This is a genomic window from Bacillus sp. AR13-1 (assembly GCF_008042285.1).
GTDB classification, from domain to species: Bacteria; Bacillota; Bacilli; order Bacillales; family Bacillaceae_G; genus Bacillus_A; species Bacillus_A mycoides.
The window spans coordinates 1-57671 of the sequence record NZ_QNUA01000035.1 but is presented as its reverse complement, the minus strand read 5'-3'; the positions used below and the strand labels follow the sequence as shown (position 1 = coordinate 57671).

Annotated in this window: 61 protein-coding genes, 1 pseudogene and 2 other annotated features (1 of these 64 running past the window's edge); of the genes and pseudogenes, 51 read left to right on the top strand and 11 right to left on the bottom strand. The window is 36.3% G+C overall.

The window, feature by feature from the left end; translation table 11 throughout:
• Nucleotides 1–202: the 5' portion of an aromatic amino acid hydroxylase gene (locus tag DN408_RS22630; protein WP_078177917.1), read on the bottom strand. Its footprint begins 1553 nt before the window's first position; the window shows 202 of its 1755 coding nt (coding positions 1–202); it begins with the start codon at nucleotides 200–202; its stop codon lies off the left edge, out of view.
• Between the two features lie 162 nt (nucleotides 203–364).
• Nucleotides 365–592: a binding site (T-box leader), on the bottom strand.
• A gap of 51 nt (nucleotides 593–643) precedes the next feature.
• Nucleotides 644–872 (bottom strand) — a binding site (T-box leader).
• Between the two features lie 70 nt (nucleotides 873–942).
• Nucleotides 943–3690 carry a S8 family peptidase gene (locus DN408_RS22625; RefSeq protein ID WP_078177916.1) on the bottom strand — a complete coding sequence of 916 codons (2748 nt, stop codon included), beginning with the start codon at nucleotides 3688–3690 and terminating at the stop codon, nucleotides 943–945.
• Between the two features lie 228 nt (nucleotides 3691–3918).
• Between DN408_RS22625 and DN408_RS22620 the strand changes: the two genes are divergently transcribed.
• Complete coding sequence (locus DN408_RS22620) at nucleotides 3919–5157, top strand: TolB family protein (RefSeq protein ID WP_050000296.1); 1239 nt, start codon at nucleotides 3919–3921, stop codon at nucleotides 5155–5157.
• Nucleotides 5158–5200: 43 nt separating this feature from the next.
• Here the strand turns inward: DN408_RS22620 and DN408_RS22615 are convergent, their stop codons facing one another.
• Both DN408_RS22615 and DN408_RS22610 read right to left on the bottom strand, forming a co-directional pair.
• Nucleotides 5201–5323 carry a DUF4023 domain-containing protein gene (locus tag DN408_RS22615; protein ID WP_000071861.1) on the bottom strand — a complete coding sequence of 41 codons (123 nt, stop codon included), beginning with the start codon at nucleotides 5321–5323 and terminating at the stop codon, nucleotides 5201–5203.
• Between the two features lie 72 nt (nucleotides 5324–5395).
• Nucleotides 5396–5734 carry a hypothetical protein gene (locus DN408_RS22610; RefSeq protein WP_002167648.1) on the bottom strand — a complete coding sequence of 113 codons (339 nt, stop codon included), beginning with the start codon at nucleotides 5732–5734 and terminating at the stop codon, nucleotides 5396–5398.
• Nucleotides 5735–5903: 169 nt separating this feature from the next.
• On the opposite strand from DN408_RS22610, the gene DN408_RS22605 reads away from it, so the two are divergent.
• The 3 genes and pseudogenes from DN408_RS22605 to DN408_RS22595 all read left to right on the top strand — a co-directional run bounded on the left by DN408_RS22605 (nucleotide 5904) and on the right by DN408_RS22595 (nucleotide 7589).
• Nucleotides 5904–6479, top strand: a complete 576-nt coding sequence (locus tag DN408_RS22605; RefSeq protein ID WP_002129176.1) for a histidine phosphatase family protein — start codon at nucleotides 5904–5906, stop codon at nucleotides 6477–6479.
• Nucleotides 6480–6764 (top strand): annotated as a pseudogene (locus DN408_RS32200) (delta-aminolevulinic acid dehydratase); the annotation flags it as partial.
• Nucleotides 6765–7088: 324 nt separating this feature from the next.
• Nucleotides 7089–7589, top strand: coding sequence for a DoxX family protein (locus DN408_RS22595; protein WP_002015237.1), 501 nt, complete (start codon nucleotides 7089–7091; stop codon nucleotides 7587–7589).
• 36 nt (nucleotides 7590–7625) lie between these two features.
• Here DN408_RS22595 and DN408_RS22590 read toward each other — a convergent pair whose 3' ends face one another.
• A complete protein-coding gene (locus DN408_RS22590) occupies nucleotides 7626–8510 on the bottom strand; it encodes an alpha/beta fold hydrolase (RefSeq protein WP_050000297.1) in 885 nt (294 codons plus the stop codon).
• Between the two features lie 15 nt (nucleotides 8511–8525).
• Entirely contained in the window at nucleotides 8526–9365 is an 840-nt protein-coding gene (locus DN408_RS22585; RefSeq protein WP_002129172.1) for a GNAT family N-acetyltransferase, read from the bottom strand.
• A gap of 269 nt (nucleotides 9366–9634) precedes the next feature.
• Here DN408_RS22585 and DN408_RS22580 point away from each other — a divergent pair, with 269 nt between their 5' ends.
• Both DN408_RS22580 and DN408_RS22575 read left to right on the top strand, forming a co-directional pair.
• A complete protein-coding gene (locus tag DN408_RS22580) occupies nucleotides 9635–11020 on the top strand; it encodes an alkaline phosphatase (protein WP_002129171.1) in 1386 nt (461 codons plus the stop codon).
• A 54-nt stretch (nucleotides 11021–11074) separates the two neighbouring features.
• Nucleotides 11075–11539 carry a hypothetical protein gene (locus DN408_RS22575; RefSeq protein ID WP_002129170.1) on the top strand — a complete coding sequence of 155 codons (465 nt, stop codon included), beginning with the start codon at nucleotides 11075–11077 and terminating at the stop codon, nucleotides 11537–11539.
• A gap of 75 nt (nucleotides 11540–11614) precedes the next feature.
• Here DN408_RS22575 and DN408_RS22570 read toward each other — a convergent pair whose 3' ends face one another.
• Entirely contained in the window at nucleotides 11615–12265 is a 651-nt protein-coding gene (locus DN408_RS22570) for a GTP pyrophosphokinase (protein ID WP_002015229.1), read from the bottom strand.
• Between the two features lie 304 nt (nucleotides 12266–12569).
• Here DN408_RS22570 and DN408_RS22565 point away from each other — a divergent pair, with 304 nt between their 5' ends.
• The 3 genes from DN408_RS22565 (at nucleotide 12570) to DN408_RS22555 (ending at nucleotide 16043) form a co-directional block, all read left to right on the top strand.
• Nucleotides 12570–14066: a YcdB/YcdC domain-containing protein gene (locus tag DN408_RS22565; protein ID WP_078177915.1), complete on the top strand. Its 1497-nt coding sequence runs from the start codon at nucleotides 12570–12572 to the stop codon at nucleotides 14064–14066.
• A 183-nt stretch (nucleotides 14067–14249) separates the two neighbouring features.
• A complete protein-coding gene (gene sigK / locus DN408_RS22560) occupies nucleotides 14250–14963 on the top strand; it encodes an RNA polymerase sporulation sigma factor SigK (RefSeq protein WP_000051382.1) in 714 nt (237 codons plus the stop codon).
• A 291-nt stretch (nucleotides 14964–15254) separates the two neighbouring features.
• A complete protein-coding gene (locus DN408_RS22555; RefSeq protein WP_002129166.1) occupies nucleotides 15255–16043 on the top strand; it encodes a phosphatidylserine decarboxylase in 789 nt (262 codons plus the stop codon).
• Nucleotides 16044–16195: 152 nt separating this feature from the next.
• On the opposite strand, the gene sda is transcribed toward DN408_RS22555, so the two are convergent.
• Nucleotides 16196–16351 (bottom strand): sporulation histidine kinase inhibitor Sda, encoded by a 156-nt coding sequence (gene sda / locus DN408_RS22550; protein ID WP_002015226.1) that lies wholly within the window; start codon nucleotides 16349–16351, stop codon nucleotides 16196–16198.
• Nucleotides 16352–16597: 246 nt separating this feature from the next.
• Here sda and DN408_RS22545 point away from each other — a divergent pair, with 246 nt between their 5' ends.
• From DN408_RS22545 to DN408_RS22510, 8 genes are all read left to right on the top strand, one after another.
• Nucleotides 16598–17110: a YqeG family HAD IIIA-type phosphatase gene (locus DN408_RS22545; RefSeq protein WP_002015225.1), complete on the top strand. Its 513-nt coding sequence runs from the start codon at nucleotides 16598–16600 to the stop codon at nucleotides 17108–17110.
• Between the two features lie 3 nt (nucleotides 17111–17113).
• Complete coding sequence (gene yqeH / locus DN408_RS22540) at nucleotides 17114–18220, top strand: ribosome biogenesis GTPase YqeH (protein ID WP_002167651.1); 1107 nt, start codon at nucleotides 17114–17116, stop codon at nucleotides 18218–18220.
• Nucleotides 18221–18235: 15 nt separating this feature from the next.
• Nucleotides 18236–19069, top strand: a complete 834-nt coding sequence (aroE, locus tag DN408_RS22535) for a shikimate dehydrogenase (protein WP_002015222.1) — start codon at nucleotides 18236–18238, stop codon at nucleotides 19067–19069.
• Nucleotides 19070–19073: 4 nt separating this feature from the next.
• Nucleotides 19074–19367, top strand: a complete 294-nt coding sequence (gene yhbY / locus DN408_RS22530; protein ID WP_002015220.1) for a ribosome assembly RNA-binding protein YhbY — start codon at nucleotides 19074–19076, stop codon at nucleotides 19365–19367.
• Nucleotides 19368–19502: 135 nt separating this feature from the next.
• Nucleotides 19503–20072, top strand: coding sequence for a nicotinate-nucleotide adenylyltransferase (locus DN408_RS22525; protein WP_002015218.1), 570 nt, complete (start codon nucleotides 19503–19505; stop codon nucleotides 20070–20072).
• Nucleotides 20062–20631, top strand: a complete 570-nt coding sequence (gene yqeK / locus DN408_RS22520; RefSeq protein ID WP_002129163.1) for a bis(5'-nucleosyl)-tetraphosphatase (symmetrical) YqeK — start codon at nucleotides 20062–20064, stop codon at nucleotides 20629–20631. The genes DN408_RS22525 and yqeK overlap by 11 nt, the downstream gene beginning before the upstream one ends.
• Nucleotides 20628–20984 (top strand): ribosome silencing factor, encoded by a 357-nt coding sequence (gene rsfS, locus DN408_RS22515; RefSeq protein ID WP_000653209.1) that lies wholly within the window; start codon nucleotides 20628–20630, stop codon nucleotides 20982–20984. The genes yqeK and rsfS overlap by 4 nt, the downstream gene beginning before the upstream one ends.
• On the top strand, nucleotides 20981–21730 hold the full coding sequence (locus tag DN408_RS22510) for a class I SAM-dependent DNA methyltransferase (protein WP_002088700.1): 750 nt from the start codon (nucleotides 20981–20983) through the stop codon (nucleotides 21728–21730). The genes rsfS and DN408_RS22510 overlap by 4 nt, the downstream gene beginning before the upstream one ends.
• A 172-nt stretch (nucleotides 21731–21902) precedes the next feature.
• Here the strand turns inward: DN408_RS22510 and comER are convergent, their stop codons facing one another.
• Entirely contained in the window at nucleotides 21903–22730 is an 828-nt protein-coding gene (gene comER, locus DN408_RS22505) for a late competence protein ComER (protein ID WP_078177914.1), read from the bottom strand.
• Nucleotides 22731–22807: 77 nt separating this feature from the next.
• On the opposite strand from comER, the gene DN408_RS22500 reads away from it, so the two are divergent.
• From DN408_RS22500 to DN408_RS22490, 3 genes are all read left to right on the top strand, one after another.
• Nucleotides 22808–23407, top strand: coding sequence for a helix-hairpin-helix domain-containing protein (locus DN408_RS22500; RefSeq protein ID WP_002015211.1), 600 nt, complete (start codon nucleotides 22808–22810; stop codon nucleotides 23405–23407).
• Between the two features lie 63 nt (nucleotides 23408–23470).
• Nucleotides 23471–24028: a ComE operon protein 2 gene (locus tag DN408_RS22495; RefSeq protein WP_002088698.1), complete on the top strand. Its 558-nt coding sequence runs from the start codon at nucleotides 23471–23473 to the stop codon at nucleotides 24026–24028.
• A gap of 14 nt (nucleotides 24029–24042) precedes the next feature.
• On the top strand, nucleotides 24043–26364 hold the full coding sequence (locus DN408_RS22490; protein ID WP_063226531.1) for a DNA internalization-related competence protein ComEC/Rec2: 2322 nt from the start codon (nucleotides 24043–24045) through the stop codon (nucleotides 26362–26364).
• A 31-nt stretch (nucleotides 26365–26395) separates the two neighbouring features.
• Here DN408_RS22490 and DN408_RS22485 read toward each other — a convergent pair whose 3' ends face one another.
• Nucleotides 26396–26530, bottom strand: a complete 135-nt coding sequence (locus tag DN408_RS22485; protein ID WP_000997609.1) for a YqzM family protein — start codon at nucleotides 26528–26530, stop codon at nucleotides 26396–26398.
• Between the two features lie 348 nt (nucleotides 26531–26878).
• On the opposite strand from DN408_RS22485, the gene holA reads away from it, so the two are divergent.
• Nucleotides 26879–27889 (top strand): DNA polymerase III subunit delta, encoded by a 1011-nt coding sequence (gene holA, locus DN408_RS22480; protein WP_002034073.1) that lies wholly within the window; start codon nucleotides 26879–26881, stop codon nucleotides 27887–27889.
• Between the two features lie 84 nt (nucleotides 27890–27973).
• On the opposite strand, the gene rpsT is transcribed toward holA, so the two are convergent.
• A complete protein-coding gene (gene rpsT / locus DN408_RS22475; RefSeq protein WP_002088694.1) occupies nucleotides 27974–28231 on the bottom strand; it encodes a 30S ribosomal protein S20 in 258 nt (85 codons plus the stop codon).
• 180 nt (nucleotides 28232–28411) lie between these two features.
• Between rpsT and gpr the strand changes: the two genes are divergently transcribed.
• From gpr to cccA, 30 genes are all read left to right on the top strand, one after another.
• Nucleotides 28412–29515 (top strand): GPR endopeptidase, encoded by a 1104-nt coding sequence (gene gpr / locus DN408_RS22470; protein ID WP_002088693.1) that lies wholly within the window; start codon nucleotides 28412–28414, stop codon nucleotides 29513–29515.
• Nucleotides 29515–29877: a DUF3679 domain-containing protein gene (locus DN408_RS22465; RefSeq protein ID WP_063607626.1), complete on the top strand. Its 363-nt coding sequence runs from the start codon at nucleotides 29515–29517 to the stop codon at nucleotides 29875–29877. Before gpr ends, DN408_RS22465 begins: the two co-directional genes overlap by 1 nt.
• A gap of 208 nt (nucleotides 29878–30085) precedes the next feature.
• Complete coding sequence (gene lepA / locus DN408_RS22460) at nucleotides 30086–31909, top strand: elongation factor 4 (protein WP_002015204.1); 1824 nt, start codon at nucleotides 30086–30088, stop codon at nucleotides 31907–31909.
• 189 nt (nucleotides 31910–32098) lie between these two features.
• Nucleotides 32099–32473 (top strand): winged helix-turn-helix transcriptional regulator, encoded by a 375-nt coding sequence (locus tag DN408_RS22455; protein ID WP_002015203.1) that lies wholly within the window; start codon nucleotides 32099–32101, stop codon nucleotides 32471–32473.
• Nucleotides 32474–32524: 51 nt separating this feature from the next.
• On the top strand, nucleotides 32525–33664 hold the full coding sequence (gene hemW, locus DN408_RS22450) for a radical SAM family heme chaperone HemW (protein WP_002015202.1): 1140 nt from the start codon (nucleotides 32525–32527) through the stop codon (nucleotides 33662–33664).
• A 133-nt stretch (nucleotides 33665–33797) separates the two neighbouring features.
• Nucleotides 33798–34814 (top strand): heat-inducible transcriptional repressor HrcA, encoded by a 1017-nt coding sequence (gene hrcA / locus DN408_RS22445; RefSeq protein ID WP_002015201.1) that lies wholly within the window; start codon nucleotides 33798–33800, stop codon nucleotides 34812–34814.
• 114 nt (nucleotides 34815–34928) lie between these two features.
• The gene (gene grpE / locus DN408_RS22440) at nucleotides 34929–35495 is read left to right on the top strand and encodes a nucleotide exchange factor GrpE (RefSeq protein ID WP_000392715.1); all 567 of its coding nucleotides are present in this window, start codon (nucleotides 34929–34931) and stop codon (nucleotides 35493–35495) included.
• A 26-nt stretch (nucleotides 35496–35521) separates the two neighbouring features.
• On the top strand, nucleotides 35522–37357 hold the full coding sequence (gene dnaK / locus DN408_RS22435; protein WP_002015198.1) for a chaperone protein DnaK: 1836 nt from the start codon (nucleotides 35522–35524) through the stop codon (nucleotides 37355–37357).
• 202 nt (nucleotides 37358–37559) lie between these two features.
• Nucleotides 37560–38663, top strand: coding sequence for a chaperone protein DnaJ (gene dnaJ, locus DN408_RS22430; protein ID WP_002129144.1), 1104 nt, complete (start codon nucleotides 37560–37562; stop codon nucleotides 38661–38663).
• 28 nt (nucleotides 38664–38691) lie between these two features.
• Nucleotides 38692–39630 (top strand): 50S ribosomal protein L11 methyltransferase, encoded by a 939-nt coding sequence (gene prmA, locus DN408_RS22425; protein WP_002129142.1) that lies wholly within the window; start codon nucleotides 38692–38694, stop codon nucleotides 39628–39630.
• Nucleotides 39631–39775: 145 nt separating this feature from the next.
• A complete protein-coding gene (locus DN408_RS22420) occupies nucleotides 39776–40525 on the top strand; it encodes a 16S rRNA (uracil(1498)-N(3))-methyltransferase (RefSeq protein WP_002015195.1) in 750 nt (249 codons plus the stop codon).
• 6 nt (nucleotides 40526–40531) lie between these two features.
• Nucleotides 40532–41884: a tRNA (N(6)-L-threonylcarbamoyladenosine(37)-C(2))-methylthiotransferase MtaB gene (mtaB, locus tag DN408_RS22415; RefSeq protein ID WP_078177912.1), complete on the top strand. Its 1353-nt coding sequence runs from the start codon at nucleotides 40532–40534 to the stop codon at nucleotides 41882–41884.
• A 465-nt stretch (nucleotides 41885–42349) separates the two neighbouring features.
• Complete coding sequence (gene rpsU / locus DN408_RS22410) at nucleotides 42350–42523, top strand: 30S ribosomal protein S21 (protein ID WP_000048061.1); 174 nt, start codon at nucleotides 42350–42352, stop codon at nucleotides 42521–42523.
• A gap of 15 nt (nucleotides 42524–42538) precedes the next feature.
• On the top strand, nucleotides 42539–42982 hold the full coding sequence (locus tag DN408_RS22405) for a GatB/YqeY domain-containing protein (RefSeq protein ID WP_000054578.1): 444 nt from the start codon (nucleotides 42539–42541) through the stop codon (nucleotides 42980–42982).
• A gap of 107 nt (nucleotides 42983–43089) precedes the next feature.
• Entirely contained in the window at nucleotides 43090–43383 is a 294-nt protein-coding gene (gene yqfC / locus DN408_RS22400) for a sporulation protein YqfC (protein ID WP_002067170.1), read from the top strand.
• A 249-nt stretch (nucleotides 43384–43632) separates the two neighbouring features.
• Complete coding sequence (gene yqfD, locus DN408_RS22395; RefSeq protein ID WP_002184946.1) at nucleotides 43633–44832, top strand: sporulation protein YqfD; 1200 nt, start codon at nucleotides 43633–43635, stop codon at nucleotides 44830–44832.
• Nucleotides 44833–44835: 3 nt separating this feature from the next.
• Nucleotides 44836–45795 carry a PhoH family protein gene (locus tag DN408_RS22390; protein ID WP_002015189.1) on the top strand — a complete coding sequence of 320 codons (960 nt, stop codon included), beginning with the start codon at nucleotides 44836–44838 and terminating at the stop codon, nucleotides 45793–45795.
• A 196-nt stretch (nucleotides 45796–45991) separates the two neighbouring features.
• Nucleotides 45992–48136: an HD family phosphohydrolase gene (locus DN408_RS22385; protein WP_002015188.1), complete on the top strand. Its 2145-nt coding sequence runs from the start codon at nucleotides 45992–45994 to the stop codon at nucleotides 48134–48136.
• Nucleotides 48133–48603 carry an rRNA maturation RNase YbeY gene (gene ybeY / locus DN408_RS22380; RefSeq protein WP_002088675.1) on the top strand — a complete coding sequence of 157 codons (471 nt, stop codon included), beginning with the start codon at nucleotides 48133–48135 and terminating at the stop codon, nucleotides 48601–48603. The genes DN408_RS22385 and ybeY overlap by 4 nt, the downstream gene beginning before the upstream one ends.
• Complete coding sequence (locus tag DN408_RS22375; RefSeq protein ID WP_002129138.1) at nucleotides 48600–48953, top strand: diacylglycerol kinase family protein; 354 nt, start codon at nucleotides 48600–48602, stop codon at nucleotides 48951–48953. The genes ybeY and DN408_RS22375 overlap by 4 nt, the downstream gene beginning before the upstream one ends.
• Nucleotides 48954–49052: 99 nt before the next feature.
• Nucleotides 49053–49451, top strand: coding sequence for a cytidine deaminase (locus DN408_RS22370; RefSeq protein WP_002015184.1), 399 nt, complete (start codon nucleotides 49053–49055; stop codon nucleotides 49449–49451).
• Nucleotides 49444–50349: a GTPase Era gene (era, locus tag DN408_RS22365; RefSeq protein WP_002088672.1), complete on the top strand. Its 906-nt coding sequence runs from the start codon at nucleotides 49444–49446 to the stop codon at nucleotides 50347–50349. The genes DN408_RS22370 and era overlap by 8 nt, the downstream gene beginning before the upstream one ends.
• Before the next feature lie 176 nt (nucleotides 50350–50525).
• Nucleotides 50526–50669 carry a YqzL family protein gene (locus DN408_RS22360; protein ID WP_000883924.1) on the top strand — a complete coding sequence of 48 codons (144 nt, stop codon included), beginning with the start codon at nucleotides 50526–50528 and terminating at the stop codon, nucleotides 50667–50669.
• Between the two features lie 33 nt (nucleotides 50670–50702).
• A complete protein-coding gene (gene recO, locus DN408_RS22355; RefSeq protein ID WP_078177910.1) occupies nucleotides 50703–51449 on the top strand; it encodes a DNA repair protein RecO in 747 nt (248 codons plus the stop codon).
• A 106-nt stretch (nucleotides 51450–51555) separates the two neighbouring features.
• On the top strand, nucleotides 51556–52188 hold the full coding sequence (locus DN408_RS22350; RefSeq protein ID WP_002015181.1) for a transcriptional regulator CcpN: 633 nt from the start codon (nucleotides 51556–51558) through the stop codon (nucleotides 52186–52188).
• Between the two features lie 29 nt (nucleotides 52189–52217).
• Nucleotides 52218–53030, top strand: coding sequence for a pyruvate, water dikinase regulatory protein (locus tag DN408_RS22345; protein ID WP_002184948.1), 813 nt, complete (start codon nucleotides 52218–52220; stop codon nucleotides 53028–53030).
• Nucleotides 53031–53694: 664 nt separating this feature from the next.
• Entirely contained in the window at nucleotides 53695–53838 is a 144-nt protein-coding gene (locus DN408_RS31775) for a hypothetical protein (protein WP_198946082.1), read from the top strand.
• A gap of 81 nt (nucleotides 53839–53919) precedes the next feature.
• Entirely contained in the window at nucleotides 53920–55722 is a 1803-nt protein-coding gene (gene dnaG, locus DN408_RS22335; protein ID WP_002167658.1) for a DNA primase, read from the top strand.
• Between the two features lie 59 nt (nucleotides 55723–55781).
• Complete coding sequence (rpoD, locus tag DN408_RS22330) at nucleotides 55782–56909, top strand: RNA polymerase sigma factor RpoD (protein WP_000764062.1); 1128 nt, start codon at nucleotides 55782–55784, stop codon at nucleotides 56907–56909.
• Nucleotides 56910–57294: 385 nt separating this feature from the next.
• Complete coding sequence (cccA, locus tag DN408_RS22325; protein ID WP_002129130.1) at nucleotides 57295–57651, top strand: cytochrome c550; 357 nt, start codon at nucleotides 57295–57297, stop codon at nucleotides 57649–57651.
• Nucleotides 57652–57671: the final 20 nt, after the last annotated feature.

Sequence of the window (57671 nt, the reverse complement as noted above, 5' to 3'; positions counted from 1 at the left end):
CTACTTTTGGAATTGCATCTATATTAATACCAGATGATTGTAGTCCGTTAACATAGGATGGATGAGCAACATCTTTTAAGAAGCTATGGTTTTGTCTCATAATGTAACGCCAAACAGCGTGATTCACCGGTGTGTATTGATCATAATGCTGTGTGGATACGAATGGTTTTAAATGTGATGGAATTTCTTTTTTCTTTGTCATTTAGACGTCCTCCTTTTTCTCTATAAAAATGAATACCAGTTTTGTATAGCTTGTACCACCTCCTTTCAGAATTGTAAGCGCTTATAAAATTTTATCATAACATTCGAAATTCTTTAACAACTGTTTGCGTGAGAAATAGAAAAATCCCCTATCGGAAAATCCGATAGGGGCGAAAAAATCGCGGTACCACCCTATTTGTAAGTGAAAATATACTTACATCTCAACTAATGATAACGGAAAAATCCCGTCTTTTCCTTCATGCATAAAAGCACTACGAAAAAGAAGCTCCAGAATTGTAATTCGTACTTATATATGTGCTAATTCCCACCGACCATTAGCTCTCTGAAACAGGGATACAAGATACTACTGCGATTCTTTCAACGCGTATATATGAAGTTATTTAAAAGGGAAGGACGCAAAAAAGCCCCTATCGGAAAATCCGATAGGGACGATAAAAATCGCGGTACCACCCTATTTGTAAACAATTAATTGTTTACCACTTACTTTAAGATAACGGAAAGATCCGTCTTTCTCTTCATGCATAAAAAGCATTACGGGAAAGAAGCTCCAGAATTGTAATTCACGCTTGTATATGTACTGATTCGCACCAACCATCAGTTCTCTGAGACAGGGATATAAGTCGCTACTAGTATTCCTTCAAAGCCGATATATAATTCGTTCAACTAAACTATGTTTTGTATTATAAAACTATATTTAAAAGCTTGTCAACAATAATTTTATTATTTCACTTCTAAATCGACGTTTAAATTAGATTTATTTCCAGCTGCATCGGTTGCTACAATATGAATTGTATTCTTTCCTTGTTGTAATTGACTACGATCGAAATAAATTTCATAGTTTTTCTCCCAAGGATTTAGGTATGCACTTTCCCATGCTCCATTTCCGTTAATTTCATACTGTATCGTTACGGGATGTCCTGGAGCAACCCATCCGGATTCTGCCATCCAATCCAAAAGTATATCATCTACTTTACCTCTAATTACGAGGTTTTCTTGATCTACTTCAGACGATAATTTCGGTGCAGTACGATCGACAAACACAGCTCCTGTCTGTTTCGTTTCTCCACCAGAGTTAGAAGCAACAGCTTCGATTTGGTATAAGCCATCAGGTAGAGGAGATCCGTCGGTTTTCGTACCATTCCATTTGAAAGATTTATAACCAGGTGTTTCGTTTTTACCTTGATGTATCATGCCTTGATATGTTACACGGTCTTTCGTAATTAAATTAGCGTGAAATGTTACATCCTCCACTGGTGTAACTAAATAGTAATTGATCAGGTTGTCATCTAGTATTCCATCATTATTTGGACTAAAAGTAGAATTAACGATTTCAAGACCATCAATACGTTTGTATTCTTTCGGATCAATGCTAAACGTAAATGGAATACGCATTTCTTCAGTCTTACCTTGCTCTTTCACATATAGATTTCCCGTATATACACCTTGTGGTAAGGAGCTATCTACATTAATAGTAAAAGGCTTTTCGATGTTACTATTAGGTTTCACACTAATAGAAGAAGAGAAAGAAGTCTGGACTTTTGTTTTTGTATCTAGTAATTCAATGCGAGTTGAAAAGTTTTTCTTTTTGTTAGAAAGATTTTGTAATGTAATATTTTGTGTTAACTTCACTTTGCCGCTATTAGGTTTAATAAGACCGAAACTTACATTGTTAGGTTTCACTAATGCATCTGTTTGGGCTGCTTTTGGAATGTTAATTAAACCAGATCCTTGTGCCATGACAGGATATGTATTTTCATTGACATCCTTTAATGTTTTTGCAGTGTTGGCAAGAGCTGCTTTCAATTGTTCTGTCGTCCAATCAGGATGCATTTGACGCAGCAGGGCAACGGCTCCCGCCACTTGTGGCGCAGCCATACTTGTTCCGTTGTGAGATTCATAGCCACCTCTCGGCACTGTACTAGTAATTTGTACTCCAGGTGCAACAATATCAGGCTTTATTAGCCAACTACCTTGTGATGGTCCTCTTGAACTAAAGTTACCAATAAGTTCTGTTTGCTTTGGTTGTCCAATTTTTATATTTTTCTTTCGTTTTGTAATTAAAGTTTTTAACTCTTCGCCATTTGTATTTGATAGTTGCATAACTGGAAGAGCTACATCTTCACGTACAAAATATTCGGGCATAAGATTAATTTCTTTTTCGTTAGAAATTAGTAGCACGCCAAGAGCGCCAGCTTGTTTCGCTTGTTCTGCTTTTACTAACGTGCTTGAAGTTCCTTGTAAAACAAGGGCGAACTTACCTTTCACATCTTGTTTAGCGTAATCACTTGAATTACCGTAGCCAACATATACAAGCTGAGCATCGTTGCCTACTTGGAAATCTGATTTTGATAACGGTAATCCTTGGTAAGATTTATTGGAACCAGCTACTTGGAATGTTGGAAATGGAATAGAAACAGTAGATGCACCAACAGAGATGACACTACTTGCGTTACCAGGAGCGTCAACAGACCAAGGTTTTGGTCCATCATTTCCATTTGAGACGACTGCAGTAACACCAAGTTTTGCTGCGCGTTCTAACGTCATTGTTACAGGTTGATCAGGTACATTCAAATCTTGACCAAGAGATAGATTTAAAACATCGGCACCATCTTGAATAGCTCGCTCAATACCTTGAATAATATCATCGGTCGTACCGGTACCACCATCATTCATGACACGGTAAGCGAGTATAGAAGCATTCGGAGCAATCCCCTTTATTTTTCCGTTACCCGCAATAATTCCAGCAACATGGGTACCGTGGACATTTCCATCCATCGGATCATTATCTTCATCGACTGTATCATAGCCACCGATATAATTTGCTTGTAAATCAGGATGGGTATAGTCGACACCTGAATCGATAATAGCGACTTTCATCCCTTTCCCATCAAGGGGTATACCAGTTGGATCTTTTAAATTCCAAGCTTCAGGTGCACCAACTGTAGGGCCTCCTACGTTTGGTGTTTCTTGATCTGCTAGGCTTTTTGACGTTTCATGTAATTTATATGTTAAGTTCGGATAAATTGCTTTTACTTCAGGTAAAGAAGCTAGAGCGGCAATTTGATCCCCTGGGATAGAAATAGAAAATCCAGAAAATAACGTACTATACGTTTCTTTTATGGTTGCTTTCGGTGCTTTTTCTTTTATTTTCTTTGTTGTATCCTCTTGTGCTTTTTTTAGTTGTGCATGGTATGATTGCACATTGCTATTTTGTAGGTCCGGAGCATGTTGAATGTTACTTTGTGAAGCGAGTGGAGCATGTTGCAATTCTACAATAACTGAAATTTCTTTTGATGTTTTTGTTTCAACATTTTGCGCGATTTTGTTTTCTCCCCATTGTTCAATATTTGCTTTTAAATGTGGACTAAATTGCTTCTCTTTTTGCAGTGATTCAGCATGGGCGCTTAATGCTCCAAAGCTCGAAAAGACGAGCGCCATACTTAATAGTGTTGATGTAGTTTTCTTCATTGAAACTCCCTCTAATAAAAGTGCTAATTTTCCGAAAATAAATATTGCATTTTTATCGTTAATTATAGGTACGGATGTTGGCTAAACTATCCATTCGAAATAATTCATACCAATCCTCTTTGAATTGAAAATTTCTTGGGAAATTTTTTGGGATTATGTCGAATAGCTAAAATTTGCATATAGTAAGCGGAATATGAGGAATGCTAAAGGGGAAAATGGGGGTGCTACATGAAAAGGTTTATAGTAAGTGGAATCGTGATTTTGTTCCTTTTTTTCTGTTCAAGTTCTATTACTAGCGCAGAAAACAATGGAGTGAAAGTTGCCTTTATTCGTAATCATAATCTATGGATTAAAGTCGGTGAAAAAGAAAAACAAATTACAAAAGGAGAGTACATAACAGGGCCGAAATGGTCACATAATGGAGAATGGCTTGCATATGCAAAAGGAAAGAAGCGAAACCACTTTGAACTGTATCGGCTAAAAGATGGAAAGAAAGTTAGACCATCTCAATCAGAAGCATCGAATTATCAATGGTCACCAACAGAGAATATAATTGCATTTGTATTTGCACGCACATTAAATACATTTGATGCTGAAAAAAAGAAAGCAGATTTTGAAAACGTAGCTAATGGTGTAGGTGACTATGCATGGTATCCTGATGGTAAGAAGTTTCTTGTATCATCAGAAGCGTACTTGCTTCCAACAGGATGGACAGGTGCTCAGTTATATGAAATACAAAAGGATGCAAATATGAATCCTCATAAGATGAAGCATTTATATGCACTACCGAATGAGCATGATGACTTTTTGGCATTAGTTGGAAGTGGATTTAATTGGTCGCCAGATCAAAAATGGATTTCGTTTTTGGCAGTACCAACAGCTTCTTTGTCAGCTGATAGTAATACCCTTTGCTTAATTCGATCAGACGGCAGTCGTTTTGAAACAGTAGATCAAATGTTATTAAACACACAATGGTTCAAATGGGCGCCATCAAAAAATATATTAGCCTATATTGAAGGAAGCGGGAGAGTTGCTTTAGAGAATAAGCATTTAAAAATAAAAGAATTGCCGGCTCTCCAGCAAAATACATTTACTCCAAAAGGCTATGTTGATTGGGATTTCACATGGAAGAACGAGAATGTAATTATCGTTTCAAGGGCAAAGGAAGCAGAGCTATCGGTCCCTCTAGAAAAAAGGCCACTACCATCTTTATATGAAATAAATAGTACAACAGATGAACAACATCAAATTACAAAGCCATCCAATAGCCAAGGCGATTATAACCCTATTTTTAGTAAGAAAAGCAACCAATTAATGTGGCTCCGTTCAAATCGTAAGAAAGCTGATGTATGGCTTGCTCATAACGATGGAAAACATGAAAAGAAATGGATTGAAAATATAGATGTACCAGAGTGGTATTATGAGAAATGGAATTGGGAAGATGTCGTTTCGGTTAAAGACGAGTAAAAAAACCTGCCTGAAATATAATTTCCAGGTAGGTTTTTCAATGTTATTTATGTGTTTTATTTGGTTTTTTTTTCGCAGGGTTTCCGTTCCCTTGGCGCTTTCTATTTTGTTCATCTTTTGCTTGTTTTTCATGTAATGTATCTAAAAAGTCATTTGAGTTACTCATTTTTATATCTCTCCTTTTTTCATTGCGTCCTAGTTACTATAACCATTTAGGAGGATAATCATGAGATAAAAGTTAAGCGCTTAGTTTTCTTCGGTAGTATAAGTAAAATAGTCCATACGTAATGAATAACATAAGTAAAACTTGTAACTCTACATTTTCTTTTAAAATAGTTGCGACAGAAGATGGTAAGTAAGGTGATGTATCGCTCGTTCCTAAACCTAACCATTTGTTTAAGAGGTTAATGATACAAAATATGAAAACACCGGACCAGCTTGCGATAATTGCTTTTTGTTTAATTTTTGTTTCACGCTCATCATCTGTAATCCAAGGATTAGCAGTTTTATCACTATTAAAAAAGCCATTTATGTATCCCCATATGATCATTCCCATAAAGACGATAATCCATTTCATATTTGTAATCCTCCTCTTCTTGTAAAAAATATTTTACATATATAATTGTAATATTTTCCAAATGTTGATGTCAAACACTTTTTACATTCTACTTTTTAAAATAGCAGGAGTAAAGAAAAAAATAGGGAAGAAATATGTGAGAACATTTTCTAGTGAGAGGAAGAGGAGAATGAAACTTATTTTTGTTCGGCATGGTGAAGGTGAACATACGAAAGATTTACCATTAAGTTTACAAGCAGTGAATCCGCCATTGACGGGCGTGGGAAAGAAGCAGGCTGAATTGCTTCAGTGCGATGTACCATTACAAGAAAAGGATATATTAATCGCTAGTCCTACACTTCGAACTTTACAAACTGCGACAATATGGAGTGCGGAAGTTGCTTGTCAAAAAATTGTTCACCCATATATATCCCCGCGAATTTTTCCTTATCGGGAATCCGCCAAAACATTACCGTGCGATCAATTGTTAGATCGAAAGATAATACAAAACTTATTTCCACATTTTTCATTAGAAGAAAGTAGAAATGAATTGTTATGGAATGAGGGAGTCAATATCATCTTGGAGATGGAATTTCAGCAAATAGTAGATGAATTTCTGCACTGGTGCTATCAGTTAAAAGCAGAAAAAATTTGTATCGTTGCACACGATGGAACAATTACAGCGTATAGGCAATATTTACAGAAAGTCGCTTTAACTAGAGCTGATTTTTTGAAAGAAACGGGTATATATGAAATGGACTTATAGGAGAGGAAATTTGTAATGGAAGAGTTAGGAGAAGATGTGTACGACTTAAATGAGCCGAGAGTATACTTTAGCGTAGCGGAAATTAAGTGATATGCAAAATTGCATATTACACATATTGTAAATGATTGGTATAAGTTTTGGGGGGTGAAACTAGTAGAATCCTTTTTATATAGTGGTGTAAAATCATATGTTGGATTGATAGATTATGTAGATGGAAATGTAGCACTTATGTTTACAATACGCCTATTTTACGGGTTTATTAACCATGACAAAACGTTAGAATAAGTTGTTCGAGAAGCGAGATTAACCGATGAGGAGACATGTACATTTGGAGTATATAAACAATATGAAACGGATTTATTCTATATTCGAATGAATGCGTTTCACATTTAACTCACAGTTTTTTTACATTTTCTTCAATGAAAATGATTATCACATGTGGTATGATATGTTCAAGTTTTTACAGGTAATAAAAGTTACTATATAAACGTTAGTATGTAATGTTTTTTATGTATGTCACAAATTATTCACGATTAACGTTTTAAAAGTAAGTAACTAATGTTATTATATTATCTGTAACTGAATTAATTACAACTTTAGGAGGAAGATATGATTATTCAATTTTTAAGAGAAAACAAAGCAGTTTCTTTTGTATTAGCGATAATTCGAGTGTATCTTGGTTACACATGGGTAATGGCTGGAATCGGTAAACTACAAGGGAAAGGCTTCGATGCAACTGGTTATTTACAAGGTGCAATTGAAAAATCTAAAGGAGCACAACCAGCTGTTCAATCTTGGTGGGCATCATTTTTACAAGATTTTGCGATTCCAAACGTTGATTTATTTAATACACTTGTGACGTGGGGAGAAATTTTAGTCGGAATTGGTTTAATTGTAGGCTGTTTAACAAAAACAGCGGTCTTTTTCGGTCTTGTAATGAACTTTTCCTATATGTTTAGTGGGTCAATTGGTGTGAACCCTGAAATGGTTATTTTATCCATGTTCGTTCTTGTTTCTGGTATGAATGCTGGAAAACTTGGAATTGATGGCTTAGTTATTCCAAAAGTACTAGGATCAAAAATTCAAAAACGCCAAAAGCAAGCTGCTTAATATATGAAAACGGGTATCTCAAAAGGAGATACCCGTTTATTTTTCAGCACTTATAGGATTTTTCTCGAAGAAATCTTTTACATACCCTACAAACTCTTGTGGCTCTTGACGAAATGGAGCATGATAACCTTTTTCAATAATATGGAAAGTGCTATTTTTTAAGAATTGATGATAAGTTTCTCCTTCTTTCCAAGAAACGCTACTATCATTTCTTCCCCATATAATTAAAGTTGGTTGCTTGATTTCAGTTGCATTGATTTGAAGACGCCTAGGCCATAATTTCATTTTATTATAATGCTCTTCATCATTACGCTTGAATTTAACTTTGCTCTCATCATAATCTGCAATAGAAGAAACGGCACTTAAATCAGTCGACAACTTTGGTTTTGGTGAACCTTGTTTATTAACGAACGTATGAGGGCCGCCTGTAGCATCAGTTAAAATAAGGTGGGTAACCGCTTCGGGGTATAAATATGTTAAATTAAGAGAAATTTCTCCGCCCATAGAATGTCCCAGTATTGCGAATGAGTTATACCCTAATTTTTTCATTAACTTATAATACAAATTTGCATGAGTTGGGAAAGAATAATAAAAATCCATCGGTTTAGAGGAACGTCCGAATCCTAAAGCATCAACAGAAATAATCGTATGATCTTTTGCTAAATCTGAGTAAACCTTTTGAAAACCATTGGATGATCCTCCAAATCCATGGATCATAAGTAAAGGTGGTTTTTCATCACCAATCTTTTTAAAGTAAATCGTTTGACCATCTATCTCTACCATTTTTTCCTCGGTAGCTAGTTTCGCTGTAATTGTATTTTTAACTTGTTTTACTTGTTCTACTGGCTTTTCTGCTGCACTACATCCTACTAATAGTGTAAGAGTAAGACAACCTACCATAAAATAGCTAAATCGCTTCAATTAGGTGTCCCCTTTCTAACATAACGCTGCATCTATCATAGCAAATAGTATATTACGATTTCCAGGAAGTTGATTACCATTCTTTATCATAAGAGGTGAAAGGAGCGTTTCCTGGAAATTTTCTGTTTGAAGAAATTGACGGAAAATGAATTGTGAGTGCGGAACATCAATGCGTATTGTCCCATTCCACGAGTTGCAAATTATTTCTAATAACTGAATAGCGTCTTTTTCTTTTTTTGAAATAAGTGGAGTGATACATAGTACATCTCCTTTTTGTATGCATAAAGCAAAAGCATCTATTTGATTATCCCGCTCTATTTTAAAGGAGTAAGTTGCTCTCGATAGTAGTGATAAATAAAGCTTAGAACGATCTGCACCAGTCGCAGTTTGATCAAGAAAAATGAGAGATTGAAGATCGGCTTGCTGAATTTGTTTTATGGGAAAAGAATTTGTACTTATATGAGCCGCTTGTTTTTCGAAACGATGAATTGTTGTTATTGATTGAAATCCATAAGATACATATAAGGATTCACCAGCTTTTGTTGCAATGAGTGTAATAGGGAGCGATGGATAAGTTACTTTTAAGCTATTGTTTAACAAAATACGGCCAATTCCTTTTCTTTGAAAATCAGGATGCACGATTAACATACCGATAGAAGAAAATCCAGGGGCAAACGAAAAGACCCCGCCCGCTGCAATAAGTTTATTCTCATGTACATAGCCAAAAATTGTGCCAATGGAAAGGTACATATGGAATTGCTCTTTCATAAAACTCGCATGCTGTAACCACCCAACTGATTCGCAAAGAGAGAGTAAGGCTGGAATGGAAGATTCGTCTAGTTTTACTGTTTTCATAAAGTTCACCATATTTCTATTTAAATTAGAAAAAATAAGAATAATATTAAGAAATGTAAAATAATAGGTTCGTATTAAAAGAAATCCAACATGTTTATATTTATCTTTGTAAAGGGGAGTATGCTTGATATGAAAAGACAAACTTATACAAATTATAACTTAAATTTACATAAGTTAACAAAAAATTTACATATAACTCATTTTCTCTTAACAGTCTTCTATTAAATTTGATAGTGGGAAATGAATAACCTAATTAGGGGGACAAGACAGTGAAAAAGTTTGTAAAAAAAGCATGGCCATTTGCAGTTGTGGCGTCGTTAGCAGTTACTTCGGTAGCAACATGGAATTTTACGCGTTCTAGTGAGGTTAATGCAGATGAGAACGGAAACAATGCAAAAATTAAAAATGTCATTGTATTAATTGGGGACGGTATGGGGCCTTCATATATGACAGCTCATCGTTATATGAAAGATAATCCAAAAACATTTGAGATGGAATCTACAGAATTTGATAAGCATCTTGTAGGAACACAAAAAACATATCCAGAAGATGAACATGAAAATATTACAGACTCTGCATCGGCAGCTACTGCGATGTCAGCAGGTATAAAAACATATAACGCAGCTATTGCAGTAGATAATGATAAAGCTGAAGTGAAAACAGTATTGGAGCAAGCGAAAGAAAAAGGGAAGTCAACGGGACTCGTTGCAACTTCTGAAATTACGCATGCAACACCAGCTGCATTCGGTGCACATGATATTAGTCGTAAAAATATGGACGCAATTGCAAATGATTACTTTGATGAAAAAATTAAAGGTAAGCATAAAATAGATGTTATGCTTGGCGGGGGCGTAAAGAACTTTGTTAGAAAAGACCGCAATCTTACAGAAGAATTTAAGAAGTCTGGTTATAGTTATGTAACAGATCGTAATCAATTATTAAATGATAAAAGCGATCAAGTTCTTGGCTTATTTGCACCAGGTGGTTTAGACAAAATGATTGACCGTACTGACAAAACACCTTCATTAGAAGAGATGACAAATGCAGCGATTGAGCGCTTGAACAAAAATAAAGACGGTTTCTTCTTAATGGTCGAAGGTAGTCAAATTGATTGGGCTGGACATGATAATGATATTGTCGGTGCAATGAGTGAAATGGAAGACTTCGAAAAAGCGTTTAAAGCAGCAATTGAGTTTGCGAAAAAAGATAAGAACACATTAGTTGTTGCAACTGCAGACCATGCTACTGGCGGATTATCTTTAGGTGCGAATGGTGAGTATAACTTTAAAGTAGATCCGATTAAAGCTGCGAAACGTACGCCAGACTTTATGGCAAATGAGATTGTAAAAGGTGCAAATGTAGAAGAAACATTGAAAAAGTATATTGATCTACAATTAACACCAGAAGAAATTAAAGCTGTAAATGATATAGCTCCATCAAAAGATGTAACAAAGATTGATAATGCAATTGAAGATATCTTCAATAAGCGTTCGGTTACAGGTTGGACAACGGGTGGACATACAGGTGAAGATGTGAACGTATATGCATTCGGACCAGGTAAATACTTATTCTCTGGCGTTCAAGAGAATACAAATATAGCTAAACGTGTCTTTGACATCGTTGGCGGCGGCGATCCGAATAAAGGAAGACGCTAATTATAAATGAAAGTGAGGCGAAATGCCTCACTTTTCTTTTTAGGAGATGGAAAGATGAGCGTTTTTTTAGGGAAATTAAGATTCCTTCTAGTATTCGTATTATTGCTAGTTGGATGTCAATCTCAAGAGAATAATATAGAACAAAAATCTGCTGGGAAAACTGAGGAAAAGGTACATATAACGAAAGAAGAAGAGAAATCCATTCAAGATGTTATTGAGGCATTTGTACGGACAACGAATGAAAAAAATCTTGCTGAACATATGGAGTTATTTTCAAAGAAGATGCCTAGTGCTGAAGACTTAAAAACACAAAAGGAAGCGGCATTTCAAAAGGGAAATAAGAAAATAGAGTTAGAACATATGAATATGAAAGCTCTTAAAGGTGGGCTTGTTATTGTTGAAACGGAGGAAAAAGAAGTAGATGGAGGGGTTACTCTTCAGAAGAAAATGCAGTACGCACTTGGAAAAGAAGAAGAAGGGTGGAAGATTGAAGAGGTTCGTACGATAGAGAAGAAATAAAGTGAAACTTTAATCAGTGGGAGTCTTACTGCCCGCAAATAGCGGGATAAAAAGGTTCTCATAGGAGAGAACCTTTTAAAGTGGTAATAAAATTTGATTTGAACATGCTTCAATGTCATCAATATCTTGACGGATTGTTGCCATCTTATTATCGAGGTCTTCAGCTTTCATAGCAGCGTCATGTAGTTCATCTTTCAAATAGTCAGGTATATTTCCTTCATATTTGTAGTAAAGCTTATGTTCTAAACTTGCCCAAAAGTCCATGGCAAGTGTACGTAATTGAATTTCTGCAAAGACATCTTTCGTACCAGAATTTAGTGACAATGGATATTTAATAATCATATGCAAACTTTTATAGCCATTTCCTTTTGGATTAGCAATATAATCTTTTACTTCTACAATTTCCATATCTCCACGATTTTCAATAACTTCTTTTAAATGATAAATATCTTCTACAAAGCAACATGTAATACGGATGCCAATAATATCTTGTAATTGTGTTTGAGCATTTTCAACTGTTGGTGATAAGTTTTTACGCTCAAGCTTCCTAATGATACTTTCGGGTTGTTTAAGTCTTGTTTTTATATGTTCAAACGGGTTGTAGTCTTCTAAAAATTGAGCTTCCCGGTTCATAATTTCAAATTTAGTTTTTAACTCTTCTAAAGCGAATGTATAAGGTAATACAAAAGCTTTCCAGTAGTTAACTGTTGATTGGTTATATTCCATTTATATACACACCTTTTCTTATTTACAAGTGAAGTTGTTATTATACTAAACACCAAATCATGTAGGCGCAAGCAGCAAATGATGAGATCATAAAGCGATATTTAGTTTTCATCTTTTCAACCCCTTTCAAATGAAATTATATATGAATAAACGTCATTGTTAGTAATTTCACTATGTACAATTCCTATAGTAATAGATTCATGTGAAATTCGTATGAACTAATTGTTTCAGCTTTTTGTCTTTTTGCTAATGGTTTTTGGTTTTGTTTGTTATAATTACCTTAAATTGTAATGAAGGAGAGGGTATGATGAATCCAAAAGATAAAGAAAGAAAAGAGAAAGTGGCTCATATTATTGAAATTCCAGATGAATATAGGCTTGTTGTAGATGATCAAGAAGGAGTGGATGATCCTCATCATTTATTATGGTGGGGGCATAAAGAGGATGAGGAGAAACAGATACAAATTTCATTAAATAGGCATACTGGTAATTTATTTGAATTCAGGATAGATGATGAAAATTATTTTTCGAGTGATAAAGAAGCGATAGAGGAGAATAAGGCAAGAGAGATTGCAAATGTATTTATAAAAAAACATGTGGAAGAAGGATTAGAATTTTATACATATGTGTCAGTTAAGGATGACTGGCGTGGTTGGAAAGAAATAAATTATATGCAGGAAGTGAATGGATATCCATTGCCGAATACAGGATGTGTTGTGCGAATTCATCCTTCAGGTAATGTTGTGCATTTTCATTACAATGGACAAAAAGCTATAGAGAAAAAACCGTTATGGCCAATTGAAATTGTTGAGGAGAACGTCGTTTTAGAAACTTTGAGAGCTAGACAAGATATGAGACTTGTATTTGTGGATTTAACACATTCTTCATGTAAATATGAAAATGGTGAGGAAGTAAAAGGCTATCATCTTGTATATGAACCAGAACCTAGTCATGCGTTTATTGATGCAAGTACAGGTAAAGATTTGTTTGACCCAGATCATTATAAATTGCCTCCAACTGTAGCTGTTGAAAAACCGAAAAAAGGTAGTCAACAAGATGATATATTCGATTTATTTGACTGGGATAAAGAAAGTTTTACAAAAGTGGCTGAGACAGAAAATGAAGATGGAATAAGGATGAAATTTGTTTCGAAAGAGGAATTACAAAAACAGAAAGAAGAAAAGAATCCATATTTAATGAATGAATTCTTTAAAAAGCATTTACCGATGTTAAAATATAATAATTTAGTTGGCATTACGATTGATAAATCAACCAATGAATTAATTGGTTTTATAAAACTGGCAGACGATAAAGAAGTAAAACAAATACTGTCTAGAGAGGAATGTTTACAAAAAGCACTTCAATTTTTAGAACATGTTATTCCAGATGTTACACAATATCTTCGCCTTTGGGATGAACGTGACGAAGATGAAGGGATTGAAAGATTTGTCTTTTCAGTATATGTGAATGAAATTCCGGTAGAGTATAGGGAATTCATGGTCAACATTAATACAGAAAATGGTGCTGTGATGCACTACTCGGGAAAACCTAGCAATATAATAGAAGAGTTACTTGCACATGAAACAGCACCAAAAGTAACAAAAGAAAAAGCGTTAGAAATATATAAAGAGGTCATTCGAGTAAAATTAGAATGGTGTATAGATCATGATGCAGAGGAAATGATCTATAAACTGCTGTATAAACAAACGAGGAGTGAAAATCATAAAGAATCCGTCGATTGTAGTCGGAAAATTCGTTACATAGATGCGCAGACTGGAGAGAAAATTTGGAGTGAATATTAGTAAAAGCCAATCGATACATTTCGATTGGCTTTTACTATGTTTATAGAAAAATTTAATGATTAGCGTTGAGTGATTTAAGAATGCCATTAAGTTAAGAGTTCCATATTTACATCGTACAGACACAAACAACCTCATGCCCACATACACATAGTAAAGACCACTATTTTGGCGGAGGTGAAAGGTTTGAGTCTATTCGCCGCAATTGGATATATGGTTCGAGAAGTGTTTGTATTTGTTTCTTATGTGAAGAACAATGCGTTCCCGCAGCCGTTATCATCAGATGATGAGAGAAAGTACTTAGAGTTAATGGAGCAAGGTGATGCTCAAGCGAGAAATCTTTTAATTGAACATAATTTACGGCTTGTAGCTCATATTGTTAAGAAATTCGAAAACACTGGTGAAGATGCAGAAGATTTAATTTCAATTGGTACCATTGGGCTTATTAAAGCGATTGAAAGCTATTCAGCAGGGAAAGGAACTAAGCTTGCAACATATGCAGCACGCTGTATCGAAAATGAAATTTTGATGCATTTACGTGTGCTAAAGAAAACGAAAAAAGACGTTTCACTTCATGATCCGATTGGGCAAGATAAAGAGGGTAATGAAATATCACTTATTGATATATTAAAATCAGAATCTGAAGATGTAATTGATATGATTCAGCTTAGTATGGAGTTAGAAAAAATTAAAGAGTATATCGATATTTTGGACGAACGAGAGAAAGAAGTAATTGTGAAGCGTTTTGGACTTGGGCTTGATAAAGAGAAAACACAGAGGGAGATTGCGAAGGCACTCGGTATTTCAAGAAGCTACGTATCGCGAATTGAAAAGCGTGCTTTAATGAAAATGTTCCATGAATTTGTGCGGGCTGAGAAAGAGAAAAAAGCAAAAGAATAATGTGTATTGTAAGCAGCTACACTTTAAAAGTGGCTGCTTTTCTTTCGGGAAAACGGAAAGAAAACGAGCTGTTCTAAGAAGAAATACATGTTCACTGTTGAAAATGGCGGGTTCTATCTGTAATATTAGAAGGTGCTAAACAATTTAAGAATAAAAATTATACTTAGTTTTTCTTCGTGTATAACGAGACGGCTCCATTCTATATGTGGGAATAAGAACCAATTTTACATATGATATAGAGAGAAAAGAAGGGGAAACTAAAGTTATAGGCTGATTAGGAGGTTTCGTAATTTGCGACGGACATTATATCGACTTATGATCGAACTTACAAATGGTCGTTTTACTTCTTATATATTACGTAAATTTGCACAATCTCGTTTGAGCTCTATCATTATTCCATCGTATGTGAAAGTTTTTCAAATTAATCAAGATGAGATGGAAAAGGGTTTGAAGGAATATGGAACATTGCATGATTTATTTACACGTAGGCTAAAAGAAGGAAAGCGTAGTATTGATACTGATGCATCGAGTATCGTTAGTCCTGTTGATGGTGTTTTTGCTGATCAAGGTCCTATTGAGGATACAAAAACATTCGATATAAAAGGAAAGCGTTATTCAATTGTGGATATGCTAGGTAATGAAGAGCGTGCAAAGCGATATGCAGGCGGTACATATATGGTGATTTATTTGAGTCCAAGTCATTATCATCGCATTCATAGCCCGCTTTCTGGCTCTGTGACTGAAAGATTTGTACTCGGTAGAAAATCATATCCGGTAAATGCAGCGGGTATGGAGTATGGGAAAGAACCATTGTCAAAAAATTATCGCTCTGTTACAGAAGTAAATAGTGACGGCGAACATATGGCACTTGTAAAAGTAGGTGCTATGTTTGTTAATAGTATCGAGCTCCTTCATGAAAGAAGTACTGTTCAAAAAGGTGAAGAGATGGCATACTTTACATTTGGCTCAACAGTTGTTTTATTATTTGAAAAAGATATGATTAAAGCAGTGCAGGAATTGACAAGTGGGCAAGAGCTGCGTCTTGGTGAAAAAATTGCAACCCGAGTATCTCATAAGTAAAGAAAAGGTTTTATAATATACTTATGAAGCTCTAATTAAGAAATGTGGACAAAGATGCTTAATGAAGAAATCCCCTAGATGGGAGTACTTGTTTATTCGAGAGCCATCGCAGGATGGCTCTTTTTACAGGTCAATCAGCAATCTATATGTACTCAAGAAGATTTGACGAGCTTGTCCTCTAACGAGCGTCTAATAATTTCTTGTTTTATAAGTAAAATGAAGTCGGGATTTAATTTTAGTTCTTTTGCTTTATAATAAGACTCAGTGAGTAAATCAGTAGATAACTGTTCCATATGTTTTGTTTTCAAGGTGAGTCACCTCCTAATAATATAAGGATTGATTCGTTGTTGCATTTAATGTACCAAAAAAATATGACAGTCACAAACAAGAGGTTATCCACATAACTCAGTGGATAAAATGTGGATAGATTGTTAGTAAATTCCAAATCGACTGAAAAATTAACGTGGAAAGTGTGTACAAGTTTATCCACAGGTTATCTATCGAAAAATGTTGTCGAAAAATTTTATGAAAAATCCTCAAAGAGGTGAAAGAAATTGAAGTTATTTTTACCAAATGAATATGTGAAAAATATATATCATATTCAACCAGAAGATTTGAAAAAACGTGGAATTAAAGGAGTTATTACGGATTTAGATAACACTTTAATTGAATGGGATCGTCCAAACGCAACGCCACAGCTTGAAGAGTGGTTTTTGAAAATGAAAGAAAATGATATTCAAGTAACGGTCGTTTCAAATAACAACGAGCAACGCGTTAAAGACTTCGCTGACCCATTAGGTATTCCGTTTATTCATAGTGCGCGCAAACCGTTTGTTCGCGCATTTAAGCGTGCGATACATGAGATGCACCTGCAGCCAGATGAAGTTGTAGTAATTGGAGATCAGTTACTAACGGATGTGCTCGGCGGAAATCGTGTGGGACTTCATACAATTTTAGTTGTACCGGTAGCGCAAACGGACGGATTGGTGACACGATTTAATCGGAAAATTGAACGAAGAATTATGAGAAACATGAAGAAAAAAGGCTTAATTAACTGGGAGGAATAAAGTTTGACTGAAACAATTAAATGTATTGGTTGCGGTGTAGAAATTCAAACAGAAAATAAAAATGAAGTAGGATACGCTCCTGTATCATCTTTAGAAAAAGAACAAGTAATTTGCCAACGTTGTTTTCGTTTGAAACATTATAACGAAATTCAAGATGTATCTTTAACAGATGATGATTTCCTTCGTATTTTGAACGGAATTGGACAATCAGACGCACTAGTGGTTAAAATCGTAGATATTTTCGATTTCAATGGTAGCTGGTTACCGGGCTTACATCGTTTTGTAGGGAACAATAAAGTATTACTTGTAGGGAATAAGGCTGACTTAATTCCAAAGTCAGTTAAGCATGATAAAGTAAAACATTGGATGCGCTATAGTGCAAAGCAACTTGGTTTAAAACCAGAAGATGTCTTTTTAATTAGTGCAGCTAAAGGACAAGGAATCGCTGAACTTGCTGATGCAATTGAGCATTACCGCGAGGGTAAAGATGTTTATGTTGTTGGATGTACGAATGTTGGTAAATCAACATTTATTAATCGTATGATTAAAGAGTTTAGTGATGAGACTGAGAATGTAATTACAACATCACATTTCCCAGGAACAACGCTTGATTTAATTGATATCCCATTAGACGAAACGTCATCTTTATACGATACACCAGGTATTATTAATCATCATCAAATGGCGCATTATGTTGGGAAACAAAGCTTAAAGCTTATTACACCGACTACAGAAGTTAAGCCAATGGTATTCCAATTAAATGAAGAACAAACATTATTCTTTGGTGGATTAGCACGATTTGATTATGTAAGTGGGGGCCGTCGTGCATTCACTTGTCATTTCTCAAACCGTTTAACAATCCATCGTACAAAGCTTGAAAAGGCTGATGAATTGCACGAAAAACACGCTGGAGAATTATTGAATCCACCGACACCAGAAGAATTAGAAAATATGCCTAAGTTTGTGAAATATGAATTTAATATTCGTGAGCCGAAAACGGATGTTGTATTCTCTGGATTGGGCTGGGTTACTGTAAATGAATCAGGAGCGAAAATTGTTGCTCATGTACCAAAAGGAGTAAGTGTTTCATTACGTAAATCTTTAATTTAATATGGAGAGGGATTTATGAAACAATTATATGGTGTAATCGGAAATCCAATTGGACATTCATTATCACCCGTTATGCATAACGATGCATTTGAACACTTGAATATGGATGCCCATTACCATGCGTTTCTTGTAGAAGAAGAAGCGCTAGGGGAAGCAGTAAAAGGTTTGAAAGCATTAGGTATTTCAGGATTTAATGTAACGACTCCGCACAAAGTTGCAATTATGGAGTACTTGGATGAGATTGCCCCGTTAGCAAGGCAAATCGGTGCGGTAAATACAGTAGTTCATCGAGATGGAAAATTGATTGGGTATAATACAGATGGAATTGGTTTTGTTCGTGCCCTGCAGTCAATTAGTGAAGATCCACTTCAAGAGAAACGTATTTTATTAATCGGTGCAGGTGGTGCTAGCCGAGCTATTTACTTCTCGCTTGCCGATGTAGGTGTGAAAGAAATTGATATTGCTAATCGTACGAGAGATAAGGCGAAAAACCTTATCTCTGGGTGCATGGCAAATGTTAATTCGCATGCTCTATCGTTAGAATGTGCAGCAGAAAATCAAGGGGAATATGATATTATCATCCAAACAACAACGATAGGTATGCATCCACATGTTGAGTATACGCCGCTGGAAATTCGTTCATTGAAACAAGGAACGATTGTTTCTGATATTATTTATAATCCATTTGAGACGAAAATTTTAGGCGATGCGAAAGAACAAGGTGCAATAATTCAAAATGGAATCGATATGTTCGTTTATCAAGGTGCGCTTGCGTTTGAAATGTGGACAGGGTGTGTGCCGAATATTGATAGAATGAAACAATTAGTAATGAGAGAGCTTGGAGGCTAATTATATGTTAACAGGAAAACAAAAAAGATTTTTACGTGCAAAGGCACATCATTTAACACCGATTTTTCAAGTTGGAAAAGGTGGCGTGAATGAAAATATGGTGAAACAAATTGGAGAAGCATTAGAAGTTCGTGAACTATTTAAAGTGAGCGTATTACAAAACTGTGAATTTGATCGTAGTGAAGTTGCAGAAGAGCTTGCACAAGGTGCACGAGCTGAAATCGTTCAAGTAATCGGGAGCACAATTGTTTTATACAAAGAATCAAGAGAAAATAAGCAGATTAAGCTTCCTCGATAAAAGATATACGTGAGTTATTTCGTAATGGACGCTTGATATGTAGAAAGCGAAACCAATTGAACTTTTATTAACAGTGGGCTCTCTTCGAATTTGTATGGGGAGAGTTGCTGTATGTAAAAGGAAGGAGCGTTTCTTTTGAGAAAAATTGGCATTATTGGTGGCACGTTTGATCCACCTCATAATGGGCATTTGTTAATTGCAAATGAAGTGTATCATGCTTTAGGGTTGGAAGAGGTATGGTTTTTGCCGAATCAAGTTCCACCGCACAAGCAAGGACGTAACATTACGAGTGTGAAAAGTCGATTAAATATGCTGCAAATAGCGATTGAGGAAGAAGCATACTTTTCAATTTGTTTAGAAGAGCTAGACAGAGAAGGCCCATCTTATACGTACGATACTATGGTACAATTAACGGAGAAGTATCCGGATGTGCAGTTTCACTTTATTATTGGCGGAGACATGGTTGAGTATTTGCCGAAGTGGTATAACATTGAAAAGTTACTTAAGCTTGTGACTTTCGTTGGAGTTGCAAGACCAGGTTATACATTACATACGCCTTATGATATCGTAAAAGTGGAAATTCCGGAGTTTGCAGTTTCTTCTTCTCTGTTACGTGAGAGATATATGACGAAGAAAACGTGCAAATATTTACTCCCCGAAAAAGTACAGGTATATATCGAGAGGAATGGGTTGTATGAATCGTGAGGAAGCACTTAGTATTGTCAAACAACAAATGCATGAAAAACGTTATATACACACGGTTGGTGTAATGGAAACAGCGATTGAACTTGCCCGATTATATGGTGTAGATGAGAAAAAGGCAGAGACGGCTGCTATATTTCACGATTATGCAAAATGTAGAGCGATTCCAGAAATGGAAGAGATTATTAAGGGAGAAGCTTTGCCAAAGGATCTACTGCACTATAACAAAGAGTTATGGCATGCACCTGTTGGGGCATACTTAGTAGAAAAAGAAGTAGGCATTACTGATCCTGAAATTCTACAAGCTATTACATATCATACAAGTGGTCATGAAAAAATGACAATGTTAGATAAAGTTATTTATGTAGCAGATTACATTGAACCAGGACGTAAGTTTCCTGGTGTGGAAGAAGCGAGGAAACTCGCATATAAAGATATAAATCAAGCTTTACTGTTTGCTTTAAAGCGAACAATTCAATTTTTAATGGAAAAAGATCAAACGATTTATCCATTAACATTCCAAACATACAATGAAGTTATCAAGGAGGAAATTAATAAATGAAAGATAAAGAGTTATTAGTATTAGCGGCAAAAGCAGCTGATGATAAGAGAGCAGAAGATATGGTTGTACTAAATATGCAAGGTATTTCACCGATTGCAGACTATTTTATTATTTGTCACGGAAATTCAGACAAGCAAGTACAAGCAATTGCACGTGAAATTAAAGCGAAGGCACATGAGTTCGAAATTAACGTACAACGTATGGAAGGCTTTGATGAAGCGCGTTGGGTTTTAGTAGACCTTGGTGATGTGGTTGCTCATGTATTCCATAAAGATGAGCGTAATCACTATAATTTAGAGCGTCTATGGGGCGATGTGCCGCGTGAAGATATTGCAGATGAGCTAGATCAATGAAATACGAACAATTTGCTTTGCTGTATGACGAACTGATGAATGATGTCCCTTATGATAAATGGGTGGAATTCACAGAGGAAAGTTTACAACAGGCATCTATGAAAGAGGCAAGAATCCTTGACGTAGCATGTGGAACTGGTAACGTAACACTTCCGCTTGTGCGAAAAGGTTATGACTTAATTGGTGTAGATCTTTCGGAAGAAATGTTAACTGTCGCGCAGCAAAAATTGGGGGGAGAAGGCTATTTTATTCCTTTTTACCAACAAGACATGAGAGAACTCGATGTTCCTGGTGAATTTGATTGTGTGACAATCTTTTGTGACTCATTAAATTATGTATTGCAAGAAGATGGAGTGCAAGAAACATTTAGAAGAGTTTTCCACCATTTACGTCAGGATGGCTTGTTTTTATTCGATGTACACTCTTTATATAAAATACATCACGTATTTCAAAATGAAACATATACAGTGAACGGCGAAGAAATATCACTTATTTGGAACTGCTTCCCTGGAGAAGAATCAGATAGTGTGGAACATGATTTGACATTCTTTGTACAAGATTCAGAAGAAGATGTGTATCATCGTTTTGACGAATGTCACGTGCAACGTGCGTATTCAGTTGAAGTGTTAACAAAATGGCTTGAAGAAGCTGGGTTTACAGTGCTTCGCGTCACAGGTGACTTTGAACGAATTGAAGTGACAGAACAAACAGAGCGCATCTTTTTTATGGCGAAGAAGAATGGATAAAAGAAAAGCAACCGATAAGGTTGCTTTTGTTTTATAGAAAAGATGTAGTTTTAGTTCTAGAAAAATAAAAAGATGATATGTGTAAAGTGTAAAAATGCTAGTTTTAGTGAAAATGTAGTATGAAAAAGATAAGTATTAATAAAAAGGGTTTGGGATTACGATGGCGTATTTATTATGTGTGTTTATTGAATTGCTGCTCAACGCATTTTAAATCTTCATCAAATTTCTCATGTGTCCGTTCGATTAATTTATGAAACATATCCCCAACGTGCTCTTCTAAAATACGAATACCTTCTCCTGTAACACCGCCTTTAACGCATACCTTTTCTTGTAAAGTAGGTAATGTGAAAATTTCTTTTTCAAGTAATTTCCCCATTCCAATGACCATTTCACTTACTAAAGTAGTGGCTTCTTCATGTGTAATATTTGTTTTATCTACAGCAGCGTTAATGAAACATTGTAATAAATAACTAAAAAAAGCAGGGCCGCAGCTTGCTATATCAGATGAAACGCGCGTTATATCTTCTTCTATAACAAGGGGAGTAGAAATGTTTTTGAATAGACGAAGTAGTTTTTGTTGCCATTCTAGAGAGCAGTTATTTCCAAATGTAAATAGTGATGCGCCGGATAAGGCGCGGTTTGTGATGCTTGGAATGATACGAGCGACGTGGCAAGGTATAAGTGTTTCTAATTGTGATGGAGATATGGGGCTTGTGATAGAAACTAAGCAATCTTCGTCTGAAAAATGGTCAGCGTATTTTTGTAGAATAGGGTATATATCTATCGGTTTTACGCAAATGAAAATAAGCTGGGATTGTTCGATTACCTCTTGAATTGTTTTGGCTATATGAACAGAAGGGTATTTTTCTTTTATATGATATGCTTTGGCAGGCGTCCGATTAATAATAGTAAGGCACGAAGGTTTGACAGCACGGGTTTCTAAAAATGCATCGATTAGTATACTCCCCATGTTCCCTGTCCCTATAATTCCTATGTTCAATGTTTCATCCCTCCTTCGTAACAGCTTTCTCCTAAACAATATGAATGATGTTATAAATTTATGATTAGAGGTGTAAAATGATGTGGGATTTTCCGAAAAAATGGTTGGGATTAGTGGTTATTATTGGCACTTTGATTTTTCTTTTTTTCTGGAAAACGAATCAGCAAACAGAGCGATCGCTCGTTACAACGGAAGTTCAAGTGAAAGATGTGGAGAAAAAAAGTAAACCGAAAGTATTGGATGCAAAGGAGCAGAAAAAAATAATTATAATTGATGTGAAAGGGGCGGTTTTTAAAGAGGGTGTGTATGAAATGAAGGAAGGGGACCGGGTGAAGGAGGCGGTTGAAAAAGCTGGTGGTTTGTTGCCGGATGCAGATGTGAAGAAAGTGAATTTGGCGCAAATGGTCCAAGACCAAATGCTTCTTTATGTTCCTAACAAGAATGAGCCAGTGCAAGAAGGGGCTACTTTTTCAAAAAGCGAGGGTAAAGTGCAAATAAATACAGCTTCTAAAGAGCAACTTGAAAAAATAACAGGCATTGGTTCTCGGAAAGCGGAAAGTATTTTGAAATATCGAGAAGAACATGGTCTGTTTCAGAAAATAGAAGATTTATTAGAAATTGATGGGATTGGTGCGAAGTCTTTAGAGAAAATAAAAGATCAAATTATTATTCCATAAAAGATTGACGAAGTTTTTCTTTTTTCGCTACACTACAAGTAGACAAAAAAGAAGGTGAAAAATATGGAACGAATTTCATGGGATCAATATTTTATGACGCAAAGCCATCTACTATCTTTACGTAGTACATGTACAAGGCTTGCGGTAGGAGCGACAATCGTTCGTGATAAACGAATTATTGCTGGTGGATATAACGGTTCAATTAAAGGTGGTGTGCATTGTATAGACGATGGTTGCTATGTCATTGATAATCATTGCGTTCGTACAATTCATGCTGAAATGAATGCTTTATTGCAATGTGCGAAATTTGGTGCAAAAACAGAGGAAGCGGAAATTTATGTCACACATTTTCCTTGTTTGCAGTGCTGTAAGGCGATTATTCAAAGTGGTGTTACAGCGGTTTATTATGCACAGGACTATAAAAATCATCCGTATGCCGTAGAGTTATTTGAACAAGCGAGTGTAACAGTAAAGCACGTTCCGCTAGAATACGATATTACATCGCTAGAGGAACAAGAGCGTCATTTACAGCTAAAGGAATTATTCGCAGCTTTAGAAAAAGATAATTTATCAATGGAAGAATTACAGCGTGTATTCACTAAAGCGAAAATGATGCTATAAGGAGTGAGTATGAGTTGAATGGGCAATGGGGCTATGTTGCAATCTCGTTTATAATTGGGATTGCAATTACCTTTTCCGCATCGCATTTGTTGGCTGCTTGTTGTTTCGTTTGTTATGTTTTATTTTGTTTATATCGTACTTCGCGTAAAACCTTCATATTTTGTATAATAGCGTGTTTTAGTGGCGTTATGTACACCACGTATGTTCAGAGTCTAAATAAGCCGCTAGGGGAGTCCTATGAAGTTACACGAGGGGTCGTGCAAAATACACCTCTAATTAATGGGGATCGTCTCTCTTTTCAAATTGAAGATCAGAATAAAAACTTAGTGCAGTTAAATTATAAAATACAATCTGCTTCGGAAAAGAAGCAGTTGCAACAATTACATGTAGGTATATCGTGTACATTTAAAGGGGAGGTGAAAGAACCACAAACTGCCCGGAATTTTCATGTTTTTGATTATCGTAATTATTTATATCAGCAAAAAATACATTTTATATTTGATGTGACATACATTTCTGAATGTCACAAAACATCGTTGTCACTCGTGCAATGGATTTTCCTTCTCAGGCAACAAACAATCTCGAAAGTTACAGAAATGTTCCCGGAACAATCAGGTGCATTTATGAACGCATTATTATTTGGAGATCGACAACAAATGACGTTTGAAGTAGAAGAGCAATATCAACAATTTGGTCTTATACATTTGTTAGCAATTTCAGGATCGCATATCGTACTATTAATGGTTATAATGTATTTTGTTTTGCTAAGAAGTGGTGTGACGAAAGAGACAGCAACAGTATGCCTTATAGTTTGCATTCCTCTGTATATGATCATAGCTGGGGCGTCGCCATCTGTTGTGAGGGCTTCTATAACAGGAGTTTTATTATTGGTAGCTTTCATGTGCTCTGTTCGCTTATCTAGTCTAGACGCCTTAAGTATAACAGCTATATGTATGCTTATATACGATCCGTATCTTATTTTCAACATTGGATTTCAATTCTCATTTGTAGGTAGTTTTTCTTTACTACTATCTGCGCCGATATTATTAGGGCGTAGTAATGGGATAGTTCGAAATTCTATTTACATTTCTATAATTTCACAGCTCGCTAGTACCCCCATCTTGTTATATCATTTTGGTTATTTTTCTCCTTATAGCATTTTCCTCAATCTTATATATGTTCCTTTTCTATCCATTATTGTATTGCCGTGTAGCATCATTATTCTTATATGTATGCCGGTTATTCCATTTTTCGCAAAAGGAATTGCATATGTACTTTCACTATGTTTAACCATTTCTAATGATTTTCTAAGTTACTGTGAAAGTTTCCCTTTCATCCGACTTACTTTTGGTCAAACTCCTTTATTTCTTGTGGCTATATATTGTTTTAGTATCGTTAGTATATTTGTGATTTGGGAAAGGGTAATAACGAAAAAAAATTTGTGCATAGTTGTGGGTGTGTTTCTTTTTATTAGTACTTGTCATTATGTATATCCATATTTTCGCGAAAGTGGGAGTGTTACATTTCTTGATGTTGGACAGGGAGATGCGATATTAATTCGTCTTCCATACGATAAAGAGGTTTATCTTATTGATACAGGAGGAGCCCTTCCTGTCAAGAAGGAAGCGTGGCAACAGAAAAAGCATGAATTTTCTGTTGGGCATGATATTCTTGTTCCTTTTTTACAAAAAGAAGGTATAAAAACGATTGATAAATTAATTGTAACGCACGGAGATGCGGATCATATAGGTGCTGCGCTGGATTTGCTGTCATCTATTATTGTAAAAGAAGTTGTATTTGGGAGAAAGGAACAAGATGCTGTATTGGAAAAAGTGGTGAAGAAAAAGGCGTTAGAAAAGAGCATGAAGATAAGTGTAGTAGGAGAAGGGGAAGGTTGGAGGGTAAATGAAGCGGAATTTTTCGTATTAGCTCCAAAGGGGAAAGAAAAGGGAGAAAATGACTCTTCGATTGTACTATGGGCCAGACTAGGGGGACTAACATGGCTATTTACGGGTGATCTAGAAGAAGAAGGAGAAAAGTTTATAGTATCAACATATCCTGATTTGCGGGCTAATATTTTAAAAGTTGCCCACCATGGGAGTAAAACATCGTCTACAGATCCATTTTTAAGCCTTGTACAGCCTGCTGTAGCGATTATTTCTGTGGGGGAGCGTAATAGGTATGGGCACCCGCATAAGGAAGTTATAGAGCGTTTTAAGAAGATGGGTATTGATATATGGCGTACGGATAAGCAAGGTGCTATTTCCTATGTTTTTAATGGAGAAAAAGGAACCTTTCAAAGTAAAATCACATATGATGAAACACATAGAAGATGAAAAAAAGAAGACTGCCGTTAAGCAGCAGCCTTTAAGAACCGATGAATTTAATAACAGTTGCAATAATGAAAAGTGTTGCGAAAAAACCAAATGAGACGATAAATCCTACCCCTGAATCAATAGCGTCATTGCGTTTACTTTGAACGTTTTGTTCAAAATCATTCATTTAGAATCCCTCCCCAACATTCCATTTTAGTATAAAATATTGTCAGAAAAAAATCTACAATTTCCATATGAAGTGAAATAGAGTATTTGTATACTTTTTCTAGTTAGTTAAGTAGCGTGAATTTTTCATTTCCAATCATGTTAACAGTTGGCACTTATACTAAGATTATTATTGTAAATAATAAAGGGAAGGTGATTACCGCACACCAATAAGAAATCCGGGGCTTATTGCGTGGCGTTTTATATAAATAAAGGGGCGGGTTATAAAGACCGTCCCTTTGTACTTGTAAAACAAAAGCTAGGGCATTAGTATAAATATATATTGCTAAGTTAGGGAGTAGGAAAAAATATGAGTGATATACATAAGAAGATTAAAAAGAAACAGTTCGCTCCGTTGTATGTACTGTATGGAACGGAAGCTTATTTTATAAATGAAACGATAAAGCTTATTACAACGGAAGCGCTTGAAGAGGAAGATCGAGAGTTTAATGTTGTGACATACGATTTGGAAGAAGCGTATTTAGAAGATGTAGTTGAGGATGCGCATACGCTTCCTTTTTTTGGAGAGCGTAAAGTTATATTAATAAAATCACCACTATTTTTAACGGCACAAAAAGAAAAATTAGAACAAAATATAAAAATTTTAGAAGAATATATTGGGGAGCCATCTCCTTTTTCTATTCTTGTTTTTGTTGCGCCTTATGAAAAATTAGACGAACGAAAAAAAATTACAAAACTATTAAAGAAAACAGCGGATGTAATAGAAGCAAATGCGATGCAAGTGCAGGATGTTCAGAAGTGGATTGTTTCTCGTGCGGATGAGGTGCATGTGCATATTGATAATGCAGCTGTTAGTTTATTGTTAGAGCTTGTGGGAAGTAATGTAACAATGTTGGCGAAGGAAATGGACAAGTTAACGTTATACGTCGGTATGGGCGGAGAAATTACGCCAAAACTTGTCACGGAACTTGTGCCGAAATCTGTTGAGCAAAACGTGTTTGCTTTAACAGAAAAAGTGGTGAAAAAAGATATCGCTGGTGCGATGCAAATTTTAGACGGATTATTTACACAGCAGGAAGAACCGATTAAACTGCTCGCTTTATTAGTAAGTCAGTTCCGCTTGCTGCATCAAGTGAAAGAGTTGCAACAGCGTGGTTACGGACAAAATCAAATCGCGTCCCATATTGGTGTACATCCGTACCGGGTAAAGTTGGCGATGAATCAAACGAAGTTTTTCTCTTTTGAAGAATTAAAAAAAGTTATTATAGAATTGGCGGAAGCTGATTATAGTATGAAGACTGGAAAGATGGATAAGAAACTTGTGCTTGAGTTTTTCTTAATGCGGTTAAATCATATGTAGTGACACAAAAAAGTTCACGTACTTAGTGCGTGAACTTTTTTGTGTATATAAAAAACGATCCGAATGGATCGTTTTTTAAACGCCTTACGCGTTTACTTGTTTCGCTAAGCGAGATTTTTGACGAGCTGCAGCGTTTTGGTGGATAAGACCTTTACGAGCTGCTTTGTCAAGTTTTTTAGAAGCAGTTTTGAAAGCTTCTTTAGCATTTTCAAGATCGTTATTAGTAACTAAAGTTTCTACAGTTTTAACAGCAGTACGCATGTCAGACTTGATAGAAGCGTTATGTGAACGACGCTCTTCGCTAAGTTTAGCGCGTTTGATAGCAGATTTGATGTTTGCCATACTTTTCACCTCCCTGGTGCAATCGAATGACTCGATTCTTACATAGAACAAGTGATATTTTATCAAACGGTGAAGAGAATTGCAATAGTATATCAATGAAATTTCACGTAAAGGAAAGAATGACCTAATATAACTTGGGGAAATCTAACGATATTTACTATGAATTACGGAGGAGATACGATGAAAGAACCATTAGATTTAAGTAAATATAGTGTTAGAACTGACCTTGCTGTAGAGGCGCACCAAATGCTACAAGAGCGCCAAGAAGAACAAAAAGGGATACAGGGAGTTATTGTAAAAGAGAGGGAAGAAGAGGGAGTTACAATTACAAAAGTAACTATTGATGAAATTGCATCTGAGTCGATGGGGAAAAAACCTGGAAGTTATTTAACTCTTGAGGTGCAAGGTATACGACAACAAGATACGGAACTTCAGCAAAAGGTAGAGCGTATTTTTGCAAAAGAATTTTCTTATTTCTTAGAAGAGGTTGGAGTTTCAAAAGAAGCGAGTTGTTTAATCGTAGGTCTTGGGAATTGGAATGTAACGCCGGATGCACTCGGACCGATAGTTGTAGAGAACGTATTGGTGACGAGACATTTGTTTAAATTGCAGCCTGAAAGTGTGGAAGAGGGGTTTAGACCTGTTAGTGCCATTCGTCCAGGGGTAATGGGAATTACAGGGATTGAAACGAGCGATGTCATTTACGGAATTATTGAGAAGACAAAACCAGACTTTGTCATCGCAATTGATGCATTAGCTGCGCGTTCTATTGAACGAGTAAATAGTACGATACAAATTTCTGATACAGGAATTCATCCAGGATCTGGTGTTGGGAATAAGCGTAAGGAACTAAGTAAAGAAACATTAGGTATTCCTGTTATTGCAATTGGTGTGCCAACTGTGGTAGATGCTGTTTCGATTACGAGTGATACAATTGATTTTATTTTGAAACATTTTGGCCGGGAACTGAAAGAAGGAAACAAACCGTCACGCTCTTTATTGCCAGCAGGTTTTACATTTGGAGAAAAGAAAAAATTAACAGAAGAAGATATGCCAGATGAAAAGAGTCGAAATATGTTTTTAGGAGCTATTGGTACGTTAGAAGAAGAAGAAAAGAGAAAGTTAATTTATGAAGTGTTATCTCCTCTTGGTCATAATTTAATGGTAACTCCAAAAGAAGTAGATGCGTTTATTGAGGATATGGCAAATGTAATAGCCAGTGGTTTAAATGCAGCGCTGCATCATCAGATTGATCAGGATAATACAGGGGCATATACACATTGATGGAAAGAGGCAGAAATAGCTTGAGTCAATTTACGCTGTTATGTATATGCGGTACAGTCTTATGTTTGCTTATGATGATAGCTGGAGTGGGACTCGCTAATCATGGTCTAAAAAGTATGAAGGGATATCGTCAGCTGTCATATGAACAAATTGCTCATATGACAGGAACAGAAGGCGCTGGGGCTGAATCGGAAATTTCGGGAGAGACGTTTTCGGCTATTGAAAAACAAAAACAGTTAGAAAGCTTAAGAAGTTTTAATGTTGTAGAAGGTATCGGTATGGCGATAGCAAGTGTTGCTCGTGATATGACAAAGTTTGGAACGGATATAGTTGTTGGGGCAATAAAAGGAATTTTTAGTTAAGGGTAGCGGGAAGGATGGTTGTCTTATGTTTGTAAGAGAGCTGTCTTTTAATTTGAAAAAGGTTTGTCTCTTATGGTTTGTTCGCATAAGATATAGATAGAGTGATTTGTATTGTAAGTAGCACGAGTTTTCATTGAATCTTTGCTGCTCTATTGATATAATCAGTGCTAGTGTATATTGGCGAGACTATTAGGAGTTGAGAACATAGATGAATAAAGAAGAAAGAGCAAAAAGACAGTCCAAAATTCGTAACTTCTCCATCATTGCTCACATTGACCACGGGAAATCAACGTTGGCAGACCGTATTTTGGAGAAAACAAACGCGTTGGCACAGCGCGAAATGAAGGCGCAATTGCTTGACTCTATGGAGTTGGAGCGTGAGCGTGGTATTACAATTAAATTAAATGCAGTACAACTAACGTATAAAGCGAAAGACGGTGAAGAGTATATTCTTCACTTAATCGATACTCCAGGACACGTCGACTTTACGTACGAAGTATCTCGTAGTTTAGCGGCTTGTGAAGGTGCAATTCTTGTAGTGGATGCAGCGCAAGGGATTGAGGCGCAAACATTAGCGAACGTATATTTAGCGCTTGATAATAATTTAGAAATCTTACCAGTTATTAATAAAATCGACTTACCAAGTGCAGACCCAGAACGCGTACGTCAAGAGGTAGAAGATGTAATTGGTTTAGATGCATCGGAAGCTGTACTTGCTTCAGCGAAAGCTGGCATTGGTATTGAAGAAATTTTAGAACAAATCGTTGAAAAGGTACCAGCTCCAACAGGTGATTCAGAAGAGCCGTTACAATGTATGATTTTCGATTCTTTATATGATCCGTACCGTGGTGTAATTGCATATATCCGTGTTGTAAATGGAACGGTAAAAGTTGGCGATAAAGTACGTATGATGGCAACTGGAAAAGAATTTGAAGTAACAGAAGTAGGTGTGTTTACACCGAAAACGACGCAACGTGACGAGTTAACAGTAGGTGATGTAGGTTTCTTGGCAGCATCTATTAAAAATGTAGGCGATACACGTGTTGGTGATACGATTACACATGCGAAACGTCCGGCTGCAGAGCCGTTAAAAGGGTATCGAAAATTAAACCCAATGGTATTCTGTGGTTTATATCCAATCGATTCTGCACGTTATAACGACTTACGTGATGCGTTAGAAAAACTAGAATTGAATGATTCTGCTCTTGAATTTGAGCCTGAAACATCTCAAGCTTTAGGTTTTGGTTTCCGTTGTGGTTTCTTAGGGCTTCTTCACATGGAGATTATTCAAGAACGTATTGAACGTGAATTCAAGATTGACTTAATTACAACAGCGCCAAGCGTTATTTATAAAGTGTATTTAACGAACGGTGAAGATTTTATTGTTGATAATCCATCTAATATGCCAGATCCACAGACTATCGATCGTGTAGAAGAGCCGTTTGTGAAGGCTGCAATTATGGTTCCGAATGACTATGTTGGAGCTGTAATGGAAATTTGCCAAGGGAAACGTGGAACGTTTATTGATATGCAATATTTAGATGAAACACGTGTTACATTGACATATGAAATCCCGTTATCAGAAATCGTATATGATTTCTTCGATCAATTGAAATCAAATACGAAAGGATATGCATCATTTGACTACGAGTTAATTGGTTATAAACCATCTAAACTTGTGAAAATGGATATTCTTTTAAATAATGAACAAGTGGATGCTTTATCATTTATTGTACATCGTGATTCAGCGTATGACCGTGGTAAAGTAATTGTAGAGAAATTAAAGAAATTAATTCCAAGACAACAGTTTGAAGTGCCAATTCAGGCGACTATCGGAAATAAAGTTGTATCTCGTTCTACAATTAAGGCGATGCGTAAAAACGTACTTGCAAAATGTTACGGTGGTGACATTTCTCGTAAGCGTAAACTTCTTGATAAGCAAAAAGAAGGTAAAAAACGTATGAAGTCTGTTGGTTCTGTAGAAGTGCCGCAAGAAGCATTCATGGCTGTACTGAAAATGGATGATAACTAATGGAGTGAACTATAATTAGTGGGGATTTTTCTATTCTTCGCTAATTATTAGCCCGCACCAATCGTGATAAAAGTAGAAGCCGTTCGTTCGGCTTCTTTTTTATATGCTACTTTTTAGACATCTTAGCATCTCTCATTTACAATAGTGAGAGAGCTTTTTAGTGATTGATATAGAGTTAGGAGACTATTAATGTCCGAAAATATTCGAAAAGATATTCGAGAGAAAATACAAAAAGGTAATTTTAATTGCGAAAAGGAACTGACGCTTTCTATAATTAGTGGGAAGTGGAAAGTTGTGATATTGTGGCACTTAGGTGTGGAAGGTCCGCATCGTTTTAGTGAATTGCAACGTCTGTTCCCGAGCATTTCTCATAAAGTGTTGTCAAATCAATTGAAAGAGTTAATGGAGGACGGGATTGTTGATCGAACGGTATACCCGGAAATTCCTCCGCGTGTTGAGTACTATATGACGGAATTAGGTATGTCGCTTTTACCGATCGTTGAAATGATGTATGATTGGGGAAAAATGCGAATGGAACAAATCCGTAATACAGTAGAGAAGTAAAGAATCCTCCGGAGTGCGGAGGTTTTCTTTTTAGAAAGGTAGGAGTTATATTTGGTACAAGCTGCATATATTCATATTCCATTTTGTCAGCATATTTGTCACTATTGTGATTTTAATAAAGTATTTATTGAACGCCAACCGGTTGATCAATACTTACAATATTTAGAGAAAGAAATAATAAATACGGTTCAAAAAGTACCGTTTGAAAGTATGAAAACGATTTTTGTTGGCGGAGGAACTCCGACAGCTTTAAATATGGAGCAAACAAAAAAACTACTCGACATCATTAACCGTCGTTTGCGTCCATTTGCGCCGAATTGTGAATTAACATTTGAAGCGAATCCAGGTGATTTACCGAAAGAGAAGTTGAACGTATTGCTAGAAGGTGGAGTAAACCGAATTAGTTTTGGTGTGCAAACGTTTCGTGATGAGCTACTTGAGAAGATTGGACGCAGGCATACGAGAGAAGATGCATTCGTAGCAATTCGAGAAGCGCAGGAAGTTGGTTTTACAAATATTAATGTAGATTTAATTTATGCTCTGCCAGGACAGACGATAGAAGATGTAAAGGAAACATTAGACATTGCCTTTACGCTTGGTGTACAACATTTCTCGGCATATTCCTTAATTGTGGAACCGAAAACCGTATTTTATAACTTAATGAATAAAGGGAAATTAAGACTTCCAGGTGAAGACCATGAAGCGAAAATGTACGAAATGGTAATGGATGAAATGGAGAAACATGGTTATAACCAGTATGAGATTAGTAACTTCTCAAAAGGTAATAATGAAAGTAGACATAATCTCACATACTGGAATAATGAAGAGTATTATGGATTTGGAGCTGGAGCGCATAGCTATGTGAACGGGGAACGAATTCAAAATGTAGGTCCGCTCAAGCAATATTTCACTAAAATTGATGAGACAGGATTTCCATATTTAGATGTTCATCCAGTGACAGAGAAAGAAAAAATGGAAGAAGAGTTGTTCTTAGGACTTCGAAAAACAAAAGGTGTTTCTAAGTTAGAATTCCAAAAGAAATTTAATGTGGAGATGGACCATGTTTTTGCAAAGCAGTTACAAAGTAATCAAGAACAAGGATTACTTGAAAACAGAGATGGACATGTTTGTTTAACGAGGAAAGGGAAACTATTAGGGAATGAAGTATTCCAGTCATTTTTGATTGATTAATTAAATGTGCCATAAGCGTGAAAAATTTTTGTTATTTCGTGACGTTTCCGTTGACAATTGAATGTCAATTTTGGTAAGTTATTAATAGATTTAGCACTCGAAGACAAAGAGTGCTAACAGAGGTGATGATGAGATGCTTACGGAACGTCAGCTCTTAATTTTACAAACAATTGTTGATGACTTTATTGGATCAGCGCAACCAGTTGGTTCGAGGACGTTGGCTAAGAAAGATGAAATTACGTTTAGTTCAGCTACTATTCGAAATGAAATGGCTGATTTAGAAGAATTAGGATTTATTGAAAAAACGCATAGTTCTTCTGGGCGTGTTCCTTCTGAAAAAGGATACCGATTTTATGTAGACCATCTTTTAGCGCCGCAAAACTTACCGACCGATGAAATTGTACAAATTAAAGATTTATTTGCTGAAAGAATTTTTGAAGCAGAAAAAATTGCACAACAATCAGCTCAAATTTTATCAGAGCTTACGAATTATACGGCCATTGTTCTTGGTCCCAAATTGAGCACAAATAAACTTAAAAATGTACAAATTGTACCGCTTGATCGTCAAACAGCAGTCGCTATTATTGTAACAGATACAGGGCATGTGCAAAGTAAAACGATTACCGTTCCGGAATCTGTTGATTTATCAGATTTAGAAAAAATGGTTAATATTTTAAATGAAAAGCTATCTGGTATACCTATGGCAGAACTTCATAATAAAATCTTTAAAGAGATTGTTACAGTCTTGCGTGGGTATGTTCATAATTACGATAGTGCAATAAAAATGTTAGATGGTACATTTCAAGTCCCTTTATCGGAAAAGATATACTTTGGAGGAAAAGCAAATATGCTTTCGCAACCAGAGTTCCATGACATTCACAAAGTAAGATCTTTGCTGACGATGATTGATAATGAGGCTGCGTTTTATGACATTTTGCGTCATAAACAAGTCGGAATTCAAGTGAAAATTGGTAGAGAAAATTCTTCTACGGCAATGGAGGATTGCAGTTTGATTTCTGCAACGTATTCGATTGGAGAAGAGCAACTTGGAACAATTGCAATTTTAGGTCCGACGAGAATGCAATACTCTCGTGTAATTAGTTTACTGCAGTTATTTACAAGACAATTTACAGACGGACTTAAAAAGTAAATGAGAGTAATACATTCGCTCAAGTGATGAAATTTTCATTGCTGTGTGTAATATATAATGCTTAGGTAATCATGCTAAGCATGATACCTAATACCTTTTAAGGAGGTGAAAATTGTGGAAGAGCGTAACGAACAAGTGGTAGAAGAAGTGAAAGAAGCGCAAGTTGAAGAAGCTGTCACGCCAGAAAACAGTGAAAAAACTGTAGAAGAAAAAAGTGAGGCTGCTCTTTTACAAGAAAAAGTAGATGAGTTACAAGCGAAACTAACGGAAACGGAAGGTCGCACATTACGTCTACAAGCTGATTTTGAAAATTATAAGCGCCGTGTCCAAATGGATAAACAGGCTGCTGATAAATATAGAGCACAAAGTCTAGTTTCAGATATTTTGCCAGCTCTTGATAATTTTGAAAGAGCGATGCAAGTGGAAGCGACTGACGAGCAAACGAAATCCTTGTTACAAGGTATGGAAATGGTGCATCGTCAATTGCTAGAAGCGTTGACTAAAGAAGGTGTTGAAGCGATTGAAGCTGTTGGTAAACAGTTTGATCCGAATGAACACCAAGCTATTATGCAAGTGGAAGACAGTGAATTTGAATCAAACGCGGTAGTTGAAGAATTCCAAAAAGGTTATAAACTAAAAGACCGTGTGATTCGCCCATCAATGGTAAAAGTAAATCAATAATTTACATAAAAGTAGGAGGATTCGCCATGAGTAAAATTATCGGTATTGACTTAGGTACAACAAACTCTTGTGTAGCTGTTATGGAAGGTGGAGAACCAAAGGTTATCCCAAATCCAGAAGGAAACCGTACAACACCTTCTGTTGTAGCTTTCAAAAATGAAGAGCGTCAAGTTGGGGAAGTTGCGAAGCGTCAAGCAATTACAAACCCAAATACAATCATGTCTGTTAAACGTCATATGGGTACAGACTACAAAGTAGAAGTTGAAGGTAAAGATTTTACACCTCAAGAAATTTCTGCAATCATTTTACAAAACTTAAAAGCTTCTGCTGAAGCATACTTAGGTGAAACAGTAACGAAAGCTGTTATTACAGTACCTGCATACTTCAACGATGCAGAGCGTCAAGCAACGAAAGATGCTGGTCGTATCGCTGGTTTAGAAGTTGAGCGTATCATTAACGAACCAACAGCCGCAGCACTTGCTTACGGTTTAGAAAAACAAGATGAAGAGCAAAAAATCTTAGTATATGACTTAGGTGGCGGTACATTTGATGTATCTATCCTTGAGTTAGCAGACGGCACATTCGAAGTTATTTCAACTGCTGGTGACAACCGTCTTGGTGGAGATGACTTTGACCAAGTTATCATCGATCATTTAGTAGCTGAATTCAAAAAAGAAAATAGCATTGATTTAAGCCAAGATAAAATGGCACTTCAACGTCTGAAAGATGCAGCTGAAAAAGCGAAGAAAGATCTTTCTGGTGTAACACAAACACAAATTTCATTACCATTCATTAGTGCTGGAGCTGCTGGCCCATTACACTTAGAATTAACGTTAACAAGAGCTAAATTCGAAGAAATTTCAGCTGGTCTTGTTGAAAGAACATTAGAGCCAACTCGTCGTGCATTAAAAGACGCTGGTTTTGCTCCAAGCGAATTAGATAAAGTTATCCTTGTTGGTGGATCTACTCGTATCCCAGCTGTACAAGAAGCAATTAAACGTGAAACTGGTAAAGAGCCATACAAAGGTGTAAACCCAGATGAAGTTGTAGCATTAGGTGCTGCAGTTCAAGGTGGCGTACTTACTGGTGATGTAGAGGGCGTTCTATTATTAGACGTAACTCCACTCTCTTTAGGTATCGAAACTATGGGCGGTGTGTTCACGAAACTAATCGAGCGTAACACTACAATTCCGACAAGTAAGTCACAAGTATTCTCAACAGCTGCTGATAACCAACCAGCGGTAGACATTCACGTACTACAAGGTGAGCGTCCAATGTCAGCTGACAACAAAACGTTAGGTCGTTTCCAATTAACAGACCTTCCGCCAGCACCACGTGGAATTCCACAAATCGAAGTAACATTCGATATTGATGCGAACGGTATCGTTAACGTACGTGCAAAAGACTTAGGAACAAGCAAAGAGCAAACTATTACAATCCAATCTTCTTCAGGTCTTTCTGATGAAGAAGTAGATCGTATGGTACAAGAAGCTGAATCAAATGCTGATGCTGACCAAAAACGTAAGGAAGAAGTTGAACTTCGTAACGAAGCTGACCAACTTGTATTCCAAACAGACAAAGTTGTAAAAGATTTAGAAGGTAAAGTAGATGCAGCTGAAGTAGCGAAAGCAACGGAAGCGAAAGAAGCATTACAAGCGGCAATCGAGAAAAACGAACTTGAAGAAATCCGTGTGAAAAAAGATGCTCTTCAAGAAATCGTACAACAATTAACTGTTAAATTATACGAGCAAGCTCAAGCGGCTGCAGGGCAAGCAGAAGGTGCACAAGGAGCACAAGACGCTGGCGCGAAAAAAGATAATGTAGTAGACGCTGAGTTTGAAGAAGTAAAAGAAGACAAGTAATACAGTGAAATAAAATAAGTAAGATGACAAAAAGTCAAAGTCAAGCGTGCCTTGGCTTTGGCTTTTTTCACGAATAAGAAGAAATGTGTGAGGATCTTAAGTTTTTTATTTTGCATACTGTAAGTGAGGAAACTTTGTTGCAAAGCACTTTCTTTCGGTGTTAAAATTACGTTTATGTGAAAGATTCGGGGGTTGCAAATTTATGAATAAACGAGACTATTATGAGGTCCTTGGACTTAGCCAGGGCGCTTCAAAAGATGAAATTAAAAAAGCGTATCGTCGTTTGGCTAAAAAATATCATCCAGACGTAAGTAAAGAAGAAAATGCAATTGAAAAGTTTAAAGAAGTACAAGAGGCATACGAAGTATTGAGCGATGATCAAAAGCGTGCGCAGTATGATCAATTTGGTCACGCTGGTCCGAATCAAGGTTTCGGTGGCGGAGGAGACTTCGGCGGTGGCTTCGGTTTCGAAGATATCTTTAGTTCATTCTTTGGCGGTGGCGGCAGACGTCGTGATCCAAATGCTCCACGTCAAGGTGCTGATTTACAATATCAAGTTACTTTAGAGTTTGAAGAAGCTATTTTTGGTAAAGAATTAAACGTTGAGATTCCAGTGGAGGATCCATGTGATACTTGTAAGGGTAGTGGAGCAAAACCAGGGACTTCAAAAGAAACATGTAAACATTGTTCAGGATCAGGGCAAGTAAGTGTAGAACAAAATACACCATTTGGGCGTATTGTAAACCGTCAAGCTTGTGGACATTGTTCAGGAACAGGTCAAATGATTAAAGAGAAATGTACGACATGCCATGGTTCTGGTAAAGTTCGTAAACGTAAAAAAATCAATGTTAAAATTCCAGCGGGTATCGATAATGGTCAACAAATTCGTGTATCTGGAAAAGGTGAAGCAGGCGTAAATGGCGGACCGGCAGGTGACTTATATGTTGTTGTTCATGTGAGAAATCATGAATTCTTTGAACGCGAAGGGGATCACATTATTTGCGAAATGCCAATAACATTTGCGCAAATGGCACTTGGTGCGGAAGTAGAAGTTCCTACCGTTCATGGCAAAGTGAAGCTGAAAATTCCAGCTGGAACACAAACAGGAACAGAATTCCGCTTAAAAGGAAAAGGTGCTCCGAACGTACGTGGATATGGTCAAGGAGATCAATATGTAGTCGTTCGTGTTGTTGTGCCGACGAAATTAACTTCACATCAAAAAGATTTATTGCGTGAATTTGCAGGGCAAGAAGAGCAGGATGATAGCTTATTCAGAAAGCTTAAACGTGCTTTCAAAGGGGAATAATGGAAATAAAAAATGGAGTTGGTAAATTGTGAAATGGTCAGAAATTAGTATTCATACAACAGAAGAAGCAGTAGAAGCTGTCTCTCATATTTTGCATGAAGCAGGCGCTAGCGGGGTTGCGATTGAGGACCCAGCGGAGTTGACGAAAGAGCGCAAGCAACAATACGGTGAGATTTATGCACTTAACCCAGATGAATATCCAAGTGAGGGTGTTTTGGTAAAAGCATATTTCCCACAAACGGATTCTTTAAACGAAACGGTTGCAGGTGTAAAATCATCTATTGATGCACTACCATCTTTCGACATCGAAATTGGTAAAGGAACTATTACAATTAATGAAGTCGATGAGGAAGATTGGGCTACTGCTTGGAAGAAGTATTATCATCCAGTTCAAATTTCTGATACATTCACAATTGTGCCGACGTGGGAAGAGTATACACCGTCTTCTCCAGATGAAAAAATTATTGAATTAGATCCAGGTATGGCGTTTGGTACAGGGACACATCCAACAACGACGATGTGTATTCGTGCGTTAGAAAAAACGGTTCACCCAGGTGATACTGTGATTGATGTGGGGACAGGTTCGGGGGTACTTAGTATTGCTGCGGCAAAATTAGGTGCGGCTTCTGTTCAAGCGTATGATTTAGACCCAGTTGCAGTTGAAAGTGCAGAAATGAATGTGCGCTTAAATAAAACAGATGACATTGTCAATGTTGGACAGAATAGTCTATTAGAAGGTATTGAAGGTCCGGTTGATTTAATCGTAGCAAATTTACTAGCGGAAATCATTCTTCTATTCCCTGAAGATGCAGCGAGAGTTGTGAAGCCAGGTGGATTATTTATTACATCTGGTATTATTGGGGCGAAAGAAAAAGTAATTTCTGAAGCGTTAGAAACAGCTGGATTTTCAATTGAAGAAGTACTTCGAATGGAAGATTGGGTAGCAATTATTGCACGAAATGCGTAATATAGATTTTAGTCTATAAAGAACAGGGGAGTCTCTCACCGTATAAGGTGAGGGACTTACCGTTTGTTATATGAAAATGATAACGTTTCGTTCTTTTCGTAAGTGTTGACTTACGAAAGGAACGAAACTCTACTAAGGTGATTATATGCAACGTTATTTTGTAGAAGAGAAATATGTAAATGAGACAAGTATTCGCATAATGGGTGATGATGTCCATCATATCGCAAGAGTGATGCGTATGTCAGCTGGTGACCACATTTATTGCTGTGTAAATGGTAAAACAGCAGAGTGTTCAATTGCTGAAATTACCAGTGAATTTGTGGATACCACTATTGTAGAATGGGTAGAGGCGTCAAGCGAACTTCCTGTGTTCGTGACGATTGCAAGTGGACTGCCGAAAGGAGACAAGCTAGAGTTAATTTTTCAAAAAGGAACTGAGCTTGGGGCAGCTGCATTTTTACCATTTCAAGCATCTCGATCTATTGTAAAGTGGGATGCGAAAAAAGCAGATAAAAAAGTTGAGCGTTTGAAAAAAATTGTAAAAGAAGCTGCGGAACAATCGCATAGAAGTGAAATTCCAGAAGTACACGTTCCCTCATCATTTAAACAACTGCTGTCGATGAGTAGCGAGTATGATGTTTGTCTTGTTGCGTATGAGGAAGAAGCGAAACAAGGTGAGAAATCTAATTTTGCGAAAGCTTTAGCGACAATTAAACCAGGCCAAAAGCTGCTGATTGTATTTGGACCAGAAGGCGGTTTAGCGGAGGAAGAGATAACCGCACTTCGTGAACATAAATTTGTACCATGTAGTTTAGGACCAAGAATTTTAAGAACAGAAACGGCTCCGCTTTATGCGTTAAGTGCCGCTTCTTATCATTTTGAATTGATGGGGTGATAATCAATGGCAACTGTTGCGTTCCACACGTTAGGTTGTAAAGTAAACCACTATGAAACAGAAGCGATTTGGCAATTGTTTAAACAAGGTGGTTATGAAAGAACTGAATATGAAAAAAAATCTGATGTATACGTTATTAACACATGTACAGTAACGAATACTGGAGATAAAAAAAGCCGTCAAGTAATTAGACGTGCTGTACGTCAAAATCCAGATGCGGTAATTTGTGTAACGGGATGTTATGCACAAACATCTCCAGCGGAAATTATGGCGATTCCAGGTGTAGATATTGTTGTTGGTACGCAAGATCGTGAGAAGATGTTAGGATACATCGAAGAATTCCGTAAAGAGCGTCAACCAATTAATGCTGTCCGCAATATTATGAAAGCACGTGTATATGAAGAGCTCGATGTACCATATTTCACGGACCGTACACGTGCATCTTTAAAAATACAAGAAGGTTGTAATAACTTCTGTACATTTTGCATCATTCCTTGGGCGCGTGGTTTAATGCGTTCTCGTGATGGAAAAGAAGTTATTAAACAAGCGCAGCAATTAGTAGATGCGGGCTATAAAGAAATCGTATTAACAGGTATTCATACAGGTGGGTACGGTGAAGATATAAAAGAGTATAACTTAGCTGGATTACTGCGCGATATGGAAGCGGAAGTAGGCGGATTGAAACGCCTTCGTATTTCTTCTATTGAGGCGAGTCAAATTTCTGATGAAGTAATTGAAGTGTTAGATAAATCAGAAGTAGTTGTACGTCATTTGCATATTCCATTACAGTCAGGATCTAATACTGTATTGAAACGTATGCGCCGTAAGTATACGATGGAATTTTTCCAAGAGCGTTTAGATCGTTTGAAAGAAGCGTTACCAGGTCTTGCGATTACATCAGACGTAATTGTTGGATTCCCAGGCGAAACAGAAGAGGAATTCATGGAAACGTACAATTTCATTAAAGAGAATCGTTTCTCTGAATTACACGTTTTCCCTTATTCGAAACGTACAGGTACTCCAGCAGCACGTATGGAAGATCAAGTTCCTGAAGACGTGAAGAACGATCGTGTTCACCGTCTAATTGAGCTATCAAATCAATTAGCGAAAGAGTATGCTTCTAGATTTGAAGGTGAAGTACTTGAAATCATTCCGGAAGAGACATTTAAAGATGGTGACCGTGAAGGTTTATATGTAGGTTATACAGATAACTACTTAAAAATTGTGTTTGAAGGATCTGAAGAATTGATTGGTAAGCTAGTAAAAGTGAAAATTACAAAAGCTGGTTATCCATATAACGAAGCGCAGTTTGTTCGTGTTCTTGAAGATGATGTAAAAAAAGAATCAGCAAGCGCATAAAATGAAACTTTAATCAGTGGGGGATTTTGTTCATTCACGCTGATTATCAGCCTGACCCCACCTAAGTTCTTTGCTTTCGCTGAATTTTGAGGTGGGGGTCTTACTGTCCTGGCAAATAGCGGGATAAAAAGCATGCAAACGGAAATAATTTGCATGCTTTCTTTTTTTTTGGGGAGAAGTTAAGTACTGAAAAGGCAGGTACGTTGAATGAGTAGTTATTTAATGCTTTCTTGTATTAAAAAAGGTGTAATGATAAAAAATATAGTTGTCTTCAGGGGAAAAGGATAATAGCTATCTACATAGCTTTTGAACAGGTAAGGGCATCTATTCTTCTTTTATTCTGCCAAATAGTTGACCTGAAGTGATAAAATGTATTATAATCGTAAAAGACATGCTGAAGAAGGGTTTCTTTTTGCATGCTGAAATTAGTATGTAAGTGTGATGTTTCGGAGGGAGGGAAAGAGAATGTCAAAAACAGTCGTTCGTAAAAACGAGTCTTTGGAGGATGCACTTCGCCGTTTTAAAAGATCGGTTTCTAAAACTGGTACACTTGCTGAAGCAAGAAAGCGCGAGTTTTATGAAAAGCCAAGTGTAAAACGTAAGAAGAAATCTGAAGCGGCAAGAAAGCGTAAGTTCTAAGAGAGGGTGTAAGTTATGAGTCTTCTCGGTCGTTTAAACGATGATATGAAACAAGCGATGAAGAATAAACAAAAAGAAAAATTAACCGTTATTCGTATGGTTAAGGCTGCTTTACAAAATGAAGGTATTAAACTGCAACATACTCTTACTGAAGAAGAGGAATTAACAGTTTTAGCTCGTGAAGTAAAACAGTATAAGGACTCCCTCCTTGAATTTAAAAAAGCTGGTCGTGAAGACCTTGTTGATAAACTGCAAAGTGAAATTCAGATTTTAAGCGCATATTTGCCGGAGCAATTAACGGAAGAAGAACTAGCGGATATAATTAAGCAAGTTATTTCTGAAGTTGGTGCTACATCTAAAGCAGATATGGGTAAAGTGATGACTGCTGTTATGCCGAAAGTAAAAGGTAAAACAGACGGATCACTTGTGAATAAGTTGGTTATCCAGCTATTAGCATAAAAAAGCGTCTCATTTCGTATGAGACGTTTTTTTATGCTTTTTTCAGTTTGGACGTGATATTACAAGCTCTTTTTTCATACATATGGGATGAGAGGGGGTCTTTTGAGATGAAAAAAATAGAACAAATGAAGAATTGGTTAACGAAGCAAATAGACCTGCCAGTGGATGTGTTAATGGATCTACCTCGGATCACGCTTGTTGGGCAAGTACATATCTATATAGAAAATCATCGAGGATTATTAGTGTTTTCAGATAAAGAGGTAAGATTGCTATTGAAACATGGTCAATTATTAATTAAAGGTCAATCCTTTGTTATTAAAACAATCCTTCCAGAAGAACTGTTGCTTGAAGGGATTATTGAACAAGTGACGTTTTTAGAAAATGAAAAGAAAGAGGAGTGAGGAGAAACTTCCGTTTGTGGAGTTTTTCTTCGTTACCTTGTATTAACAGGCGGTAACGTTCTGGCCTCAATATTCGGTTCGTACAAAGAGGATAGGTGGGAATTGAGTTCCATGTAAAAAATTGGCTCGTGAAGGTTAATTATTAGTGAGGATCAAGGAATCTGCTAATTAAAATTTTAGTACGAGCTAGTTTGATAATCGAATTGAAAAGTAGTGTATCTACTTTTAGAAAGGTAGTGGAGATAGTCGATGAAAAATAAATGGTTTATAAAATGGCTTGGGTATGTAAAGGTGCGAATTGAAGGTAGAGGAGCGGAACGCTTTGTTAACGAGTGTGTGCGGAAGAAATTACTCGTTTGGGATGTAAAGAAGATAGCTGATGAAACGTTAGTTTTTTGTATGTTATTACGAGATGTGAAAAAGATAAAACCAATTTATAGAAAAAATGAATGTAAATTATATTTTATTGGACGTTACGGTTTTCCTTTTTGGAATAAGCGTGTAATTAAAAATAGTGGATTTTTAATTGGGTTTTTAATATTTTTTTTCGGAATGATCGCATTGTCAAATATGGTGTGGAAAATTGAAATTACAGGAGCAAAACCTGAAACGGAATATATATTGATGAAAGAATTGGACAAAATGGGTATAAAAAAAGGTAAATTACAATTCCAAATGCCGAGTGTAGAAGATGTTCAACGTCATTTGACAGACAATATTAATGCGATTACTTGGGCGGGATTAGAAATAAGAGGGACAACATATCATTTTAAGATTGTTGAAAAAAATGAACCGAAAAAAGAAAGTGAACAACAGCCACAAAACTTAGTAGCAAAAAAAGAAGGGATTATTACAAAAACATTTGTGGAAGTTGGGAAGCCGGTTGTCATGAAAAATGACCATGTAGAAAAGGGGCAACTTCTCGTATCCGGGATGTATGGTAATGAGGAGAATCCGACAGTTGTTTCGGCTAAAGGGATTGTATATGGAGAAACGTGGTATAAATCTGAGGTGGATGTTCCGTTAAAGACACAATTTCAAGTGTATACTGGTAATTCATACAATGAACATTTCCTTAAATTTGGGAGTACTAAAATAAAAATATGGGGATTTCTAAAGGATAAGTATAAGCGCTCTCGTACTGAAAGTGTAAAACATGATGTGAAATTATTTGGATTTACATTACCAATTGCATACGAGAAAGATATTGTACGAGAAGAGGAAGAAGCGAACCGAGAATATACCGAAAAACAAGCAATGAAAGTAGCGAAAGAGATGGCAGAAAAAGAACTGAAGAAAAAATTGGATGAACATGCTATGATTGTAAGTGATAACATTTTGAGTAAAGAGGTTGAGGCGGATCACCTAAAGGTCACATTACATTATACAGTGATTGAAAATATTGCAGAGCCACAACCAATATCTGAATCCGATATTCAAGGAGACTGAGTAATGGCAGAACAATTAGTAGAAATGAACCAACAATTGGAAAATCCCAACGAAGCAATCGCTCTTTTTGGGGTAAATGATGCTCATTTAAAAGTAATTGAACGAGAACTTAGTGTATCGATTGTGACTAGAGGAGAATCTGTTCGTGTATCTGGGGCAGATGAAACTGTGGTGCTCGTAGAAAAAATCTTACAACAGTTACTTGTTGTTATCCGTAAAGGTGTATCAATTTCGGAAAGAGATGTTGCGTATGCGATTCAGCTTGGGCAACAAGGGAAAATTGCTCAATTCGAAGAATTATATGAAGAGGAAATTTTTAAAACGGCAAAAGGTAAATCCATTCGTGTGAAAACGATGGGGCAAAGACGATATATTCATGCAATGAAAAAGAATGATATTGTATTTGGGATAGGACCTGCTGGGACAGGAAAAACATACTTAGCCGTAGTAATGGCTGTGAGAGCTTTAAAGCAAGGGTATGTAAAGAAAATTATTTTAACAAGACCTGCTGTAGAAGCTGGAGAGAGCTTAGGGTTTTTACCAGGTGATTTGAAAGAAAAAGTAGATCCGTATTTACGTCCACTATATGATGCGTTACATGATATTCTTGGACAAGAATATACACAACGTATGATGGAACGTGGTGTAATTGAAATTGCACCTCTTGCTTATATGAGAGGGCGTACTCTTGATGATTCATTTGTTATATTAGATGAGGCGCAAAATACAACTGGTGTTCAAATAAAAATGTTTTTAACACGATTAGGTTTTAGTTCTAAAATGGTTATTACGGGGGATCCCTCACAGGTAGACTTGCCAAAAGGGGTAAAGTCAGGTCTTTCTATTGCTGCTAATATTTTATCTGGTGTATCAGGTCTTTCGTTCATAACACTGGAACAAACAGACGTTGTGAGACACCCATTAGTGCAACGTATTATTGAGGCATATGATAAAATGGAATGATCCTATTTGTCAGGATCATTTCTTTTTGTATGATAAGGTTGGCGAATGACATATTTTTTACTATCATTAAAGACGAGGGAAATAAACTATAGGTGATAGTGGATAAAAATGTTGTCCAAAAAGTATCGTTACCTAGAAGAAATGAAAGCTATAAATAGTTTCACTTTATTTCTGGAGAGGAGAAGGTATTGAAATCATGTCAAGATCTCAAGAAATTTCTAAGTGGTTTCGTAATTTACAACATTCGAAAAAACTAAGTTGGATTTCTTACGTTTTATTAGGGGCAGTGCTGTTTTTTGCACTTATGAATAATGTAAAACCAGAGCAATTAGATGTTACAACATATTCTATTGCGAAAAAAACAATCCATTCTCCTATTAAAATTGAAGATAAAGTTACAACGGACAAAAAGAAAAAAGAAGCCGCTACAAAAGTTGAAGATCAATATACATATAAAAGTGAGTATAAACAAAATAAAGTGGATATTGTGAATGACGTCTTTGCTAAAGTAGATGAAGTGATACAAGAGATTAAAGCGGTTGGACCGGATGAGCAAAAAAAGATTACTGATGCTGAAAAAGTGGACAAGTTGAAAAAAAAATTGCCTACTGATTTAACGAAAGAATTATCTGATTCAAACTTACTAAACTTAATTAATGCGGATTCGAACCAATTAGTATTAGCGAAAGATGCAACAGTTACAGCTATTAATAGTATCATGACTGAGCATGTTAAAATGGATGAATTGAAGGATGCGAAGGAACGATATGTAAGTGAGATGAATAGTGTTAATGTTGATAATGGTTTAAAGGAATCTATTAAGGCGTTAGGGAAATATGCGATTTCTGCAAACTATTTTTATGATCCGACCTTAACAAAAGAGAAGAGAAAAGCGGAAGAAGATTTAGTTCCACCTGTTTATATTCTTCAAGGGCAAGTCCTTGTTAGAGAAGGTGAAACGATTTCAAGTGATATGTACAATCAGTTGAAATTAGTTGGCCTGTTAGAAAAAGGGAACAGTTTTCAACCCTATGTTGGGTTAGCGGTACTCATTGGTGTGCTATTGTACTTTATGCATAAGCAGTTTGAAGTGTTTTTACAGCGGAAAAGAGAAGATAGGCCGTATGTCTTAGCGTATATTACAATTTTGTCTATCACGATTGTTTTAATGAAAATCATTAGTTTGTTTCAAAAGCTTGAGTATGCAGGAATCGCGTATGTTGTTCCAGTTGCAATGGGAACAATACTTGTAAAATTAATGATTGGTGATCGATTTGTATTTTTAACGAGTATGATCTTTTCTGTATGCGGAAGTATTATGTTTAATGAAGGTGTAACGAGTACACTGAATTATAGTGTGGGGATTTATGTTTTATTAAGTTCATTATCAGTTAGTATTTTCTTGAGAGAAAAAAATCGTCGTACGATGATTTTACAAGCTGGTATACTCGTTTCTGTATTAAATGTAGTCGTATTAGCGGCTTTGCTATTATTACGTAACGGGAATTTTTCGCCTCTTGAAATTGGGGTGCAATTATTAATGGCTGCTGTTTCGGGTATTATCTCTTCTGTTCTAGCTATGGGGATTTTACCGTATTTAGAAAGTGGTCTTGGGATTGTATCGAGTATGAAATTGATGGAACTTTCAAGTCCGAATCACCCGCTTTTGCGTAAAATTTTATTAGAAGCACCAGGTACATATCACCATAGTGTAATGGTAGCTAATCTCTCAGAAGCTGCTTGTGAAGCAGTTGGAGCAAATGGAGTATTAGCGCGTGTAGGGGCGTATTATCATGATGTAGGGAAAACGGTACAACCACAGTTTTTTATTGAAAACCAAATGGGTATTGAAAACCCGCATGATAGATTAGACCCTGTAACGAGCAAAGATATTATAATTGCTCATGTAACCGATGGGGTGAGAATGTTAGAAGAACACCATATACCTCAAGAAATTATCGATATTGCTGGTCAGCATCATGGTACAACGTTACTTAAATATTTTTATTATAATGCGATTAAAGAAGATAAAGAGAAATATACGGAGGAAATGTTCCGCTATCCAGGATCAAAAGCAACTTCTAAAGAGTCGGCGATCGTTGGTATTGCTGATAGTGTGGAAGCGGCGGTACGTTCGATGAACCATCCAACACCAGATCAGATTAATAATTTAGTGCAAAGTATTATTAAAGATCGCCTGCAAGATGGTCAATTTAGTGAATGTGATTTGACATTTAAGGAACTACAAATCGTTGGAAAAACGTTATGTGAAACGTTAAATGGTATTTTCCATTCCCGTATTACATATCCGGAACCGCCGGAAGAAAAGGAGAAAGAATGAGTTTATTAATTGATTTTATTGATGAAACAGAAGAAGTGAAAGACGAATATATAAGTTTGATTCGAGGTTTAGTAGAGAAAGCAGCCCAAATGGAGAACATAGAAGAAGGTGCAGAATTATCGGTTACATTTGTAGATAATGAACGTATTCGTGAAATAAACCGTGATTACCGAGATAAGGATCAGCCTACGGACGTTATTTCTTTTGCTATGGAAGAAATGGGAGAAGGCGAAATGGAAATTGTCGGTGCAGAGATGCCGCGTATGTTAGGAGATCTTATTATTTCTATTCCAAGAGCAAAAGAACAAGCTGAAGAATATGGACATTCTTTTGATCGAGAACTTGGGTTTTTAGCACTACATGGCTTTTTGCATTTGCTTGGTTATGATCATATGACAGAAGAAGATGAGAAAGAAATGTTTGGAAGACAAAAAGAAATTTTAGAGGCCTTTGGATTAGGACGATGAAAACAGGAAAACTTTTAGATAGTTTTGGATATGCTATAGCTGGTATATACTTTTGTCTTCGTCATGAACGAAATATGAAAATTCATTATTTAGCCGCAGTCATCGTTATATGCTGCGGCTTTTATTTCCATATTACAACAATGGAATGGATTGTCGTACTTATTGTGATAGGGATTGTAATGAGTTTAGAGATGGTGAATACGGCTATTGAAAAAACAGTAGACTTAGCAACCACCGATATTCATCCGGTTGCAAAAATTGCAAAGGATGTTGCAGCAGGGGCAGTTTTATTATTTGCAATTATAGCTGCTGTAATTGGTGCTATTATCTTTTTACCGTATATGGTATAGTTGCATTCCGAAGCTTTTATTAAGCTTTGGGAGCGCCGTGAAGGCCTTTAATGAAAGAGTGTATCTATTCACATCTATGAACGGAAAGGATGCGGGAATATGAATAGCAAACAATTAATTCAAGAAGCAACCGAAGCGCGTAAACGAGCGTACGTACCATATTCTAAATTTCAAGTAGGTGCAGCTTTACTAACTCAGGATGGAAAAATATATCGTGGATGTAATGTTGAAAATGCATCATATGGTTTATGTAACTGTGCAGAACGAACAGCTTTATTTAAGGCAATTTCTGAAGGGGATAACGAGTTTGTAGCTATTGCAGTCGTAGCGGATACAAAGCGTCCAGTACCTCCTTGTGGAGCATGTCGACAAGTTATGATAGAATTATGTAAACAGGATACGAAAGTATACCTATCAAACTTACATGGTGATGTTCAAGAGACAACAGTCGGAGAATTGTTACCAGGAGCATTTTTAGCGGAGGATTTACATGAATAGAAAAGGTTATAAATCAGGTTTTGTCTCTATTATTGGCAGACCGAATGTTGGGAAATCTACATTTTTAAATCGTATTATTGGCCAAAAAATTGCCATTATGAGCGATAAGCCACAAACAACTCGTAATAAAATTCAAGGTGTATATACAGAAAATGATTCACAAGTAGTTTTCATTGATACACCAGGAATACATAAACCTAAACATAAACTAGGCGATTTCATGGTGAAGATGGCTCAAACGACATTAAAAGAAGTTGATATTGTTTTGTTTATGGTCAATGCAACTGAAGGATATGGTCGTGGTGAGGAATTTATTATTGAGAAATTACAAGAAACGAAACAACCGGTATTTTTGGTAATTAATAAAATTGACCAACTTCATCCAGAGCAATTGCTGGAGTTGATTGATCAATATCGTAAATTATATGAGTTCGCGGAGATTGTGCCAATTTCTGCATTGGACGGTAATAACGTTGAAGCGTTAATCGGAGCAATTAAAAAGTATTTACCAGAAGGACCGCAATATTACCCGGATAATCAAGTAACGGATCATCCAGAGCGATTTATTATTTCAGAGCTTATTCGTGAAAAAGTATTACATTTAACACGTGAAGAAGTACCGCATTCTGTAGCGGTTGTTATTGATGCAATTCAAAAGCGTGAGGGCGGAGCGGTTTATATAAACGCAACGATTGTTGTTGAACGTGCATCACAAAAAGGAATTATTATAGGTAAGCAAGGGAAGATGTTAAAAGAAGTCGGTAAGAGAGCTCGTTTTGACATTGAAGCACTTCTTGGTTCTAAAGTATTTTTAGAAGTATGGGTGAAAGTGCAAAAAGATTGGCGTAATAAGATGTCACAGCTTCGTGACCTTGGTTTCCGTGAAGACGAGTATTAATATGAAGTAAAGTTGTGATCAGTGGATGTTTTGTTCATCCGCTGATTATTGGTTTTTATGAACCTTGATAAATTAGGAAAAATTTTTCTCACATGAAAATGAACAAAATGGGTCAACTTAATAACAACAAAAGAAATTGGTTTATAGGCTACGCTTATTGAGAAAGGTGGATTCTTATGCTAGATTTTACCTGGAAGTTTTTCTCCAAAACAGGAAGCATTGAAACGTATTTGCTTTTGAAAGAAATGGAAAAAGACGTAAACGATGAGATGGATCAACATGAAGAGGAGTTAGCGCATCTAGACTCTCCAATTTCTTGACCCGTTTTGTTCAAACCTTGGATGGTGACGAACATGTTTCAAAAAGTTGAGGGCATTGTTATCCGTACGACAGATTACGGAGAAACAAATAAGATTGTTACAATATACTCGCGGGAATTTGGTAAGGTAAGTGCAATGGCAAGAGGGGCGAAAAAGCCGAAGAGTCGGTTAGCAGCTATTTCGCAACTTATGACACATGGTCATTTTCTTATTCAAATGGGATCTGGACTTGGAACTTTGCAACAAGGCGAGATTATTTCATCTATGAAAGAAATTCGCGAGGATATATTTTTAACTGCTTATGCATCATTTATTATTGAATTAACCGATAAAGCAACAGAAGATAAGAAGCATAATCCGTATTTATTTGAAATGTTATATCAAACGTTGCATTATATGTGTGAGGGTGTTGATCCAGAAGTATTATCATTAATTTATCAAACGAAAATGCTTCCGGTATTAGGGATGCGCCCGTACTTTGATACATGTGCTATTTGTCATCAAGAAACAGATTTTGTCGCCTTCTCTGTCCGGGAAGGCGGTTTTCTGTGCTCGCGTCATGCGGAGCAAGATCCGTATCGTATTCCGGTGGGAGAGGCTGTTCATAAATTATTACGTCTCTTTTTTCACTTTGATTTACACCGGCTCGGTAATGTATCGGTGAAGGATAGTACAAAAAAACAAATGCGCACAGTATTGAATACATATTATGACGAATATTGTGGGGTTTATTTGAAAACAAGGCGTTTCTTGGAACAACTTGATAAGTTTCAAATATAAAAAGGGCCGTATACGGTCCTTTTTACATACTTTCTTTTTCGAATAGCATATTTAGTATATAATATTTAAGAGATAGTATAACTTTTTTCGTTGTGCATTAAAGGTGGTGATTATCATAGAGCTGAATAAACGGCAAGAGCATATCATTCAGATTGTAAAAGATCACGGTCCTATTACAGGGGAGTCAATTGCTGGGCAATTGGGTTTAACACGTGCAACGCTAAGACCAGACTTAGCAATTTTAACGATGGCTGGTTATTTAGAAGCGCGTCCACGTGTAGGTTATTTTTATACGGGTAAAACCGGGGGACAGCTATTATCTGAAGCTGTTAAGAAAATTAAAGTGCAAGATTATCAATCTAGACCGGCTGTAATTGATAAAAATGTATCAGTATACGATGCAATCTGTACTATGTTTCTAGAGGACGTTGGTACATTATTTGTTGTAGATCAAGCTACTTTATTAGTTGGCGTTGTATCTCGTAAAGATTTATTACGAGCTAGCTTAGGAAAGCAGGATTTAACCTCTCTTCCGGTTAATATTATCATGACAAGGATGCCAAACATTGCGATGTGTCGCAGGGAGGATTCTTTATATGATATTGCGATGGAATTAATAGAAAGACAGATTGATGCGATGCCGGTTGTGAAGGATACGAAACAAGGTTTAGAAGTGATTGGACGAATTACAAAAACAAATATTACACGTGCGTTTGTAAATTTAGTAAATAACGAATAAGTGTAATTTGTTTAAAGTGAGGTAATGTAATGGATAATAAAATCGTATATGTCGTATCTGACTCTGTAGGAGAAACGGCTGATTTGGTTGTTAGAGCGGCAATGGGACAGTTCCCATTCGCTCCTGATATTAGGCGTGTACCGTATGTAGAAGATACAGGGACATTAAAAGAAGTAATCTCGATTGCCAAGAGCAATCAAGCGCTTATTTGTTTTACGTTAGTAAAGCCTGATATGCGTCAATATTTATTGGCAGAAGCGGCAAAAGAAGGAGTAGAGGCATACGATATTATCGGACCTCTTATCGATCAAATTGAAGAAATTACAGGGCAAGTACCAAGGTATGAGCCAGGTGTCGTTCGAAGATTAGATGAAGAGTACTTTAAAAAAATTGAAGCGATTGAATTTGCAGTTAAGTATGATGATGGTAGGGATGCACGTGGTATTTTAAAAGCTGATATCGTGTTGATTGGAATTTCACGTACATCAAAAACACCACTTTCACAATATTTAGCGCATAACAAACGTTTGAAAGTTGCTAATGTACCACTTGTACCGGAAGTGGATCCGCCTGAGGAATTATATCAAGTGGCAAAAGAGAAATGTTTCGGTTTGAAAATTATACCAGATAAGTTAAATCATATTCGAAAAGAACGATTGAAATCACTTGGATTAAGTGATGGAGCAACATATGCAAATATTAATCGTATTCAAGAAGAAATTGATCATTTTGAGGAAGTAATTAGTAAAATAAATTGTCAAGTGATTGATGTATCAAATAAGGCAATTGAAGAAACAGCAAATATTATTGTGAATGCAGTGCAAAACCAAAAAATGTTTTAGCACATTTACCAAAGGTGAATGTGCTTTTTTCGCTCGTGAGAAGGCGTTAGAGGAAGATGCGAAGTAGAGCATGAACTTTTGGCTTAGTAATAGAATATAGCGGAATGGTTATACTTATATTCTTCTGTTTTTTAATTATGCTAAAGGAACGATTTCGTTATCTTTAAGTGTAAGATGAAAATTAAAGGGATATGTAGCGTAGTTGAAGAAAATATATTATAATAAAAAATTGTGATAAAAACCTATATTTTACGTTTAGACTTTAATTTTTCAGAATAAACTAGGGATAGGATTTTCGAAAAAGACATGTATTTACGTTAAATCGACAAAATCTAGACAAGAAAACGCACATTATGGAAGGATTCACAGAAGGGATGTAGAATACAGAAATATGCAAAACATCAGATAAGATATTATTTGATGCAGATGCGTATCCCGTGAAGAATGCAATTGTGCAAGTTGGAACAAAATTTTATGTCGAAATTTTGTTTGTCGTATCCTATGCTCATCGTTCAAGAAAACAGCAAGGTAATTGGGTCTATGTAGATTCTGAGCAAGATGAAGTTGACTGTTATATTTATTAACATGCAAAAGCTACAGATCTCATGATCATACAGGCTATAGTGCTTCTTGCTAGTCTTCTTGTGAAAAAGGAGTATATGTATTGTCTCCAGGAGATACATTTGTAACAGATGAGCAAATGTATACAATTTTATATAGTAGTATGTATCTGCGAATTTACGTAGACTGGGGACTTATACGAAAGGTCCAAAATCGTTTACACAATGTGATCGACAGTACTTTCTAACAAATTTAGAAAAATATTGTCGAATTATAAAGGAATCTTTTAATTTATATCGAATACAAAATACGACACGGAGATGGAGTTATGGGGAACAGAATTCCTGAAGAAGTTGTTGAACAGATTCGGACATCATCCGATATTGTAGAAGTGATTGGTGAGTATGTTCAACTTAGAAAGCAGGGGCGTAACTATTTCGGCCTTTGTCCATTTCATGGTGAGAATTCTCCTTCATTCTCTGTTTCATCTGATAAGCAAATTTTTCATTGTTTCGGATGTGGAGAAGGTGGAAATGTATTTTCTTTTCTTATGAAAATGGAAGGACTTGCTTTCACAGAGGCTGTTCAAAAGCTTGGCGAAAGAAATGGAATTGCAGTTGCAGAATATAAATCAGGGCAAGGACAACAACAACAAGAAGACATATCTGATGACACTGTCATCATGCAACAGGCTCATGAACTTTTGAAAAAGTATTATCATCATTTATTAGTAAATACAGAAGAAGGAAATGAAGCACTTTCATATTTATTAAAACGTGGTATTACAAAAGAGATGATTGAGAAATTTGAAATTGGTTATGCATCACAAGCTTGGGATGCAGCAACGAAAATTTTACAAAAAAGAGGTTTGTCGCTATCTAGTATGGAACAGGCTGGCCTTCTTGTAAGAAGTGAGAAGGATGGCAGTCATTATGACCGCTTCCGCGGAAGAGTTATGTTTCCGATTTATACTTTACAAGGTAAGGTGATAGCGTTTAGTGGAAGGGCATTAGGCGATGACACTCCGAAATATTTGAATAGTCCTGAAACACCGATTTTTTACAAAAGTAAGCTGTTGTATAATTTCCACCAAGCAAGGCCGTTTATTAGAAAACGTGGGCAGGTTGTCCTTTTTGAAGGTTATGCCGATGTACTAGCCGCGGTGAAAAGTGGTGTGGAAGAAGCTGTTGCGACAATGGGAACAGCTTTAACTGAAGAACAAGCGAAACTTCTGCGACGTAACGTTGAAACTGTTGTTCTTTGCTATGATGGTGATAAAGCAGGGCGAGAAGCGACGATGAAAGCAGGGCAATTACTATTGCAAGTTGGTTGCCAAGTGAAAGTTACATCCTTGCCAGATAAGCTTGACCCTGATGAATATGTGCAACAATATGGGACAACCGCTTTTGAAAATCTTGTGAAATCAAGTATAAGTTTTGTTGGTTTCAAAATAAATTATTTGCGTTTAGGGAAAAATTTGCAAGATGAGTCTGGCAAAGAAGAATATGTAAAAAGTGTTTTAAAAGAGTTATCATTGCTACAGGATGCGATGCAGGCGGAATCATATTTAAAATCATTATCGCAAGAATTTTCGTATTCAATGGAAACACTTTTGAATCAATTGCACCAATATCGCAAAGAACAAAAGGTACAGCAAAAACAAATAAAGCAGGTTTCTAAGCCATCTCAAATTGTTCAAACGAAACCGAAATTAACAGGTTTTGAAAGGGCAGAAAGAGAAATTATTTACCATATGTTGCAAAGTGCAGAAGTGACAGTGCGTATGGAACCTCATATAGAAGATTTTTATACAGAAGAACATAAAGGGATTTTATATGAACTATACGCATATTATGAAAAGGGAAATGAACCTTCAGTCGGAACATTTTTAAGTTGGCTCTCTGATGAAAAGTTGAAAAATATTATTACTGATATTTCGACGGATGAATTTATTAATCCAGAGTACACAGAAGAAGCGTTACAAGGTCATTTGGAGGCGCTAAGACGCCATAAAGAAAAACTTGAAAAGATGGAAATTATCTTTAAAGTAAAACAAATGGAAAAAACAGATCCTGTAGAGGCTGCTAAATATTATGTGGCATATTTACAAAGTCAAAAAGCAAGAAAATAGCTTTTTCGATAAAGTTTTAGTATAATGAATGTTTGTATCTCGCGTAAGGAGGGGAACAGATGGCTGATAAACCAGCTCGTTCTAAACAAATTGAAACTGAAATGACCCTTGAGCAAGTGAAAGAACAACTCACTGAGCTCGGAAAAAAACGTGGCGTTCTTACATATGAAGAGATTGCAGAACGCATGAATGGATTTGAAATTGAATCCGATCAAATGGATGAATACTATGAATATTTAGGTGAACAAGGGATTGACTTAGTTGGTGACAATGACAACGACGAAGGTCCTAATAATCGTCAAATTACAAAAACGGAAGAAGAATTTGACCTTAATGATTTAAGTGTGCCGCCAGGTGTGAAAATCAATGACCCTGTTCGTATGTACTTAAAAGAAATTGGTCGTGTAGACTTACTATCTGCTGAAGAAGAAATTCGACTTGCGACACGTATTGAAGAAGGCGATGAAGAAGCAAAACGCCGTCTTGCAGAAGCAAACTTACGTCTTGTAGTAAGTATTGCAAAGCGTTACGTGGGCCGTGGTATGCTTTTCTTAGACTTAATCCAAGAAGGAAATATGGGTCTAATTAAGGCAGTTGAAAAGTTCGACTACCGTAAAGGTTTTAAATTTAGTACGTATGCAACTTGGTGGATTCGCCAAGCTATTACACGTGCGATTGCAGACCAAGCGCGAACAATTCGTATTCCGGTTCATATGGTTGAAACAATTAATAAGTTAATCCGTGTACAACGTCAATTATTACAAGATCTAGGACGCGAACCATCTCCTGAAGAGATTGGTGAAGAAATGGATCTTGCTCCAGAAAAAGTACGCGAAATCTTAAAGATTGCACAGGAGCCAGTTTCTCTTGAAACACCAATTGGTGAAGAAGACGACTCCCATTTAGGTGACTTTATCGAAGATCAAGAAGCAACATCGCCTGCGGACCATGCAGCGTATGAATTGCTAAAAGAACAATTAGAAGATGTGTTAGATACACTAACAGATCGTGAAGAAAATGTTCTGCGTCTTCGTTTTGGTTTAGATGATGGACGAACTCGTACGCTTGAAGAAGTTGGGAAAGTATTCGGCGTAACGAGAGAACGTATTCGTCAAATTGAAGCGAAAGCACTTCGCAAATTAAGACATCCAAGCCGTAGTAAGCGTCTTAAGGATTTCTTAGAATAGGCTACCTTTAAGTTTACTTCACTTTTGTGAAGTAAACTTTTTTGTTTTGTTAATTTTTGTTAAAATTTAGCTATCGGCAACGATTACAATTTCTTGTAATTTATTTTACAGAATTGTCTTTTGATTTGCAAATGCTCATTTTTCGATTTTTCGATTTATTTTGTTTATTATATACAAAATAATATGTAGAAAAGTAAAAAATATGATGAGAAACGTTAGTAATTATCGAAATAATATGCGATATAATAGTGAAAATCAATAAAATGAATTTACGGAATATTTTTAACAAGTAGTAGTTTGCTCTTTTCTGATAGGGCGTTTTCAAGTACAATATAAATGACTGAATCATCTAACTATTTAGCGGTATAGAGGGGGGAGAAGAGATATGAAACGTAATCCGTTGATTCCGTTCGCTCTTATTGCAGCATTAGGTATTATCGTTATGTTTGTATTTTCATTTCAGGGGCTAAATAAATCTAAAGAGTTAGCTGATGCAAAAAATGGTGGGAAACCAGCACAAACAGCATCAAAGCCAGAGGATATTGTAAAGCAAAGCTGTACGAGCTGTCATGGTGATCAGTTACAAGGAGCGGTAGGCCCTAATTTACAAAAAATTGGTGGGAAACTTTCAAAAGATGAAATTAAAGAAGTTATTTCAAAAGGAAAAGGAAATATGCCGCCAAATATAGTTCCAGCTGATCAAGCGGCAAAAGTAGCTGATTGGTTATCGAAGAAAAAATAAAGTATAGAAAAACAAGCCTT

Excerpts from the sequence above, each read along its gene's own strand:
- DN408_RS22625 (WP_078177916.1), bottom strand. The coding sequence starts at position 3,690 with ATGAAGAAAACTACATCAACACTATTAAGTATGGCGCTCGTCTTTTCG.
- DN408_RS22620 (WP_050000296.1), top strand. The coding sequence starts at position 3,919 with ATGAAAAGGTTTATAGTAAGTGGAATCGTGATTTTGTTCCTTTTTTTC.
- DN408_RS22615 (WP_000071861.1), bottom strand. The coding sequence starts at position 5,323 with ATGAGTAACTCAAATGACTTTTTAGATACATTACATGAAAAACAAGCA.
- DN408_RS22610 (WP_002167648.1), bottom strand. The coding sequence starts at position 5,734 with ATGAAATGGATTATCGTCTTTATGGGAATGATCATATGGGGATACATA.
- DN408_RS22605 (WP_002129176.1), top strand. The coding sequence starts at position 5,904 with ATGAAACTTATTTTTGTTCGGCATGGTGAAGGTGAACATACGAAAGAT.
- DN408_RS22595 (WP_002015237.1), top strand. The coding sequence starts at position 7,089 with ATGATTATTCAATTTTTAAGAGAAAACAAAGCAGTTTCTTTTGTATTA.
- DN408_RS22585 (WP_002129172.1), bottom strand. The coding sequence starts at position 9,365 with ATGAAAACAGTAAAACTAGACGAATCTTCCATTCCAGCCTTACTCTCT.
- DN408_RS22575 (WP_002129170.1), top strand. The coding sequence starts at position 11,075 with ATGAGCGTTTTTTTAGGGAAATTAAGATTCCTTCTAGTATTCGTATTA.
- DN408_RS22570 (WP_002015229.1), bottom strand. The coding sequence starts at position 12,265 with ATGGAATATAACCAATCAACAGTTAACTACTGGAAAGCTTTTGTATTA.
- DN408_RS22565 (WP_078177915.1), top strand. The coding sequence starts at position 12,570 with ATGATGAATCCAAAAGATAAAGAAAGAAAAGAGAAAGTGGCTCATATT.
- aroE (WP_002015222.1), top strand. The coding sequence starts at position 18,236 with ATGAAACAATTATATGGTGTAATCGGAAATCCAATTGGACATTCATTA.
- yhbY (WP_002015220.1), top strand. The coding sequence starts at position 19,074 with ATGTTAACAGGAAAACAAAAAAGATTTTTACGTGCAAAGGCACATCAT.
- yqeK (WP_002129163.1), top strand. The coding sequence starts at position 20,062 with ATGAATCGTGAGGAAGCACTTAGTATTGTCAAACAACAAATGCATGAA.
- rsfS (WP_000653209.1), top strand. The coding sequence starts at position 20,628 with ATGAAAGATAAAGAGTTATTAGTATTAGCGGCAAAAGCAGCTGATGAT.
- DN408_RS22510 (WP_002088700.1), top strand. The coding sequence starts at position 20,981 with ATGAAATACGAACAATTTGCTTTGCTGTATGACGAACTGATGAATGAT.
- DN408_RS22500 (WP_002015211.1), top strand. The coding sequence starts at position 22,808 with ATGATGTGGGATTTTCCGAAAAAATGGTTGGGATTAGTGGTTATTATT.
- DN408_RS22495 (WP_002088698.1), top strand. The coding sequence starts at position 23,471 with ATGGAACGAATTTCATGGGATCAATATTTTATGACGCAAAGCCATCTA.
- DN408_RS22485 (WP_000997609.1), bottom strand. The coding sequence starts at position 26,530 with ATGAATGATTTTGAACAAAACGTTCAAAGTAAACGCAATGACGCTATT.
- holA (WP_002034073.1), top strand. The coding sequence starts at position 26,879 with ATGAGTGATATACATAAGAAGATTAAAAAGAAACAGTTCGCTCCGTTG.
- rpsT (WP_002088694.1), bottom strand. The coding sequence starts at position 28,231 with ATGGCAAACATCAAATCTGCTATCAAACGCGCTAAACTTAGCGAAGAG.
- gpr (WP_002088693.1), top strand. The coding sequence starts at position 28,412 with ATGAAAGAACCATTAGATTTAAGTAAATATAGTGTTAGAACTGACCTT.
- DN408_RS22465 (WP_063607626.1), top strand. The coding sequence starts at position 29,515 with ATGGAAAGAGGCAGAAATAGCTTGAGTCAATTTACGCTGTTATGTATA.
- lepA (WP_002015204.1), top strand. The coding sequence starts at position 30,086 with ATGAATAAAGAAGAAAGAGCAAAAAGACAGTCCAAAATTCGTAACTTC.
- DN408_RS22455 (WP_002015203.1), top strand. The coding sequence starts at position 32,099 with ATGTCCGAAAATATTCGAAAAGATATTCGAGAGAAAATACAAAAAGGT.
- hrcA (WP_002015201.1), top strand. The coding sequence starts at position 33,798 with ATGCTTACGGAACGTCAGCTCTTAATTTTACAAACAATTGTTGATGAC.
- dnaK (WP_002015198.1), top strand. The coding sequence starts at position 35,522 with ATGAGTAAAATTATCGGTATTGACTTAGGTACAACAAACTCTTGTGTA.
- dnaJ (WP_002129144.1), top strand. The coding sequence starts at position 37,560 with ATGAATAAACGAGACTATTATGAGGTCCTTGGACTTAGCCAGGGCGCT.
- DN408_RS22420 (WP_002015195.1), top strand. The coding sequence starts at position 39,776 with ATGCAACGTTATTTTGTAGAAGAGAAATATGTAAATGAGACAAGTATT.
- mtaB (WP_078177912.1), top strand. The coding sequence starts at position 40,532 with ATGGCAACTGTTGCGTTCCACACGTTAGGTTGTAAAGTAAACCACTAT.
- rpsU (WP_000048061.1), top strand. The coding sequence starts at position 42,350 with ATGTCAAAAACAGTCGTTCGTAAAAACGAGTCTTTGGAGGATGCACTT.
- DN408_RS22405 (WP_000054578.1), top strand. The coding sequence starts at position 42,539 with ATGAGTCTTCTCGGTCGTTTAAACGATGATATGAAACAAGCGATGAAG.
- yqfC (WP_002067170.1), top strand. The coding sequence starts at position 43,090 with ATGAAAAAAATAGAACAAATGAAGAATTGGTTAACGAAGCAAATAGAC.
- yqfD (WP_002184946.1), top strand. The coding sequence starts at position 43,633 with ATGAAAAATAAATGGTTTATAAAATGGCTTGGGTATGTAAAGGTGCGA.
- DN408_RS22390 (WP_002015189.1), top strand. The coding sequence starts at position 44,836 with ATGGCAGAACAATTAGTAGAAATGAACCAACAATTGGAAAATCCCAAC.
- DN408_RS22385 (WP_002015188.1), top strand. The coding sequence starts at position 45,992 with ATGTCAAGATCTCAAGAAATTTCTAAGTGGTTTCGTAATTTACAACAT.
- ybeY (WP_002088675.1), top strand. The coding sequence starts at position 48,133 with ATGAGTTTATTAATTGATTTTATTGATGAAACAGAAGAAGTGAAAGAC.
- DN408_RS22375 (WP_002129138.1), top strand. The coding sequence starts at position 48,600 with ATGAAAACAGGAAAACTTTTAGATAGTTTTGGATATGCTATAGCTGGT.
- DN408_RS22370 (WP_002015184.1), top strand. The coding sequence starts at position 49,053 with ATGAATAGCAAACAATTAATTCAAGAAGCAACCGAAGCGCGTAAACGA.
- era (WP_002088672.1), top strand. The coding sequence starts at position 49,444 with ATGAATAGAAAAGGTTATAAATCAGGTTTTGTCTCTATTATTGGCAGA.
- DN408_RS22360 (WP_000883924.1), top strand. The coding sequence starts at position 50,526 with ATGCTAGATTTTACCTGGAAGTTTTTCTCCAAAACAGGAAGCATTGAA.
- recO (WP_078177910.1), top strand. The coding sequence starts at position 50,703 with ATGTTTCAAAAAGTTGAGGGCATTGTTATCCGTACGACAGATTACGGA.
- DN408_RS22345 (WP_002184948.1), top strand. The coding sequence starts at position 52,218 with ATGGATAATAAAATCGTATATGTCGTATCTGACTCTGTAGGAGAAACG.
- dnaG (WP_002167658.1), top strand. The coding sequence starts at position 53,920 with ATGGGGAACAGAATTCCTGAAGAAGTTGTTGAACAGATTCGGACATCA.
- rpoD (WP_000764062.1), top strand. The coding sequence starts at position 55,782 with ATGGCTGATAAACCAGCTCGTTCTAAACAAATTGAAACTGAAATGACC.
- cccA (WP_002129130.1), top strand. The coding sequence starts at position 57,295 with ATGAAACGTAATCCGTTGATTCCGTTCGCTCTTATTGCAGCATTAGGT.